This window comes from Microcoleus sp. N9_B4 (assembly GCF_036701635.1).
GTDB lineage: Bacteria > Cyanobacteriota > Cyanobacteriia > Cyanobacteriales > Microcoleaceae > Microcoleus.
In genome coordinates, this window is the sequence record NZ_JAUBRC010000046.1 from 1 (window position 1) to 49,727 (window position 49,727).

The window sequence follows — 49,727 nt, forward strand, 5'->3', positions numbered from 1 at the left end:
TTCTTCCTTCTTCCTTCTTCCTTCTTCCTTCTTCCTTCTTCCTTCTTCCTTCTTCCTTCTTCCTTCTTCCTTCTTCTATAAAAAGTCGATCGCCCGCAATTCAAACACCATGCAAAATCCCGGAGCTTTGGTGACTGTAAAAGCAGCCATCAAACCCCCAGGATTTAAGTTTGTCCTCTTAAACGAGGCTCAAATTATCCGCAGTGAGCTTTAACTCAATCAGCAGTAGCCAATTCGGTACTGGCACCACCGCGCTTCCGCGTCAGAGTATTGAAAAGCATCTGACCAACTGCTTTAATCAAATTGCCTTCTAACTCCATGAACATCTTCATGTTCATGCCAAAAGCTGCATTAGCTTCGTCAACAATTCGTTCTGCTGTTGCTTCGTCAATCGGCAGTTCATTCATTGCGTGACGGTAGTTAGCCTTGAATTCTTTTTCATCAGGAATATCCTGGAATTCATAGAAAGCAGTGCCTTCTCCGTCGGAAAGATTCATCCCGCGCTGGGCAATTCCCTTCAGGATTTGTCCGCCGGATAAATCGCCAAGGTAGCGAGTGTAAGAGTGAGCTACTAACAGTTCCGGTGCGGTCGCCGAAATCTCGTGAATGCGCTGCACATAAGCTTTGGCTGCGGCTGACGGAGCTACTTGTTCGCGCCAATTCGCACCGTAGTAGTAAAATAAATCTTGCTCTAAGCTTTGTTTGCGATTCAACTCAGAAAAGTAAATTTTTGAAACAACCGGGTGCTGCTTTTGGCGTTCCATTTCCTCTTCGATTGCCGAGTAGACAAAGTAGAGGTTTCCTACTAACTTCCGGTAAGAAGTTTTTTCTACAACGCCTTTTAAAAAACACTTGACAAAACCGACGTTTTCTGCCATTGTGTGGGACTTTTTGGTTCCCTCACGCAACTTGGTCGCTAAATTGATGCTCATGCTATATTTGTCCAACCTTCTATTTTTGTGGTAGCTGATGGATGCGCCAAAAATCTAAAATTTACCTAAGTTTTTACCTTAGATCGATTTGATGAGAGATTGTATTAATTTTTATAACAAAAGTTGGCAGTAGTCAGTCGTCAGTTGGCAGTTGGCAGTTGGCAGTTGGCAGTTGGCAGTAGTCATCAGTCATCAGCCACTAACTAATGACTAATGACTAATGACTCATCCTCGCCAGCAAACAACTGTCAACTGTCAACTGTCAACTAACTTAGATGTCCAAGTCGAGGAGGTTGAGTTTGGGGCCGTAGGTTTCAATGAATTCGCGGCGGGGGGCGACACGATCGCCCATTAAGATCGTAAAGATGCGATCGGCCTCAGCAGCGTCTTCAATCTCCACCCGTTTCAGCGTCCGAGTTTCTGGGTTCATCGTTGTATCCCACAACTGTGTCGGCATCATTTCACCCAAACCTTTGAACCGCTGAATGGTGTAGTTAGCATTCGCCGGAAATTCATTGCGGATGAGATTGTTCATTTCGCGATCGCTGTAACAGTAATAATGATTCCGTCCCCGTTCCACTTTATAGAGAGGAGGGCAAGCAATATAGATGTAACCTTGTTCTACAAGTGCCCGCTGATAGCGGTAGAAGAAAGTCAGCAACAGCGTGCGGATGTGAGCACCATCTACGTCAGCGTCAGTCATAATTACGATGTGGTGATACCGCAATTGACCCGGATCGAATTCTTCGCCTTTGATGCCCAAACCCAGGGCTGTAATTAACGATTGAATTTCGTTATTTTTGTAGATTTTGGCGTCGTCGGTTTTCTCAATGTTGAGAATTTTACCGCGCAAAGGCAGGATTGCTTGGAATTGGCGATCGCGCCCTTGTTTTGCCGATCCGCCTGCAGAATCCCCTTCCACCAGGTAGATCTCAGACAGGGCAGGGTCTCTGGAACTACAGTCCGCTAATTTTCCAGGCAAAGGAGACGATTCTAAGACGGATTTTCGGCGCACTAAATCGCGGGCGCGACGGGCGGCTTCAGCAGCCTTAAATGCCTGAATTGCTTTTTCCAAAATAGCGTCAGCTACCTGGGGGCGAAACTCCAAATATTCTGTTAATACTTCGCCTACCAAGGAATCGACAATTCCCCGAACTTCTGTATTTCCTAGCTTAGTTTTAGTTTGGCCTTCAAATTCCGGGTCTGGGACTTTCACAGAAATGACTGCTGTCAAACCTTCGCGAACGTTTTCGCCGGCGAGGTTGGGCTCGTTTTCTTTGATTTTGTTGCGCTTGCGGGCGATCGAATTCATCGTCCGCGTCAAAACAGCCTTCAAACCTTCTAAGTGCGTGCCACCGTCGATCGTCCGAATGTTGTTCGCAAAACCTAAAACGTTGTCGCTAAAAGCATCAACGCACCACTGCAAAGCCACTTCTATCTGCACGTTGTTGCGTTCTCCTTGCACGTAGATCACTTCTTCGTGCAGAGGCTGCTTCTCGCGGTTCATGTAGGCGATATATTCCTTGATTCCGCCCTCGTAACAGTATGTTTCGATGCGAGGTTCGCTACTTTTGAGCAGTTCCAAACGGTGGTCGCTAAACGTAATTCTCACGCCCGCATTCAAGTAACCCAATTCTCGCAAGCGCCCGGCGAGTGTAGTGTAATCAAATTCAATGCCCGTGCTAAATATTTGAGTATCTGGCAAGAAAGAAACTGAAGTGCCGGTGCGAGTGCCTTTGTTGGGCTTGGCAGTAAGTTCAGTAACTGGATTGCCTCTTTCGTAGCGCTGTAAATGTTCTTTTTGGTCGCGCCAAACTGTCACTTCTACCCACTCGGACAGCGCGTTAACAACAGAAATACCTACACCGTGCAATCCTCCAGAAACCTTGTAGCCACCACCGCCAAATTTACCGCCGGCGTGGAGTACAGTCATTACTGTTTCTATTCCCGATTTGCCAGTCTTAGCAACGATGCCGGTCGGGATACCCCGACCGTCGTCTGTCACGGTAACGGAACCGTCGGCGTTGATGTCAATCTCGATGTGAGTGCAGTGGCCAGCCAGCGCCTCATCTATGGAATTGTCCACAACCTCGTAAACTAGATGGTGGAGTCCTCGCGGGCCGGTGGTACCGATGTACATCCCCGGTCGTTTACGGACTGCTTCGAGACCTTCGAGAACTTGAATCTGGTCGGCGCTGTAGCTGCTGGTCATACAAAAATAGCTCCAATAATGAGGCCTAAAGCCCCAAAAGCTTCTAAAATGGGAAAACTCCTAAAATTATAGCACAAAACCGTTAAAGGCGATGCTAGGGCTTTCTGAAGGGAAATTTATCGGGGGGACGTACCCGGCATAGTAGTTTTACTTGGGGAGCTATTGACATTTGGTGGCGGGGCTGTTAGCCGGAAGGTTGAGAAGTGCGATCGCCCGCGGCAGTCTACTGCAAGTCATTAATATTTTTGTAATTCTTGCTTTCGGCGCAATGCCCGCGCTTTGCGTGCTTCTGCTTCTGCGTCGCGGGCCTCGATCGCCTGTTGGACGATCGCCCCTGCAACTTCCGGGTGGGCTGTCAAATATTCCATCAACTCTTTTTCTACCAAAGATTTAACGATTTCTTGTACTTCCGGGTTAACCAGCCGACTTTTCGTCGGGCCTTCAAACTCGGGATTCGGTAATTTAACGGCAATGACGGCGGTGAAGCCACACTCTAAAACTTCATTCCCCATTAAAACTGGGTCTGTATTTTTGAGTTTGCCCAGTTGGTGGCCGATCGCACTTACCACCGGCCTCACTGCCAATTGAAAGGTTTTAATGTAAGTGCCACCATCGATATTCCGAACGCAGTTAGTAAAACCAAACAGTCGGCTGTAGGAATTATCTTGATTCAGAAGGTGCCACTGACAGGCTATTTCTACTTGTACGTCGTCTCGATCGCCCTGAATGTAAATAATATCTTCGTGCAGCGGTTCGACATCAGAGTTCAGGTAGGCGACATATTCCCGGATGCCGCCGGGGAAGCAGTAAGTTTCGATGCAGGGAGAACTGCTGCCTAGCATTTCCAAGCGGTTGTCAGTCAAAATAATTTTCAAACCGGGATTGAGATAAGCAAGCTGCCGCAGATGAAGGGCAAGAGTGGCGCGATCGAACTCAATGCCATTCTTAAAAATCTCCACATCTGGTTTGAAACAAATCGACGTACCCATGCGGTTTTCGGAACTGGGTTTAACTGTCAGCGGCGTAACTGCCATGCCTTTCTCAAAACGCTGGTTGTAAATTTGCTCCTGGCGCCAAACAGTCACCTGCAACCATTGAGACAAAGCATTGACAATTGCTAGCCCAAGTCCGTGGATACCTCCAGAAACCTTGTAGCCGTCGCCACTCCTGCCAGCAAAGCAGAGAACCGTTAAAACTGCTTCCAAGAATGATTTGCCAGTTTTGGAATGAATCTCGGTGGGAATTCCCCGCCCGTTGTTTGTCACGGTAACGGAACCGTCGGCGTTGAGGTCAACCTCGATGTGAGTGCAGTAACCGGCCAGCGCTTCGTCGATGGAATTGTCAACAACCTCGTAAACTAAATGGTGGAGTCCTCGCGGGCCCGTGCTACCGATGTACATCCCCGGTCGTTTGCGAACTGCTTCCTGATCTTCGAGAACTTGAATCTGGTCGGCGCTGTAGCTGCTGGTCATACAACAATACCTCCAATAATGAGGCTTAAAGCCCCGAAAGCTTCTAAAATGGGAAAACTTTTAAAATTATAGCACAAAACCGTTAAAGGCGATGCTAGGGCTTTCTGAAGGGAAATTTATCGGGGGGACGGAGGGGAATAGTTTTGAGATTGCTTCGCGACTCCCCATGCGTAGCGCGGTGAATCAGTGTAGGAGAGACGGGAAAGCATTGAGAGGAGAGGATTTGAGAGTTTTTATAGGGAAACGTGCGACAGCTTATGCCTAGATTAATTACGATTTGTGGGGCGACGGCGACGGGGAAGTCGGGAGTGGCTTTGGCTTTGGCGGGGCGACTGCAATCCTCGATTCTGAGTGCGGACTCCCGTCAAGTGTACCGCGAATTTGACATCGGAACCGCAAAACCGACGGCGGTCGATCGCACTTGTGTACCGCATCACTTAATTGACATCTGCGATCCGACAGAAACTCTGACACTAGCAGATTACCAACAGCAAGCTCAAAATTTAATTGCTGCTGTCGATTTTCCTGTTTCTCCCCCCCTGTTGTTGGTGGGAGGGACGGGCTTATATATTAAATCGATCGTGCGCGGTTTGAAAATTCCGATGGTAGCGCCGATGCCCGAATTGCGATCGCAACTTGCAGAACTCGGACAATCTCAATGTTACGCGATGTTGCAGCAGGTCGATCGCTCTGCCGCTGAGAAAATTCACCTCAATGACCCAGTAAGAACTTTAAGAGCACTGGAAGTATTTTATGTCACGGGTCGCCCTATTTCCGAACAGCAGGGGGAAAATCCTCCCAATTATCCTATTTTACAAATTGGGTTGGATTGCGATATGGAGGTTTTGGTCGATCGTATCAAACAGCGCACCGAACAAATGCTAGAACGCGGTTGGATTGCTGAAGTAGAATATTTGTGTAAAAAATATGGCTGCGACTTGCCACTGTTGAACACGCTGGGCTATCAGGAAATGAAACAATATTTGGCTGGCGACATTAAGCTGGAAGAAGCCAAAGAATTAACAATTTTGCACACGCGGCAATTTGCGAAGAGACAGCGGACTTGGTTTCGAGCTTATCCTGAAATTGAATGGTTTGATGTTAGCGCACCAGATTTGCTAGAAAGAGTTTGGCAGAGAGTTGAAGAGTTTGAGGGACGCAGATCAAGACTGATGTAATTTCAATTTTTCGTTCCCCGGCAGAGCCTGGGAATGCCTGAATCCGAGGCTCTGCCTCGCGGGAATAGGGAGGCAGAGCCTCCGGATCTGCGTTCCTAGGCAGAGCCTAGAAACGAGGGGAAATGCGTCAATTAACTGTACAAACTCGCCACATATTCACCATAACCGTTATAGGGCAAAGTTGGGCGAGTTTCCCACGACCAACTGTTACCGGGGCCGACTATCCGTTCGCTGGCCTGCGACCATCTGGGGTGTGGCTTGTCGGGTTCGACATTTGCTTCAAAGGCATATTCGTTGGGGCCGATTGTATTCCAAAAAGTGGCGGGCTGTTGTTCGACAAATTCAATTTTTACGATCGACTTTGCGCCCTTAAAACCGTACTTCCAAGGAATCACTTGTCGCAGCGGCGCACCATTTTGTTTTGGTAGCTTTCGGCCATACAAGCCTGTGGCAAAAAATGCTAAATCGTTTGCCATTTCTTCAATTCGCAGACCTTCGGTATAAGGCCAAGGATAAAATTGCGACATCAAACCGGGGCCGGGAGTAATTTTGGGGTCGTAAAATGAGGTGAAGCGAACGAATTTAGCCTTCGATTGCGGTTCGACATCCGCCATCAGTAATTTCATGGGAAATCCGACCCAAGGAACTACCATCGCCCACGCTTCTACACAGCGAAATCGATAAACTCGTTCTTCGATAGGGAATTTCTTTTCGAGGTCGTTAATATCATAAGTTCGGGGATTTTTTACTAAACCGCCTACTTCTACTTTCCAGTTTTCTGTTGGCAAAGCTTGAGCTGCTTGCCAAATAGATTTTGTGCCGCCGTATTCGTAAAAATTGTTGTATTTTGTAGCTAAGGCTTCGTCGGTAATCGCTCGATCGACTTTCGCAAAGGCGGGATTCCGGCTCAATTCCGAATATGCTTGGGTTGAGCTTTGATCCAGAGCAGTTTTTGAGCTAGGATTGCTTTGGCAGCCCGTCAGCGGTAGCAGCGAAGCTGTCACGCCGGCGCCAATTAAGTTTGTCATGAAGCGGCGGCGGTTGAGAAATGCTGTTTCTGGGGTAATTTGTGGGTTGAGAATTTCCCAAGATTTGGGTACGCGAATTAAGGGCATAAGTAATAGTTAAAAGTTAGTAGTTCGTTTGGCGAAAGTTGCCAAAATTTTAATCGGTTACTCGATTGGATATTTGCAGTTTTAGATTGACTCCATAGAAAAAAGAATCGCGGATATTTGGCACTGTCTTGCGATTGCTTTGCTGCGATCGCAATGCAAGTATTCGCAATGACAGTATAGCTTAATTCGGTAACAACTGAGATATTGCACCATTCTCAATAACAGGCTTTCCGACCTGTTCCACAAAGAATGATTTTCTTGTGGGGTGGGCAGGAGAGCCCGCTTGTACGATCGACCTATTAAACCTTGCTCGCAGGAAACTCAGCAATAATTAACGTGCGATCGCCCGCGTGCAATGGTGGCGAAAATCTGGGAAACAATTATGATCAAGCAAAGATTCCAATTATTTAATTTGTCCACAGGAAGCGGCACGCACCGCCCCGCTTTCCTCCCCCACCAGCAATAATGTCGGACGGGGGTCTCCAGCGGAAAGACAAATGAGTTACTGCACCAATCCCAATTGCCAGAATCCCCAAAATCTCGATCGCGCGACAGTCTGCAAAAGCTGCGAGTCGAACCTGCTGCTAAAAGGGCGCTACCGAGTCTTTCACACCCTCGGTCAAAGTCTTACTTGCCGCACCTTCTTAGCAGTCGATGAAGACCAACCTTCGCAACCCCGTTGCGTCATTCAACAGTTCTGCACGCCCGCAGGCACAGCGGACGGTCAAAACCCCCTAAACCGGACTTTTCGCGGCTCAGCCTCAGTTCTCGACGAGTTGGGCAAACATCCCCAAATACCGAAACTGCTGGCATCTTTTGAAGTCGAAGGCTGCCAGTATTTAGTGCAAGAATACATCGAAGGCCGCAATTTAGCCGATCGGCTTTCAGAAAAAGGTGTTGTTAAAGAAATTCAAATTTGGTATCTGCTGAGCGAATTGTTGCCAGTCCTGCAATTTGTTCACGAACATCAACTGATTCACGGAGATATCAAACCGTCGAATATTATTCACCGCAAAACTCCCCAAGCATCGCCAGCTTTCGCAGGGAAAGAGGATCTACATCCCCTGTCCCAGGAAAGTGCCTCTGGGCTAGTTTTAGTCGATTTCGGCGCGGCAATTCCGGCTAATAGCGGGCCGCTGAAAACAAAAACGGTGACAGGTTCTGCAGAATACGCGGCCCCGGAACAAATTAAAGGCCAAGCGATTAAGAGCAGCGACATCTACAGTTTGGGCGTCACTTGCATTCACTTGTTAACGGGAATGTCGCCCTTTGATTTGTTTGACATCAAATCCGAAAGTTGGACTTGGAGACATTATTTAAAAGTACCAGTTTCGGCGCGACTCGGCCGCATTCTGGATAAAATGGTGCAGCGAGAACCATCAAAACGCTATCGATCTACCGAGGCAATTCTCACAGACATGAAATACGGCCCGGCACCGGTAGACGTGATTCTCAGCAAACCCAAGTGGACTTTGGCCATGTGGGGAGGAACTGCGGTTGCCCTGCTGTCCGTAGTGCTGGGTTCTCGCTTGCCATCGACCGTACCACAGGCTTTCACTTCTTCTGAGCCTGTTTCTAGCATTCCCGAAATTCGGTTCAATCCGCCCCCGATGCAGGATTTCAACGGTGAGGCATCGCAGTCCCGGCCCGCAGTGCGGACTCTGGCTGATCAAGACAAAAACCCGGTTTGGGCGGTAGCAGTTGCTCCCCAGGGCCGCGTGATAGTCAGCGGGAATAACGACGGCACAATTCACTTGCGGCACAAGCGTCACGGCAAGCTGCTCAAGGTTTTAGCAGGACATTTGGGGCCGGTGTGGTCGGTGGCAGTCAGTCCCGACGGCAGGACGATCGCCAGCGGTGGCGTTGACGGTACGATTAAATTGTGGAATTTCTATTCGGGCAAGTTAATTCGGACTTTGGACGGACACACAGACGGCGTGTTCTCGGTAGTTTTCAGTTCCGATAGCCATACCGTGGCCAGTGTCGGTAAGGACAAAACTTTGAAGTTGTGGCAAGTCGAAGGCGGGGCCGAGTTGGAAACTCTCAAGCAGGTTTTTGACGAGGTGCAGTCGGTGGCTTTCAGTCCCGATCGAGAAACTTTGGCGATCGGCAGCAGCGACGGTAAGATCAACCTGTGGAACTGGCAGACTGGGGAATTGAAACAAACTCTTTGGGGTCATTCCGAGGCGGTTTGGTCTCTGGCCATCAGCCCGGACGGTCAAACTCTCGCCAGCGGCAGTTGGGACAAGACGGTGAAGTTGTGGGATATCAGCGCAAATAATCAGTCCCAGCAACCCAACGGTTCTCTGCTGCGGACTTTGATCGGCCATTCCGACAAGGTTAAGTCCTTGGCTTTCAGTCCCGACGGAGACAAACTCGCCAGCGCCGATTTGAGCGGGACTATCAAGCTGTGGCGCATGAGTTCCGGCGATATCGCGGGTACGCTGAAGGGTCATTCTACCTGGGTGGATTTGGCTTTTAATCCTCAAGACAAAACTCTGATCAGTGGCAGTTTTGACGACACGATTAAAGTGTGGCGACTGTCTCCTTAATTTTTTCGATCGCCCGTTCAATCAATTTTTGAACAGCTAGGGCGATCGAACATTCAGTTAATTGATATATCAACACTTCGGATAGTTTCAATGCCCACGCATGGGATGTTACAAACCCGGTTTCTATGAGTTTTGCTAACAGGAACGAGAAATATAGTCAGCAACCGGGTTTCAGATTGTCAAGAGTGCGTCCAGGACTTTGCTGGCTTTTATCTTGCTTTAATCGGGGTTCCCTGAAACCTATATTCTACGGTTAGTAATCAAAAACAGTCCGAACTGGTGCAGGACTTACGCACAGCCTCAATATATAGTATTTTGTAGGGGCAAACCCCCCGTGGTTGCCCCCATACCTGGAATGATTGCGTAACTCCTATGTTGGTACAAAAACAAATTTAAAATATCAAATAGTCAGAATATGCCTAGAAATCTTGGTTGCTAACTAACACTTGTGGTAAAGTAGTTTAGGCTGTTAAACTAAAATATATGACCGCAAATTCCGAGTTAGCAGAGCAGTATTTGTCAGCGGGCGATAGCCTTCAGAAATCAGGAAAACTTGAGGAGGCGATCGCTCAATATCAAAAATTACTAGCCATTCAAGCCGATAGTCCGATCGCACTCAACAAGATAGCAGAAATTTATTATACGCAACAGAAATATGTAGAGGCGATCGCCTCCTGTTACCAAGCACTTCGCCAGCAGCCCAATTTCGCCCCCGCCTACAAAACTCTAGGCAATATCCTGCAAGCCCAAGGCAAAATAGACGCGGCAATTCGCGCCTACTCCAAGGCGATCGAATTTGATCCTAATTTTGTCGAAGCCTATGTTAACTTGGGCAGTATGTTTTACAAACAAGGCCAGCTCGATGACGCCATAACTTACTATCAAAAATCTATTTGTCTTCAACCAGATTTAGCCGTCGCTTATTGGAATTTAGGTAAAAGTTTGGAGGAGCAAGGTCGAATCAATGAAGGTTTATTTTATCAAAAAAAAGCTCTAAATTTACAGCCGGAGTTAGAAGCGAGAAGCAATTTAGTAAAAAATCACACTTACTGAAGAGGAATGTTATAGTCGGAATAATTCAATTATTAATGATGCAAGCTGGATCAACATGGAAATTAGCCAGAATCCGCTCGAATTCCTAACGGCTAAAGTACAAGAAACAGTTGCCGATACCCAAAACTTAGCCAACGAAATCGCTGCTAAAGTTGAGGAAAATGCAACTGTATTAACGGCGTGGGTACAATCAGCGCCAAGTTCAATGGTTACTGCTGGGGCGATCGCCACTCAAGAAGCTTTTAAAATAGCACATAACATCCGTTTTGAGAACCTGCCAACAAATCTGCAATTCAAATTTGCTAGGGCTGGGGTGCGTGACGGCATCCGAAATGTTCAAGAAGCAGCAAAAGTATTTGAATCCATACCCGCCCAAATTCGTGCCCAAGGGCCAGAAGCAATTCGCAACTTCTGTCAAGATAAAGATTGGAGTCACATCCAAGCGCACGTCAATGGAGGCGGAAGCGAAGCTGCTAACGGGATTTTTGAATATTTTTGGGTGAATCGTGCTCGCGGTGGTGTAGACATGACTGCCGCAGAATTAGCAGTCGCTAAGCAAGTTTTAGCGGATGCAGCGTTTAAAGCAGCAGTTGCGGAAATCGTTGGGGCTGCAATGAAAGGGGCGATCGCCGCAGCAGTAATTGAGTTAATATTTTCTATCTTAGAAAATTCGCTATTGTGCGTGGAAGGCAAAATTACCCAGTCAGAGTTAGTCGAACAAGTCGCCACTGCCACCGCCAAAGCTGGCATTGCTGGCGGTGTTATTACTGGCATTCTGTTAACACTGTGCATGATATTTCCTCCCATTGCCGCCCTTTTAGGTGCGGCAGCGATGCCCTTGGCGGTTGCAGGTATTGGCTTTATGGGAATCCGCGCCTGGGAAATCTTTTGTCAGGGCGATCGGCTATTTGGTATTACTGAACAAACACAAAAATTTCTGGGGATGACTGAAGGGACAACTTAAACCGTTGACAGTTGACAGTTGACAGTTGACAGTTATGATACCCGAATCAAACGGTTTATGAAGTGCGGATTTAAGACTCTATTCATGATAGTTATTTATCTCCGCGTTTTTGGGTGGCGGTTGCTTGTAGCAACATTTTCAGATGATTGGGAAACATAAAATAGTATGGATTCAGTAGAAAAAACTCAAGATCAGCAGCATCCGCAATACAAGCGCGATCGAGCCAGTGTCAATACTTTATTAGCAGGAGAAGCAACCGAATACAATTTATCGGAATTAGCAAGATTAATAATTCGCTACCGAGGATTTCCCGGCGCTAGAGATATCCAATCAGACTTAAAAAAAGTCCTGCAAAAATGGAATCATACCGAAGAAACTCTTTATGAACAAACCCGCAAAATTCACGCTACAGGTGAGGTTTACAGGCGACAAAAAAGCGATCAAGAAGATTGGCTTTAATCTCAAATCTGCAACTTCCAGGAAGAGCCTGGAAGTTGCAGTCAACTGTCAACTGTCAACTGTTAACTATTTTCAAACCATCTCTGGTGAAACTTGCATTGCCGGCTGCGGCTGGAACTGGAACAGCGAATAAACCACATTGCGGCGGATATCCGTCATCATGTCCAAAAACAGCTCGTAACCTTCAGTTTTGTATTCGATCAACGGGTCTTTCTGGCCGTAACCGCGCAGTCCTACAGACTCGCGCAAAGCATCCATTTGTTGCAAGTGTTCCCGCCACAAAGTATCAATTTGCTGCAAAATAAAGAACCGTTCCGCATCTCGCATCAATTCAGCTCGGATTGCATTAACTTCCGCTTCTTTAATGTCGTAAGCATTGCGGACTTGTTCGTGCAGGAAGGTTTTAATTTCCTCAACGGACAAATCTTCTAGCTGATCCGGTGTCATGTCAGCCAGCAGATAAACAAATTCCTTCACCTTGCTCACAAGTTTGTCGAGTTCCCATTCTTCCGAAGGTAAATCGGGATTGATGTATGCTCCCACGATGTCATCCATCGTCTGTTCGGCATACCTAATTACCTGTTCCTTGGAGTCCAAACCTTCCAATACTCGGCGACGTTCCGCATAGATTGCTCGACGCTGATTGTTCATCACTTCGTCGTATTCAAATACCTGCTTGCGGATATCGTAATAGTAGGTTTCGACTTTTTTCTGAGCGCCTTCGAGGGAACGAGTCAGCATTCCAGATTCGATCGGCATATCTTCCTCAACACCGAAAGCTTTCATCAAACCGGCAACCCGTTCACCGCCGAAAATCCTCAGCAAATTGTCTTCCAAACTCAAGAAAAACCGCGTAGAACCAGGGTCTCCTTGGCGTCCCGCCCGGCCGCGCAACTGATTGTCGATCCGGCGCGATTCGTGGCGTTCGGTACCGATGACGTGCAAGCCTCCCAACTGCACGACTTCATCGTGTTCGGTGCTGGTAAAAGCATCGTATTCCCTGCGAGTTAAATTGTAAGCTTCCCGCAACTTTTGAATTACCGGGTCTTTTGTCGGCGCTTTTTCCGAAGCTATAGCCACGATATCATCGGCTTGCAATTCCGTGAGCGATCGCTCGCCGTACTCTTTCACCGCCAATTCCACCGCCGCTTTGAGCATTTGCTCGGCATCTTTCGATAGCTGCGTCGGGAAAATCTGCGCCGAAGCTTTCCAAGACTTAACCTTTTTGGCAGTTTGACCAAAACCTTGAGGTGCGGGGCGGCCACTAATACCAGGCACTTGCACCACCGAAAACCCCTCGTCATCCTCTGGTTGCACGATCCGGGGCATAAAATACTCCCGCAACTTCAGGCGCGCCATATACTCAGAATTACCGCCCAAAATAATATCAGTACCGCGTCCCGCCATGTTTGTGGCGATCGTCACAGCGCCTTTGCGTCCGGCTTGAGCGATAATTTCTGATTCCCGCTCCACATTTTCCGGTTTAGCATTGAGCAAATTGTGAGGAATTTTCCGTTCCAGCAGCAGCCGCGACAGCAACTCCGACTTTTCAACGCTTGTCGTGCCCACCAGTACCGGCCGACCGATCTCGTGCATTTCTGCACAGTCTTGGGCGATCGCATTCCACTTCCCAGCCTCCGCCTTGTAAACCATATCCGAAAGGTCAGTACGGCTGGTAATCCGGTTAGTGGGAATCAGCGTTACTTCCAGATTGTAAATCTTCTCAAACTCTGTCTCCTCAGTCTTCGCCGTCCCTGTCATCCCCGACAGCTTCGGATAAAGCAAAAAGAAATTCTGATAAGTAATAGTCGCCAGCGTCTGAGTTTCCGGCTGAATTTCCGCCCGTTCTTTGGCTTCGATCGCCTGGTGCAAACCGTCGCTCCAGCGCCGTCCCGGCATCACCCGGCCCGTAAACTCATCCACAATCACGACTTCGCGATCGGGAGTGACGATGTAGTTAATATCCTTAATAAACAATTCCTTCGCCTTAATCGCATTAAAAATGTAATGCGCCCAAGGGTCAGCCGGGTCGTACAAATCCGTAACGCCCAACAAATTTTCAGCTTCACCAAACCCTTCATCGGTCAACAGCACATTCCGAGCCTTTTCGTCAACCTCGTAATGTTCTTCATTTTCCTTTCTCAGAGCAGCAGCTACCTCAGCCGCCCGCATATACTTCTCGCTGGGGCGTTCCACCTGGCCCGAAATAATTAGAGGCGTCCGTGCTTCATCGATCAGCACCGAGTCAACCTCGTCAATCACGCAGAAATTAAAAGGACGCTGCACTACATCTTCCATGACAGTAGCCATGTTGTCGCGCAAATAATCAAAGCCGACTTCGCTGTTAGTGGCGTAGGTAATATCGCAGCTATAATTTTTCTTTCGTTCCACCTGATCCATGCCCTGCTGAATCAGTCCCACAGTCAATCCCAGGAAGCGGTGCACCTGTCCCATCCATTCCGCGTCCCGTCTTGCGAGATAATCGTTGACGGTGATGATGTGTACGCCTTTACCGTTGAGGGCGTTGAGGTATGCCGGCAGCGTCGCCACCAGAGTTTTGCCCTCACCGGTTTTCATTTCCGCAATTTGGCCTTTGTGCAGAATGATGCCGCCGAGGAGTTGGACATCAAAGTGGCGCAGCCCCAAAACCCGCTGTCCCGCTTCCCGCACCACTGCAAAAGCTTCCGGCAAGATTTCGTCGAGGATCTCTTTCTCCTCGTTGAGAGATTTAGCTTTTGCCAGACGTTGTTGAAACTCCGCCGTTTTCCCTCTGAGGCCGTCGTCTGAGAGTGCGCGGAAGTCTTCTTCCAGGATATTGATATCAGCTACCCAAGGCTGAAATTTTCTCAGTTTGCGCGCGTTGGGATCGCCTAGCAGATTTTTAAACATGGCAGGAGAGGCAGATTTTTAATAATTTAGCTATTAGCTTTCAGGGTTACGGGCTGTAGTGTTAGCCACAACATATACCCTCCCCGATTGTAGCAACCATTGGCTGTCCTGGGCCGTCGCTGCGGTCGATCGACCGATTTGGGATTTTAGATTTTAGATTTTAGATTGAATAATCGATCGATTTTGGATTTTGGATTTTCGATTTTCGATTGAATAGTTGACCTCTGTTCCGGGTTATTAAGGGGATGGAGGGCCCTAATCGTCAAACATCAGACTGACCGCATTTTTGGTGAAAGTTCCGGAAGTGCGATCGGGTTTTACTCGCCCAAAAGCTACATACTTCTAAAAAGCCACTGGCGATCGATTTCCCTCACCCGCCACCAAATCCCACAACGCATCAATACCTGAGCCAAGATATTTTGCATCCTGATGGCGATCGATCCATTGCACGACAGCAGGCAAAAGGTCACTAGATTTCCGACCCAACTTACCCAACGCTTCTGCTGCCTCACGACGCACCAAGTCCTCCCCATCTTCCAGACCTAACAGCAGAGCATTGATGACAGTTTCTGAAGCATTTCCCAAGTTAGCCAAGGCTGATGCTGCCAGACCACCCACCGGGTCCTTCCCATCTTCCAGACGTAACAGCAGAGCATTGATGACAGCTTCTGAAGCATTTCCCAAGTAGCCCAAGGCTGATGCTGTAAAGGCACGCACCCAGTTATCCCCATCTTCGAGACGTAACACCAAGGCAGTGATCACGGCTTCTGAAGCATTTCCTAAGTTGGCAAAGGCTAATGCTGCCGAGGTACGCACTGAGTCATCCCCATCTTCCAGACGTAGCACCAGAGCATTGGTGACAGTTTCTGAAGCATTTCCCAACCTGCCCAAGGCTTCGGCTGCCTCACTACGCACCCAGTTATCCCCATCCTCCAGACGTAGCACCAGAGCATTGGTGACAGTTTTTGAAGCATTTCCCAAGTTGCCCAAGGCTTCGGCTGCCTCACGACGCACTGAGTTATCCCCATCTTCGAGACGTAACACCAAGGCACTGATCACGGCTTCTGAAGCATTTCCCAAGTCGCCCAAGGCTTGGGCTGCCGAGCTACGCACCGAGTTATTGCCATCTTCGAGACGTGGCAGCAGGTTACCGATAATGGCTTCTGAAGCATTTCCAAACCTGCCCAAGGCTCGTGCTGCCGACCTACGCACCCTGTTATCCCCATCTTCAAGACGTAACAACAGGGCACTAATGACGGTTTCAGAAGCATTTCTCAACCCGCCCAAGGCTTGTGCTGCCTCACGACGCACATCCTCATTCCCATCTTCGAGGCGTCGTAGCATGGCAGTGAGGACAGCTTCTTTTTCCCCTAATGCTGCTTGATATCTCCACAAGCGATTTGCATCAACGCCCCTTGCTTTCAAAAGTTGCAAAGTTTGCGCCTCAAACTCAGTCTCATTCATACTGCAAAGGATTTGAAAAACCTCAGAGCGAACCCTCTCACCAACCAGTGCCTCATCCCTTACTTCCAACTCAACCAACTTCTCCAAAATCTCCACAGTTAGACTGAAATCTGCCACCTTTAAATCTTTAATATTTTCAGCAAGGCAACTGCCAGCAAAAAATAAATCGCGGTGCAACCATTCCTCATGCTCGCTATTCGCTGCCAAAATTGCCCGCATCGCTTTCGCCGCTTTCTTCGGTTTTTGTTGAGCAATCAACAACAGTAACACTTCCCGCCAGTGGGGGTCATGCAAATGCTCTCGAATATGATTGAGGACAATCTGAAAATCATCGTCATCATCTGCCTGATAGCCGATTTCCTGAGCGCACAAATATTCTTGAAAAGTCTTGTGTACAAAAGCGTACAAATCTTGTCCTTGTTCGTTGAGCAATCCCGTCCGCTGTTGAATAAAATCAACAAATCGTTTAGCTTCCTCTTTTGCTTGGAACCGTTCAACCTGTTTTTTGGTTTTAATATTCAGAGTTAACTGATCTAACAATTCATCCTTAGCAATTAGCGTCCCGCCTTCACGCTTATCCGTACTACCCTGAGTGTGAATCCAATAGGCGAGAATTTCCATCTGCCGCCGTAAGTCGTCTGCATCTAAACATTTGAATCCCGACTGCTCAGTCAGGTTCTTGTTAGCATCCCAATTCTTTAACAGCGTCTCCACAGCTTTTTCATAAAGCTTGTGGCGTGACCTCGGCAGTACAGCTTGATAGCGGTGAATCAAAGCAATGATTGTCAGCAATAGCGGATTTCTCGCCAACAATTTAATTCGGTCATTTTCATCGAGAGCTTTTTTAATGCTATCTTTGCGGCGTTGAGCTTCCGCCGCATCTCGAACGCGGCTGTCGTACCAGTGATTAATAAACTCATCAACCTTAGCATCGTCAAACAGTTGTAACTGATAGTGTTCAAACTCCGAAGTATTAAAAAAATCGCTTTTGTAACCAGCAGGGCGAGAAGTAATAATTGCCAGATTTTGATGATACTGCCCCAAAAAACTATTAATTTGCTTCACCACCGCATAGCGCTTGGATTCTTCAACAACCTCATCCAATCCATCCAACAAAATCATCGCCCTACCCTCGGCCAGCCAATACTCAAAAAAGCCTTCTGGCAGCGGTTTCACGGACATAGTTTTCTCGGCAAACTGGCGGGCGTAGTCGAGGAAATTTATATCTGAAAGCATAGAAAAATCCCGGATATTAATCAAAATAGGCAAGCAATCTATCCCAGAATCCCAGCCGAGTTTTTCTGGATAATTCTGAGCCAACATCACCGCAAAAAAGCTCAGTAAAGTTGTTTTACCACAACCTGGAGCGCCCAGCAACACAAATTTATTTGATTGATTTTGATTCAATAATTGTGATGCTAAAAACTTTCTACCAGAGCGAGTTTCTCTCTGAATCTGTTGCAGGTTTTTGCGTTCTACCAATTCTTCTTGGATAAAGCGATAAATATCTACCTTTTCTTCTTCCAAAACATCGGGCATTACAAAAATGTGAGCCAATTTTTCAGATTTTTCGATTTCCTGACCTTCGACTGCAATGCCAGCAAACTTAACATCATCAAACCAGTTAGCCAGTTGCTTCAAATAGTCTTCTTTGGCAACTTTCAACCTTAAATAACCAGTTGTTTTATGGAAATAGGTTTCAGCAAAAACCTCCAACCAATCATGCAGTCTTTCGGGATCGAATCTGCCTTGAATTTTCTTATGTTCTGGGACTGTCGCATTAAAAGCTGCAACTAAAAACTCAACTTGAGGCTTTTCTTGGTCGTTGAAAGGTTTCAGGAGTTCTGGAAGTGCTGCACCCGTCAAGAAACTTTTAAGAAAATCTTCGACTACACCCTGTTCGCAAGGATAGAATAATTTATTTTTATCGGCCGCTTTTAGCGCACAAATACAAGCTTTTTCAAAATCGCTAGGATTCAATTTTTTCATAGCTTCTTTGAATCCTATTTCTGCCAGTTTAGCCATTGCTGGTGCTAGCTTTCCTAATAGTCCGATTTCAAATGTCATGGTAAATTTAATAAATATTTGTGTTTAATATAGTTTACACTGGTATTATTATCAATGTCAGTGATATTTAAAATTTTCTTGTGGGGTGGGCCCCAGAGCCCGCCCCGATCGCCTTTATTGAAAATCCTGTCACATCTCAGGCCAGATTAATCCTAGTTTGAAACAGGCCTGGGCACTTCGTAAGTCAAAAAGTCATAGGCCATTTTCGTATTCGGAAAAATTGCCTGCGCTTCCTTGAGCAAATCATCCAGGACGATCGCATTTCCGGGAGCATAACGCGGGCTAAAATGCGTCATAATTAGCTGTTTCGCCCCAGCAATCAAAGCAACTTGAGCCGCCATTGTCGAAGTTGAATGCAATCTATCAAAAGCCATTTGAGCATCTTGATGAGCAAAAGTAGCTTCATGCACCAACAAATCAGCGTCCTTCGCCAATTCCACGGCCCCGTCACAAAAAACCGTGTCAGTACAATAAACAAACTTGCGCCCAATTTGATCCGGGCCACAAAAATCAGTACCTTTAAACTGTCGCCCGTCCTCTAACTTTACGGTCTTTCCTTGTTTTAATTGACCGTAAACCGGTCCCGAAGGAATACCCACAGCCTTCGCTTTTTCTACATCAAAATGTCCCGGACGATCTTTCTCAGTTACGCGATAACCAAAAGCAGTAACTCGGTGCTTCAAAGGGCCGCAACTAACAATATATTCGTCATCTTCATAGATGACTCCCTCGTGAATTTTGTGTACCTTAACCGGGTAAGAAAAATGAGTTTGAGAATAGCGAACACCAGCTTGCAAATATTCTTCAAGTCCCGGAGGCCCGTAAAGATCGATGCGCTTGACATTCCCCGCCAAACCGCAGCTAGCCAGCAAACCCATTAAGCCGAAAATGTGGTCGCCGTGCAGGTGAGTGATGAAAATGCGGCTTAGTTGGCTGACTTTTAGGTCGCTGCGGAGAAACTGGTGCTGAGTTCCTTCGCCGCAGTCAAACAGCCAGAGTTCCGCTCGCTGGGGCAAGCGGAGGGCGATGCTGGAAACGTTGCGCGATCGCGTGGGTACGCCTGAGCTAGTTCCGAGAAATGTAATCTGCAAGAGTCAAATCACCTCAATTAAATCTTAAAAAATATGTTACATATATCCAGAGTGCGACAAATCCGACATATAGGAAATAGTCGCAGGCAGGAACCGGGATAAATCGCTGTTCCTGCGAACATCTCTTCGCTAAAATCATTTTTGACAAGCGTACAGAGCGATCCACCCAATTCTAACGTTTTGTTTCTTCCGTTCCCCTTCCTTTTTCCCTTGCCTTCCCTTGGCTTAAAAATTCTTAAACTCATACAGCACAGGAGGAAAATTTTCAAATGCAGTCAGGAGTATTTTTTGCTTCCGTTTTTTCGACATTAAAAAAACGCTACTTTTGGATTTCGCTGTTGTTTTGGCTGGCAATGGTAGCCCCAGCACAGGCCGCACTGATCTTGCGAGTTGCGGTACAAGACGGGGCAAGTCAGGTAAAAGTCGGCAGTTCTACTAAGGCTGCAATCCGCGACGGTAGCGGGCGCAATTTGGGCGAACTGTCGGCAAACAGTTCTCAGTCAGCTCAATTTCGATCGGGAACAGTGGCAATTGGTCGCTGGGCCGCCAACCAAGTTTGGATCGAGCCGACGGGGAACGGTTATGTCTGGATTGGCGATCGCTGGTATCGGGGACGCACGCTTCTAGTTCCCCAAAAAGGAGGCTTGACTGCCATCAACTACGTCAATATCGAACAATATCTCTACAGCGTTCTCGGCGCCGAGATGAGTGGCAATTGGCCTCAAGAGGCTTTGAAAGCCCAAGCAGTCGCCGCCCGTTCCTACGCTATCCACCAGCGCCTGAAAAGCGAAACCGACCTTTACGACGTGGACAGCACTCAGTATTCGCAGGTTTACAAAGGATTGCAAACAGAATCTTCTGGCACTTATTCCGCAGTCGATGCAACCGCCGGTCAAGTTCTGGCCTACAACGGTCAAATTATTTTAGCCGCTTTCCACTCTGCGTCTGGGGGACATACTGAAAATGTCGAAGATGTTTGGACGGAACCCCTGCCTTACCTGCGTGCTGTTCCTGACTTCGACCAAGGAGCACCGGTTTATCAATGGAAAGAAAATTTTTCTCGCGCTCAAATCAGCAGTAAGATTTCTGGCGTGGGCAATGTGATCTCGATGAAGCCAGAACGCACTACCGCTCACGGCAGCGTTTTGAGGATGAAAGTAGTTGGAGATGGCGGTTCTAGGGTCATGACTGGCGCAGATTTACGCCGGGTTTTAAATTTGAGGAGTACCCGCTTTACCGTGATTCCTCAGTACGGTGGCGGCCGGAACCCAAGGAACAGCGGCCAAGCTCCTACCGGTTTTCAAGTTGCTGGCAAAGGTTTCGGCCATGCTGTAGGAATGAGTCAGTGGGGGGCATACAATTTGGCCAGACAAGGATACGGCTACCAGCAGATTTTGTTGCACTATTACCGAGGTGCTACTTTGGCTAGAATTGCAGTCCAGTAACTGCTGGGAATTGGGAATTAGGAATTGGGAATTGGGAATTGGGCCGGAAAGCATTGGGAATTGGGAATTGGGAATTGGGAATTGGGCCGAAAAGCATCATCGCCGAAAAGCATTGGTTATTAGAGCCAACAACAAATAACCAATAACTGCCAACTGCCAACTGCCAACTGCCAACTGCCAACTGCCAACTAACTACATTAAGGATTACTATGCAAAAGTGGGAGTATTTATTTGTGGATGCGAATATGTATCCTTTTGGAAACAAGCTGATTAGTTTATATGTAAACGGTGAAGAACAGCGAGATTGGAAACAAGGCTCGCTGCATCTATTTGTCAATCATTTGGGGGAGGAAGGATGGGAACTTGTGGCTCTGGATCACGACTCAAAGTATGACCAAAATTGTTTGATTTTTAAACGCCCTAAGCTTATTTAATAAAACTGGGAGTATAAAAATTATGACCTCAATAAAAATTGATATTTTCCACAATTATTAACAACGAGCTAAAAGCCCGTTCCCCAACAAAGATATTTTATTGTGGAACAGGCATCCTGCCTATTCTTGAAAACGGTGCAAGATTTTAGTGCAACCTAACTTAACAACAAACAACTGTTTTTTTTCATTAGTATTACAAGTTGTCAGAGCGATCGATCCGGCGCTGCCATTCGGCATCTATTTTAGCTGACTGTTCTAGTTCTTGTTGGGTTAATTCTGTTTCTGTGGTATAAGCTAAGTCTTCTCCAGTCAGAACGTTTTCTGCTGCAAATTCCCGGGCGTAAGCCAGTTTTTTGAGCAAGTTGGCATCGGGTTCGTTTAATAACATTGCTCGCTGCTGACGCTCTTGATTGCGGGCTTCTATCCGGCTATTTTTCCACTGAATCCAGAAGTAGCGAATTAAAGGAAGTGCGAGAAATCCGACGCCGTAAATCAGGATCATGGGATAAACAGCGCTGACGAAACCGATAAATCCACCGACGATTAAATTATTAGTTAATAGATTCCCCAAAACTAACGCACCGACAAGATTGACGGCTCCTAACCCTGCTGCGAGCATGATTTGTCCTGAACTGGCGTTGCTGAAACGCCACAGCATTTCTCGCAAATAAGCGGCTACTGGTTCAGAATTTCTCTCGGTGGCTGTGGTTTGTAATTGCGGGAAGTGGTAGACTATTTGCCCTTCGGGACTGACTTCAGGGCGGCCGTCAAAACGGGCGAGAGCCGGTAACATATATTCTTCGTATTCTTGGGCGTATCCTTGTCCGAGATTGTCTAGATATGGAGCAATTTGTTCGGCGGCGACGGCGCCTCGGTTGTTGCGAATTGCGGCGGCAATATCGCTCCATTTGCGCTCTTCTAGATTGTTATTGGGGTTGCCGTCTCCAAATAGAAAGGAGAAAACTGCTTCTAGAAAACTCATCTCGGGTTTTTGGCCAGTTAAGCGCGATCGCTGCTGGTAGTATGGTTGGTCATGGTTCCAGTAAAATATCCAGATTAAGTCGTTCCAGAAGTAGGGAAAAAAGGAAAAGCCGCCGCCTCTGCTGCCCCCGCTACCACCGTCTCCTCCTCCGCCGCTGCTGTTATTGCTATCGCCGCTGGAGAGTAAAATCGTGATAGCAACAAAAATTAAGAGGATAGAAGCTACCAGCACTATGCCGAAAGATATCCGAATCAGATAAAATAAAATGCGCCAGATTTTTTGCCACCATTCCTGCAACTGCAATCGCAAGAATTTGTTTCGCAAAATATCTCGAAAGTTCTTGGGAAATAGGTAGGCAATGTCGCCGGATTCTGCTACTTGCAGGTTGCCACCTGCTTCGGAGGCTAGGGTTAACAGTTCTCGCTGGGCAAAATTGACATCTAATCCAGCTTTTGCCGCCACGTCTCCAACCGTAACGCGGTAGCCAAGTTGTTCGACGGCTTGCATAATGGTGGGATTCGGAGCCATAGGTTTCTCTCTGTGAAAATTACCCGGTTATTTTTATTATATATTGCGGGAATTCGAGCTGGTTTTGGCGATCGGCTTTCTGATTTTTTTTGAGGCTGCCCTTGACAATCAAGCATCCAGGATACAAGCCCCCGGATTCATCCGTCCAGAAATAAAAAACCTGTATCCGAGAAACTTGCCCCCCGAATTGATCCGTGGGGTCAATGCTAAAATCTAAAATCTAAAATCTAAAATCGATTGACTTTGGGGCAAAATATTGCTAGTGTTTTGCCGAATAACTTTTAAGTATGGGCTGAACTCGGATAGCTTAATAAAACTTTGTGATTGAATTTCTGCTCTTCAGGCTATTTGCTTGTTTGCTCTGAGAGTCAACGAGGGGGGATTATGGCTACATTTAGTAGGGTACGGTGCGCGATCGCCCGTTGGCGGAGCCCTCGAACCGGATCGCCTCTGCACCCTCCTGCAGAAGTTTTCCCTTCGGCGCGGGTTTTTGTAAGTTTTGTGTAGAGTGCCAGAGATATGTTAAAGAAATCTAGTTTTTTTGCCAGTCTTGCAAGACTTATATAAAATAGATAGAGCTTGCGCGGGTGTTAAACCCAAGGGCGTGTTTTAAGGTTCGCAGGTGCGATCGACTAAAATTTTTAGCGCCCTCAACACAACGGCCCACTACAACAGTGGCGCAATTATTAATAGGAAAACTTTACAGGCTAAATTTTCTGATTAGCCACTAACCAAAGAATCGCATATGCCAAGAACTCAACGCAACGATAACTTTATTGACAAAAGTTTCACAGTAATGGCTGATATCATCCTAAAGATTATGCCAGCCAAAAAGCAGGCGAAGGAAGCTTTTGCTTATTACCGGGATGGTATGTCAGCTCAAGCAGATGGCGAATACGCTGAAGCGCTGGACAATTATCATGAAGCGCTGAAGCTGGAGGAAGATCCTTACGATCGCAGTTATGTCTTGTACAATATGGGGCTGATCCATACTAGCAACGGCGAACACGATAAAGCTTTGGAATATTACAGCGAGGCTTTGGATCTCAATCCGAGAATGCCACAAGCACTGAATAATATTGCTGTAATTTACCACTATCAAGGGGAAAAGGAAAAGGAAGCTGGCAATATTGAAGCTGCGGAAGGGCTGTTTGATAAAGCTGCGGATTATTGGAAGGAGGCTATTCGCTTGGCCCCAAACAATTACATTGAAGTACAAAATTGGCTGAAGACGACAGGCCGATCGCAAATTGATGTGTATTTTTAACTAGGATGGGCATGGGGCATAGTTAGTAGTTAATAGTTGGTAGTTAGTCGTTTCTCTAATAACAAATAACCAATAACAAATAACAAATAACCAATTCCCCATTCCCCATTCCCTATTCCCATTCCCAATTACAGATTTTTATGATTGACAGAGAAGAAGTTCGGAAAGTAGCGAATTTAGCGAGATTGGAATTAACGCCGGAAGAAGAAGAGCAGTTTACTGGTCAACTTAACGGTATTTTGGATTATTTCGAGCAGTTGAGTGAACTAGATACGAGTAAGGTGCAGCCGACAACGCGGGCGATCGATGTTAGTAATGTAATGCGATCGGACGATTTGAAACCTTTTGCTAAGGGAGAAAGTATTTTGGAGGGAGCTCCCGATCGCGATGGGGAGTTTTTTAAAGTGCCTAAGATTATGTAGGGTTCCCGCTACGCACCTAACTGAAGAAAATCACTTGTGGGGTTGGCATGGGAGCCAGCCCCACCAGCAGATTAAACTAAGTGTGGAACAAGTAATAAGTAAGCCTGGTAAAAGCCACCCCACAAACCGATTCAACTGATAGAAACCAAAAACAATCTCACTCATAGGGATAAATCTGTAAAGTTCATTCTTGGGGTGACAAATAGTCATGTACGTATTAATTGGTGGAGCAGGAATGATGGGACTGGGTTTAGCCCAGCAGCTATTAAAAGTCGGTCATACGGTTGCCATCATCGATGCCGACCCGCTGGCCTGTCGCTTTGCTCGTGAAAAAATCGGAGTAATGGCATTTGAAGGCAGTGCGGTGAGCACAACGGTTCTTCTGGAAGCGGGAATTAAACAAGCAAACGCAGTCGTTGCAGCACTCAGGGATGATGCACTCAATTTAGCGCTGATCACCCTATCCAGAAGCTATGGCATTTCCCATATTGTGGTGCGAATGCGCGATCGCGAATTCATGGAAGCCTATCGACTTGCCGGAGCAAGTCACATCATCAGCACTATTGATTTGGCAGTTGCATCAATGGCGAATGCGATTGAATATCCCCAAATCGAGTCGATGATGCACTTTGAACACGGGCAAGTCGAGGTACTAAAGCTGCCAGTTCCAGGCGATTGCAAGGTGGCAGGTAGCACCGTTGCTCAAATTGCTCAAGACCCTCGTTTTCCAACAGGTTCGCTGATTATTGGTTATCAATGCCATGCCTGCGCCAATCTGGAGATTCCGAACGGCAATACAGTTCTTGAAGCAGGCTCTACCATCTTGGTCGTCACCCGTCCAGAGCTAGTTCACCAGATGATTGATTACCTCGGCATTCGCGCTAGTCATCTGCCAACTTTAGAAGTTTCTCATCCAAATCTTTGATGTAAGGATGAACCAGATCCTCTGGGACAATTCGCTTGCGGAGGGCATCGCTAACTGCTCCTTTTTCTGCTAGCAGCAATCGCCGTCGAATCGTATCTAGCCCGCTGCGATCGCCCTGTACTTGCCCGGCCCGATGTTTATTGTAGAGATCGCGCAGCACTCGCTCAGAGTGTGCTACTCGTGCTTGATACGATGCCCATAACTCCTCGTAAACTGCCTTCGGCAACACGCCAGATTTCAGCAAACTATCTAGCTCATCTTGAGCCGCTTTGGAAGCAATCAACTGAATCTGTAACTGCCCAGCTTCCTGCATTACATCAGAAACACGGCTGATTTGTAACCGTTTTACCAGCCAGGGTAAACTTAATCCTTGTCCGACCAAGGAGAATAAAACTGCACCGAACACCAGGGCAATGATGTTATCTCGTCCTGTCAATCCCAGAGGAATACTAAGCGCCAGTGCCATCGAGAGTGAGCCTTTGATGTTTCCCAGAAACAGAACGTGCTGCCAGCGCAGGGGAATCGGACGATCGAACCACCGCAGCCCTGCTAACAACAGATAAACCGAGAGAATCCGTCCCAGTTGATACGCCACAATAACGAACAGGATAGATGGCAAAATTCTCCACAGCGTCAGAGGGTTAATCTCAATGCCGATCAGCAGAAAAATAAATGTATTGACCCCAAAACCAGCGTACTCCCAGAAGCTGAGTAGCGTAATTCGATCGGAGGCTGACGTACTGCGAGAAAGCCCCAGATTGCCAAAAATGAGTCCGGCGATCACCACAGCCACCGCACCGGATACCCCCAAAAATTGCCCGATTTGGAATGTTCCTAACGCCAGCGCCACGGTCAGCAAGAGACTACTCAACGGGTCATTTAATCGAACAAATATCGGCAGACTCAAGTAACCTAAGATGACACCCACGAGTCCCCCACCCAAGGCAACCACGAGCAGTTCCTTGAGTCCTCCCACGACGGTAAGAGAACCTGTAGCATAAACGACTAGAATCAAATTGAATGAAACCAGGGCAGCCGCATCATTGAACAGAGTTTCTCCCTCAACAATGGTGGACAATCGAGAAGGCACACGGATCTCTTTAAAAACCGCGATCATCGAGACTGTATCAGTGTTTGCCAAAATGACTCCGATCAGTAACGCCGGAATCCAGTCTAGCCCTAGCCCAAATTTAACCAGAACAGCGATAATTGCTGAGGAAAATATCGAGCCTGGACCCGCCAGCAGGGCGATCGGCTTAAAGGTGCTGCGGAGACGGCTGATATCAGTATTGATAGCTGCTTCAAAAATCAGAATTGGTAGAAAAAGATTTAATACTAAAGAGGGGTCTAAACCAATTCGACGCGACAATACCTCCGTAATGGGCAAGCCTGCTAACACTAAGCCCGTCACATAGGGAATTCGCAACCGTTGGGTTACGAGTGCCACAACAGTTGCTATCAGCAGCAGAATGATCAAGATGATGACTAATTCAGAAATAACTCCTGCAGTTTGGCTATTTGTAGCAGGATCGCTGCCCAACAGAGGTGCTTGCGCTACAATCGACTCGATCACCGATATTCCTGTCATAAATTCGTTTTCCTCACAGAAATTGACAGATTAACTACGGTTTTAGCTGGCAGGAGACGGTTCACTTTGCAGCAGGCGGAACCGCAAGGTAATTGTCTTTCTTATATTACCTTGAATTTATGTAGCATCATAGACACGCCACGTCAGAATCTCCCAACGTTTAAGGACAGGTTCAGCAATCAAAACCTCATTTTCTCTTGCCTCTATGACGATCAAATAATCTCCCTGGTTAAATCTGTCGTTGTAAATTCTTGCTTGTTCTTCGGGCATCAACCATCCTTGAAGTGCGCCATATAGCCCACCAGCAGTTGCAGCAATCCCACTTCCAACGAAAGTGGCGAAAAGGCTTTCCACCGCTAATACCTGACCAATACCGGGAATTAGCAGGCTGCTGAGTCCAACAATTAAGGCTAGTGAACCTAGTCCTATGCTGCCGTATATCGCGCCTACTTGTGCGCCTGCTGCTCTTGTGATTAAAATTTTCTGCACACCCAGAGAGTCCAAATCATTATTGTCAGAAGGTTGAGCAATCACTGAAATTTTGTGCATGGGGAAGCCCCTGCTTTTTAGCTCAACTAGCGCCTGCTTTGCGTTTCGATGATTAGTAAATAGACCGCTAGCACGTTTGAGATTTTGGGAATTCATGATAAATATTCAATATTCAACGCTACAAAATTGGTAAATATAGCCTTTCTCAGTAACATGAGGTGTACGCTTGATAAGCGGGCATAGGGCATAGGGCATAGGGCATAGGGCATACCTCACCAAGATTGAGAACTGCTGTAGTGTGTAAAGCCGCTTTGAATGACCTCATCACAAAAACTACTTAGTTTAGAGGTGCAAAACGCTTTAGCAAAGCTGACAAAGCAATCATTGGCAGTCCGAATCCGATACAAATTAAGCCTTGGATTGGGTTCAAAGCTTCAGTGTTGAATAACTGATTCATAATGCCCCATTGGCTAAACAGGAATTGGAGAATGAAAATAGCCCCAATGCCGATCGCTACCGCATAGCCAACTGATTCATCTTTACCGCGCAGTTTGGCTACGATCGCCGGAACGAAGCGACTGATGCTTAATAGGTAAAAAGCTTCGGCCGCCACCAATGCTTGAATTGCCATCGTCCGGGCTAGAGCTTCATTACCTGTGGTTTGGACGATCCATTCAAACATCCCAAAGATCACAATCCAGTTAAATACCGAAACTGTCAGAATCCGAGCAGTCAGCCTGCGAGACAGAAGCGGTTCATTGGCAGGTCGAGGCGGCTGTTGCATGACATCGGGAGAGGGCGGCTCAAATGCTAACGGTAAGCTCAACGCAACTGAACTGACCATATTCAGCCAGAGAATTTGTACTGGCAAAATGGGTAGTGGGGTGGCCAGAAGTACGGCAATCAAGATGGTCATGGACTCTCCACCATTCACGGGTAGGATGAAGGCGATCGCCCGCAGCAGATTCTTATAAACCGTGCGCCCTTCCTCAACTGCTTTCTCGATCGAAGCAAAGTTGTCGTTTGTCAACAGCATATCCGCTGCTTCTTTTGTAACTTCGGTGCCTGTAATACCCATCGCTATCCCAATGTCAGCTTGCTTCAGGGCGGGAGCATCGTTAACTCCATCTCCAGTCATCGCCACAATCTCACCCTTAGATTGAAGTGCTTCGACAATGCGGAGCTTTTGCTCTGGTGCGACACGAGCAAACACGCAGCTTTGTTCAACAGCATTGGCGAATTGCTGCTGATTCATTTGAGCGAGTTCTTGACCGGTAAAAACGGGAGCATCTTGGGTTTGATTTAGTCCCATTTGGTGAGCGATCGCTGCTGCTGTTTTGGCATGATCGCCCGTAATCATCTTGACCTGAATTCCCGCAGATCGACAGGCTTGAATCGCTTGAATGGCTTCGGGGCGAGGCGGGTCGATCATGCCTTGCAACCCCAGAAAAGTTAACCCTTGCTCAATATCAGAATGGTCAATTGAAGATTGAGAAGCGGGTACAACTTTCTTGGCAAGTGCCAGAACTCGTAACCCTTTTTTCGCCATTCTGTCCACAGTTTCCTCGATCGGCGCGGCGTTGAGGGATCTCGCCTCTCCCTCTTCATCGAGCATCTGGCGACACCGCTTGAGAATTGCCTCAATTGAACCCTTGACATAAATCAATCGTTCTGGACGATCGTCATGTAAGGTTGCCATGTATTGAAACTGAGATTCAAACGGCAGTGTATCGAGCCGGGATAGCGATTCCTCCAGTTTCTCAGTAATTAACCCCGCTTTTTGGGCTACCGCAACCAGCGCCCCTTCCGTTGGACTACCGACTACAGTCCAGTTTCCATCTTGCACTTCTAGATGCGAATCGTTGCACAAAAGTCCTGCTTGCAGGCATTCATATAAGGCAGGTGCGTTAGTTAAATCAACGGAATTTCCATTTACAGAAATTTCCCCGTCTGGTGCATATCCTCCACCGCTAACCCGATATCGCTTTCCACCGGCATCAATCTCCTGAACAGTCATTTGATTCTCCGTCAAGGTTCCGGTTTTGTCGGAACAAATCACGGTGGTGCTGCCGAGTGTCTCAATTGCCGGAAGTTTGCGAATAATGGCGTGCTGCTTTGCCATCCGGGAAACCCCGATCGCCAGTGTCACCGTTAAAATCGCGGGTAAGCCTTCAGGAATTGCGCTGACGGCAAGCGCCACAGATGCCTTGAACACCTCAACCCAAGAAAATCTCTGAGCAATGCCTGCAGCAAAGGTGAAGGCAGCCAAACCTAAAATGACATAGAGCAAGGTTTTGCTAAATTTGTCAATTTTGCGACTCAGTGGGGTTTCCAGTGTGGTACTTTGCTGCATGAGTTGGGAGATGTGTCCGGTCTCGGTCATGTCACCAGTGCTGACGACGAGTCCGCGTCCCTGTCCAAACGTTACCAGGCTTCCGGTATACGCCATGTTCGTGCGATCGGCCAGTGCAGCGTCTGCCTCTAGCGCCTGGGATTGCTTCTGAACCGGGACAGATTCTCCCGTTAAGGCTGACTCATCCACCTGTAAGTCACGGACTTCGATCAGTCGCAGATCCGCAGACACTTTATCCCCAGAAGACAGCAAGACGAGATCGCCAGGAACCAGTTCACTGGATGAAACCACTTGCTTTTGACCGTGGCGGAGAATGGTTGCCTCAGTTGCAACAGATTTTGCTAAAGCGGCGATCGCATTCTCTGCCTTTGACTCTTGAACGAAACCAATGGTGGCATTCGTCAGAGCGACCCCAAAAATTACCCCTGAATCAATCCACTCTTTCAGAAATGCTGTTACTATCCCAGCGGCTAACAAAATGTAGATTAGCGGCTGATTCAGTTGCTGAAAAAATCGAAACCAGGCATTTTTTTGCTTCTGAGCCGTTAGTTGATTGGGGCCGAGGATCTCGCGCCGCTCCGCTGACACCTGGGAAGATAGACCTATTTCCAGGTCTGTCTCTAAAATCTGAGCTACTTTCTCGACAGAGATGTGATGCCAAGAGTGTTCTACTAATTTTTCTACATTGGTTGCAGTCATAACGTTTCTTGTCAAGCCAAGTGCTTCTCTATTGTTTCGTCTTGTTTCTAGCGTCATTGATGAATGTGAGGGAAAAGTGATAGACTGATTTCTGTTACTCACATTTGGATCACATTTGCTCCATATACTTAGGCAGAGAACCGATTGAGATAACTTATAGATTTGCAAACCTTAGTTGACTGTTGACTGTTGACTGTAGAAGGAGGGGTCAAAAAAATGAAAATTGCGCGAATTATTTGTTGGCAGCTTGATTCGACTTTCCGCCCGACTTGCGAAGCGCGGATTTTATATCATTCCGGCGCAGCCCGAATTGATATAAAAAGCATTTATTTTGATGGATGAACTATGGTACATTTACTTGTTGAGTTCAAATGCTCAAAGACTTCATGCTGAGTTTTATCGGCAAAATTGCGTTTCACAACAAACAAAACAAACAAAAAATATGCAATTATTAAAGCTATTTGTGCAAGGAATCTGCGTCAGCACTGTTGCAATTTTAGGTTTAGGTGCTTGCACCTCCCCCAATACTTCGCAGACAACTGTTCCATCTACTTCTGCTCCCACAACTGCCACTGGAAATACGACTGTTCCAACCACTCCAGCGCCTGCAACCACGACCGCACAGACGCCTCAGAATCAAGACATTGACGATATTGCCGATCGCGTAGAAGAGGCTTTAGACTCCGATAGTAGCCTCAAGCAATTCGATTTGGACGCAGACGATCGGGATAATTCGATTGTGTTAACAGGGCGCGTTCAAACGGCCGAACAAAAATCATTGGCAGAACAAATTGCTCGGCAAACTGCAGCGAATGTTTCCATAAATAACGAAATCGTTACTCAGTAGTTCTTAATCCTCAAGCGGCAAGAGTATTGGACGCTTCTTGCCGCTTGAGGAATTGCTCGATCCCAGCCAGGAAACCTATGGATTTGGCAACCTTATTTGACTGGATGCGATCGCAAAAATAAATAGGACGGGCAAGATGCCCATCCCACAAAAAATATAACTCTTGTGGGATGGGCATCTTGCCCGTCCCATCATCAATTGATGAAAAGGATTTTTGCAAGAGGTCTACTGGATGCGATCGCAATATTGAAACAATAAACTTATTCAACGATTTCGTAACGGACTAACTGGCGAACATTTTGACGTGATAACTGGAGTTCTTGCGCGATCGCTGCCTCTATCTGGGTTGCGTCAGTCATTGGCAATTCTAATTCCAATCGCTTCAAAATGGGTTCTGCTGTTTCTACCGCAACCTGGGTTGTTCCTTGTTTTCGGTTAATCACCGCGTTGATCAGCAATATATTGACAGACACCGTTGCTTTAAGCTGGGTATCTGCCTGAAGTTTATTCTTTACTATCTGGGGTTGTTGTAATTCTTGAGCCATTAGGAAACTGGAACCAACCCAAAACGCGATCGCCACAAACGGCAATGGCAACCAAAACTCTGCGCCTGATGCTTTTAGCCAACGTCTAATCATCAGCTATTCTTTCCCATCCGTTTTGAGGCTCATACTATCTTTTTGCACTTTAATACAACTTGCTCTATCCTAAAATCTAGCTTAAAGAAGATGCGCGAATCGCCTCAAACTCTAATGCTGAAAACTGCAAGCTGCGAAGGAAGCGAGCCGAGATATGAGAGTTTTGCTGGTGGAAGATGACCCAAAGCAACTGATGCCACTTCAAACAGTTCTGTCTCAAGCAGGACATAGCGTGGATGGGGTAAAAGATGGAGAGACGGCACAGTGGCTGTTATCAGAAAAAGAATATGATTTGTTGATTTTGGACTGGATGTTGCCACATATCAGTGGGGTAAATCTCTGTCGTCAATATCGATCGGCAGGGAAAACAGCGCCGATTTTGATGATCACGGCAAGAGATACCACGCCTGAAAAAGTGACCGGGTTAGACGCAGGTGCAGATGATTACCTGGTGAAACCGATCGATTTGGTTGAATTCATGGCACGAGTCCGGGCATTAAGACGGCGATCGCCCCTTTGGCAAGGAGATACGCTCAGCCTTGAGGATCTACACCTCCACCTCGATACTCTGACTGTTGAGCGACAAGGTGCAACCGTTTCCCTCTCCAGTCGGGAGTTTCAGTTGTTGGAGTATTTTATGCGCCATCCCCGACAGGTTTTGACTCGCAGTCAAATTGAACAAGGTGTGTGGGAATGGGGGACTGAACCAGAGAGCAATGCAATTACGGTTCTAGTTCGCAAACTCCGCCAACGCTTGCAGGCTGTAGGATCGGCAGACTGGATTGAGAGCATTTACGGTATGGGTTATCGCCTCACTTCCCCTGAAAAGTCACGATCGTAAAGGCAAGCTGTGTTTAATCAAAGTCGTCGCAATCTGGCTCGTTGGTTCACCCTCTCAATGGGAAGCATTCTTGTGCTGTTTGCAGGGGTGATCTATCAGATTGAGGTGAAAGATAAACTAGAGGCGCTCGATCGACTGCTATATGACAAAACTAGAGTCATGGCTGCCAGCGTGCATTATGAAGTTCGCCAAAACCAGAACCAGGTCGATCTGAGTCATGTTTCCTTGTTAGGCAGTGGTTCGCATCCCCTTGCTGAAGATCTGATTTACGTGCGCTGGTATAACGCACAAGGGCGGTTAGTTCGTTTTTTTGGGAATTCTCCTCCCCAGCAGTTAAATACGCCTTTTGGTTATCTCACAGTTCGATCAACCGATCCACTTTTGGGAAAAGGAATCTGGCTGCGTCAGGTGACATTACCCGTTGAAGGTAGAACTGGGGTACTCGGTTATCTTCAGGTGGCAACTCCCCTGACAGAAACTCAAAACAGGCTCACTGAGCTTCAGATTGTGCTAACTCTCGCTGTGCCGCTGACACTGGGCTTAATTGCCCTCACAGGTTGGTTTCTCAGCGGGCTGGCCATGCAACCGATTCGGCAAGCCTATCAGCAGCTTCAGCGCTTTACAGCCGATGCCTCTCACGAGTTGCGATCGCCCCTGTCTGCCATTCTCACTAATGCCCAGCTTGGGTTGCTGATCGCGGGTGATGATTCGCGTTACCATCCTCCCTTAGAAAACATTGTAGATAGCGCAAAATCAATGGGAGCGCTGGTGAATAATTTACTACTGTTGGCTCGTCATCAAGGGCGACTTGCGCCGGAATCGCTCAGGTTAATCAATCTAAACGAGCTGCTGAGCAATTTAGCAACCCAGTTTCTCGCACTTGCAGAAGCCCAAAATATCAAACTCACCTGCGAATTCCCGGAACAACGGATTGAATTATTGGCTGACCCTGATTTGCTACGGCAAGTGGTCGAAAACTTGCTTTACAACGCCTGTAAATATACTCCCGTTGGCGGAACTGTAAAGATACGCCTAGTTCTTCATTCCAATTTGGCGGTCATTCAGATCATCGATACGGGAATCGGTATTCCAGAAGCGGACTTACCCTATATTTTTGATCGCTTCTATCGAGTAGACACCGATCGCTCGCAGGAGAGTGGAGGCTTTGGGCTGGGGTTAGCGATCGTCCAACAAATTGTCAAGGCACACAGCGGACAAATACAGGTGACGAGTGCAGTGGGCAAAGGCTCAACGTTCCAGGTTGAACTGCCCCTCAAACCTTATCACTAAGCCGCCTCAAACGAGAGAGAAGGTGTACTCTGCTTTAGACGTAACTGCAATGTATGTGGTGTATTTGGATGAATGCCGATGAAGCTGAAACATGATTTTTGGGTTGGTTGGGCGCTAGGGGCGATCGTCCTAAGTTCTTGTTCAGACCAAACTACCTCACCAAGACAACAACCTGATATAAAACGTGAAACCTCACTGAGAGCAGTCTCGTTAGATCAAACAAAAGTTGTGATGGGACAAACCGTATATGTCCCTATTTACTCACATATTTATCACTACAATAGCCAGGATCAGGTCATGAATTTGTCAGCAACCCTCAGTATCCGCAATACGGATCTGACAAATTCGATTATTATTACTTCGGTGCGTTACTACGATAGCGATGGGAAATTGATTAGGCAGGACATTAAGAGTCCAGTAGAACTCAAGCCGCTTGCTTCCACAGACTTTTTCATTGCAGCAGATGATACAAGTGGAGGCTCAGGTGCAAACTTTATTGTGGAGTGGGTTGCAGAAAAAACGGTTTATGATCCTGTCATTGAAGCCGTCATGATTAGTACCTCTTCTTCTCAGGGTATTTCATTTATCAGTCCCGCTAAAGTTCTCAAGCAACACAAGATGCAGAAGTGATTTTAGAGGATTAAATTATTGCTTTACAAGGTAGTTTTAGACTACCATAAGGGGAGCATCTCATATTTGTAAAACACTTCTTCTGGCTTCTTCCTTCTTGCTTCTGACTTTTTTCCTACTCGCTCCTGATTCCTAACTCCAATTTCTAGCTTAGCTGCAAAAGTGAGATGCTCCCATTTTTTATTTTTAACTTTGTACATCACTATAATTATTGCGGAATAAAACGATATTACTGTGCATGACTACACAACTTTTTTCTGTTAAGATTAGAGAGTTTGAAGGTGAATACTAAAAATATAAATGAGGACTTAGGGGATGCAAAAGCGACTATTAGGGACATCACAAATTCAGATTACCCCGATAATTATGGGGACTTGGCAAGCTGGGAAGCGGATGTGGGTGGGAATTGAGGATGCTGAAACTGTCAAAGCAATGCGCGCGGCTTTTGAGGCAGGTATTACCACCTTTGATACGGCTGAGGTTTATGGAGAAGGGCATTCGGAACAAATTATCGGTCAAGCACTTTCAGATGTGCGATCGCAAGTAGTTTATGCTAGCAAAGTTTTCGCCAACCACCTGAAACCCGAGTTGGTAATCGAAGCCTGCGATCGATCGCTAAAAAACCTCAACACCGATTATATCGACCTTGGCGTTGCTGATTCACGGTATGAATCAACTTTTCGCTTGATGTTACAAAACTCACCATACTTGGCTTATAGCAATTAGGAAATCTTCCATTCATACCTGTATTCAGCAACGCCTCGACCTTTACCAAATCCACTGGCCCGCCGGCAGTTGGGATTCCGAGTTAGTGCCAATTGCAGAAACAATGGACGCCCTGAACAAGTTAAAAGAACAGGGAAAAATTCGGGCGATCGGCGTTTCCAACTTCTCCCGCGCCCAAATAGAAGAAGCCGCCCAATACGGACGCATCGACAGCCTGCAACCGCCTTATTCTCTGTTTTGGCGCTGGGTAGAAAAAGATGCGATGTCCTATTGTGTGGACAATCATATCTCCATCATTGCCTATTCATCTCTAGCTCAAGGAATATTGACAGGTAAATTCGGGCCAGAACACAAGTTTGAAGAAGGCGACCACCGCGCCAAAAATAAGCTGTTCATCAAAGAAAATTACAACCGAGTGCAAACAGCATTAAATCAACTCAGGCCAATTGCTGATCGACATCAAACAAGCTTGGGCAACTTAGCTTTAGCCTGGTTGATTTCCCAGCCACAAACAAATGCAATTGTCGGCGCGCGCGACGGGGAACAAGCAGCCGAAAATGCTAAAGCTGCTGAGGTAAAACTGAGTGAAGAGGAATTAAAAGAAATTGACGCGATCGGGCGCACCGTCACCGATAATTTAGACGATAACCCCGTTATGTGGAACTTTTAAAACAGAACTGACGCAACTGGCATATATAGTAAGGTATCCCGGAACTCACGCCCAGATCACCATTCTCGCTTAACGGGCTAGAAGCCCGTTCCACAAAGAGTGAATTTCTTGTGGAATGGGCTTCTAGCCCGTTCTTAAAAAGCTAATGAGGTATAATATCTACTGCGCTGTGGAAATATTCAAAAAGTTAAAATCAAAAATCAAAAATCCGCAATCTAAAATCGAATGAGTTATTGCCTAAATCCCAACTGTTCCCAGCCACAAAACCCACCCGCCGCCAAAATTTGCAGGAATTGCCGTTCAAAACTGCTGCTGCGCGATCGCTACCGGGCTATAAAGGCGATCGGACAAGGTGGTTTTGGCAGAACCTTTCTCGCCGTTGACGAAGACAAACCCTCAAAACCCCGCTGCGTCATCAAGCAATTTTTACCCACAGACAGCCAACTCATCCCCTCAGCAAGCAATCGCAACAGCAAAAAAGCAGCCGAACTTTTTGAACAAGAAGCAATGCGATTAGACGAATTGGGCAAACACCCTCAAATTCCCGAACTGTTAGCCTATTCCATCCAAGACAGCCGACAATATGTAGTCCAAGAATTTATCGACGGGCAAAATTTAGCACAAATTGTAGAAACAGAAGGCACATTTACAGAAAATCAAATTCAAGACTTACTCAATAGCTTATTACCCGTCCTTCACTTCATCCATTCCCACAACGTTATTCACCGAGACATCAAACCCGGAAACATCATCCGCCGCGCCGACAAACAATTAGTTTTAGTGGACTTTGGCGCCGCAAAAATTGCTACAGGTACAGCATTACTCAAAACAGGAACCAGCATCGGCAGCCCGGAATACATCGCCCCCGAACAAGCTAGAGGCAAAGCATTTTTTACCAGCGATTTGTACAGTTTAGGCGTAACTTGTTTGTATTTGCTAACTCAAGTTTCCCCTTTTGACCTTTTCGATCCTGGTGAAGATGCCTGGATATGGCGGCAGTATTTGGCCCACAACGCGGTGAGCGAACAACTAGGGAAAATTTTAGACAAAATGATTGCAAATGCTACTAACCGCCGCTATCAAACGGCTGTTGAAGTATTAAAAGAAATTAATCCCCAAGTTGCGATCGACCTAGCAATTCCCCAAACAATTTCCAAGTTAGTTAAACCAGAAAAAACTCCCAGTCAGCCCCAGCAGCAAACTTATAACTGGCAATGTATTCACACCCTCACAGGTCACAAAAACTTAATTTACTCTGTCGCTTTCAGCCCCAACGGAGAAGTTGTAGCCAGTGGCAGCGATGACAAAACAATCAAACTGTGGCGAGTTGAAGATGGGCAAGAAATAGTGACTCTTACAGGTCATACTAACTCTGTTTATACAGTAGCTTTCAGCCCCGACGGACTGATGCTAGCCAGCAGCAGCCACGACAAAACTGTAAAACTTTGGCGGATGAAAGATGGGCAAGAAATCCGCACTATGACCGGCCACAGCAACTCAGTTTACGGTGCAGCATTCAGTCCCGATGGAACTCTGATTGCTAGTAGCAGTTGGGACAAAACAATCAAGATTTGGCGAGTCAAAGACGGGCAGGAAGTTCGCACGCTTGCGGGTCACACCAATTTAGTTTATTTTGTTGCTTTTAGCCCTGATGGAGAAACTCTTGCTAGCTGCAGTTGGGACAGAACCGTCAAAATTTGGCGAGTCAAAGATGGGAAGCTAATTCGCACACTTACAGGTCATACAGACTCCGTTCGCTGCATAGCTTTCAGTCCAAATGGAGAGTTTTTGGCTAGCGGCAGCCACGACAATACTATTAAGATTTGGTGGGTCAAAGATTGGCAAGAAGTTTTAACTATCACAGGACATTCTTGGTATGTTGATTCTATTGCTTTTAGTCCCGATGGCGAGATTCTGGCTAGCAGCAGCAATCAAACTATTAAGATTTGGCGAGTGAAAGACGGTCAAGAAATTTGTAATATTGCGGGTCATAGTAACTCTGTTTATTCGGTTAGTTTTTGCCCGGAAGGAGAGTTTTTAGCTAGCGGCAGCAGTGATAAAAGTATTAAGATTTGGCAGAATATGATGTTTGTTTAATTGGCTATAATTAAAGTTGTAAATCATGATAAAGATTGTAACCAAAAGATTTCTGCTGCGTGACTTTGTAGATGCCGATCGATCGCCATTCTTGGACTATCAAGCCGATCCGCGCAACCAGACATTTTACGAACCCGATCGGTCTAGTCCCGACCATGCCACACGTCTATTCGAGATGTTTCAAGCATGGGCTGGCGATCGCCCTCGACTCAATTACCAACTGGCGATCGTACAACGACAGGAACCTTACGCGCTTGTCGGTTGCTGTGGACTGCGGGGAAGATTGTCTGAAAGTGGCGAGATGGAATTTGGTCTTGAACTAGCACCAGCCTATTGGGGGCGATATGCCTACGCGATCGAGGTGGGGCGTGCGCTGCTCGACTTTGGGTTCACGGAACTCGATCTGAAGGCGATCTCCGGGTCTACCGTGAGTGCAAATACCCGGATCGCTCGGTTGGCCCAGTGGATAGGAGCAGAGGTGGTTGCTACCCGCCCAGGGTCATCCTGGATGTCCGATCGCGGTTGGAGCGAGGTCGATTGGCGGATTGCACGGGCGCAATGGGAGCATCGTACTCTGCGGCACGGCCGATAATATATTTTTGTTTTGTGAACGGTTTATGAATGAGACAGCAGCCAATCAAATCCGTCAGCAGGTGGAAGCTGTGTACCGATCCGAGTCGCGTCGCGTTTTAGCCACCCTGATCCGCTTGCTCGGTGACTTCGATCGCGCCCAAGAGGCGATGCACGAAGCCTTCGCTGCGGCTGTAGCGCAATGGCCCCGCGACGGCATTCCCGCTAACCCGCGATCGTGGCTTGTATCTACGGGTCGCTTTAAAGCGATCGACACCATCCGCCGTCGCGCCCGCTTTGATACGCACTTGGCAGAACTCGCTCAACAACTCGAGCCGAGTGACACCACAATCAAGGATGACGAGGACGTTGAGGACGATCACCTGCGCTTGATTTTCACTTGCTGTCATCCGGCCCTGTCGCCAGAAGCTCAGGTGGCGTTGACGCTGCGGGAAGTCTGCGGACTCAGTACCGAGGAAATTGCCAGCGCCTTCCTGATTGCTCCCCCTACCTTGGCGCAGCGGATCGTGCGGGCCAAGGCGAAGATCCGCGACGCACGAATTCCTTATCAAGTGCCGTCGAAAACCGATTTGCCCGATCGATTGGACACCGTGCTTCAAACGATCTACCTGGTGTTTAACGAAGGGTACGCGGCCTCATCTGGCAGAGCGCTGACGCGGGCAGATCTCGCTGACGAAGCGATCCGTTTGGGACGGCTGGTAATGGAATTATTGCCCGACTCCGAGGTGATTGGACTCCTGGCGCTGATGCTGCTGCAAGAATCGCGGCGCACCGCACGCACTTCCTCCACAGGCGACCTCATCCTTCTAGAAGACCAAGATCGATCGCTCTGGAATCAGGCACAAATTTCTGAAGGCAGGTTACTGATCCAGCAATCGCTATCATCAGGACGGTTTGGTTCGTACACGCTTCAGGCTGCGATCTCAGCGGTGCATTCAGAGGCCCAGAGTGCTGCTGCAACGGACTGGGCGCAGATTGTGGGCTTATACGACCTGCTTGTGCAATTAGAGCCGTCGCCCGTTGTTGCCTTAAATCGGGCGGTGGCAGTGGCAATGCGTGATGGCCCCTTAGCGGGACTGCAATCGATCGACCAAATATTAGCGCGTGGCGATTTGGCAGACTACCATCTGGCACACTCCGCGCGAGCCGATTTGTGTCGGCGGCTGGGCAGAACGGCTGATGCCAGAGAATCCTACCAAAAGGCGCTGGCGATCGTGAAACAGGAACCAGAGCGTCGTTTTCTCGAAAAACGCCTTCGCGAGTTAGGCTGAAAAAATTTTTTGCTTTGCTGTCGATTTGCAGCCTCGCCGAACGACTACTAAATGAAGGCGACTATCTCAGATCGAATTTTGGAGTAACGATGAAATACATATTGCTGATTTACAGCGACGAAAATGCCTGGACTGAAAGCGAGCTGCAGCAATGCTACGCAAAGTCTTTGCAGCTAACCCAAGAACTGCAAGCGAACAATCAATATTTGGGTGCTTCGCCGCTACACTCGATCGCCACAGCAACCAGTATTCGAGTACGTGACGGCAAAAAACTTGTTACCGATGGGCCGTTTGCGGAGACGCGCGAACAACTCGGTGGCTACTTTCTGATCGATGCCAAGGATCTTGACGAAGCGATCGCGATCGCAGCACGCCTACCAAGCGCCAGTAAGGGTACGGTTGAAATTCGCCCGATCGTGGAACTGTCGGGCTTGCCATCAGACCAGTAGTTGCCGTCAATACCGCTCAACGCAGGCTTCCACATCCGCACTGACAAACTTTTCCAGAAAAAATGTTCAACTTGTCGATCGCACGCACCTCTATTCGACTAGATGGTAGAGCAAGGGTTAGCAGTTTTCAATCTGCGCCCGGAAAACCAATCGACATCAATTAAGGAGATACCACTATGACAATGACAACAGAAACCACCAAAACACAAGACGAAGCCCAGATTCGACAAATCATCGCAGATACGGCCAGTGCCATCTGCGCCAAAGACCTCGATCGCATCATGGCGCACTACGCCCAAGATGTGATTATTTTCGATGCAATACCGCCGTTCCAAACCAAAGGTGCAGATGAATTTCGACGGACGTGGGAGGCCTGCCTGCCTTGTTTCCCGGACTCCTTCGGGATTGAGATGCTAGACCTCAGCCTCACCGTGAGCGGTGATTTGGCGATCGCGCACTGGCTTTTTCACTTCACAGGGATGCCAAAAGATCACCCAGGGGGGCAGATGTGGATGCGGATCACCTCTGCGTGCCAGCGGAAACAGGGCAGATGGCAGATTGTGCACGAGCATTGCTCTGTCCCCTTCGATCCAGAAACGTCTAAAGCCGTTTTCTCGATCGCACCTTAGCCCAGCTCAACAACCATAAACAAAAGGAGATTTCACGATGAAAGTCATGATTCTAATCAAAGCTACCCAAGACTCAGAGGCAGGCGTCATGCCCAGCGAACAGCTTCTGACGGAAATGGGGCAATACAACGAAGCATTGGTCAAGGCGGGAATTATGCTCGCTGGCGAAGGGCTACATCCCAGCTCAAAAGGAGCGCGGGTGACGTTTTCAGGTACAAATCGCAGCGTGATTGACGGGCCGTTCACAGAGACAAAAGAGCTGATTGCCGGATTCTGGATCTGGCAAGTGCAGTCGATGGAGGAAGCCATCGCCTGGGTCAAACGCTGCCCGAACCCGATGCCAGGAGAATCCGCGATCGAAATTCGCCAGATATTTACAGCAGAGGACTTCGGCGAATCCTTCACGCCCGAACTCAGGGAACAGGAAGAACGCATTCGGGCGGAGGCAGAACAACTCCAGCGTTCTTGAGGGCATAAATGCTGCCTAACTTTTCGTCCGGCAGCCACATCATTTCCCATGAATGGATTGCTCGATCGACTATTACCCAAAGGAGTACATGATGCAATCGAATACTTATCTCTTTTTTGACGGTGAATGCGAAGCTGCATTTAAATTCTACGAACAATGTTTAGGTGGCAAAATCGACGGGATGATGACTTATGGGGATGCGCCCATGTCTGAGGAAATTCCCTCCGAACAGCGCGATCGAATCATGCACGCCAACTTAACTGTTGGTGGAATGGTATTGATGGGTTCTGACACTCCACCTGATGGCTTTAAAAAACCACAGGGATTCTCTGTGAATCTTCAATTTGACGATCTGGTCGAAGCGGAGCGGATCTTTCAAAAATTGGCAGAAAACGGAACGGTGAAGATGCCATTCCAAGAGACCTTCTGGTCTACCCGTTTTGGAATGCTTGTCGATCGATTTGGCACACCGTGGATGATTAATGTCCAGCCAGCTACCTAACTTTTTCAAGTTTGCTCACAGGCGTTACCCTTCAATTCAAACATTAGCGAAAAATCGTTAATGTTTCACCTTGCGATCGAAGTTAAAAAGGAGAAAACATGGCTACTAAAATTTTCGTGAATTTACCCGTCAAAAATCTCGATCGGTCTGTCGAATTTTTTACTAAACTTGGATTCAGTTTTAACGCCCAGTTTACTGACGAAACTGCTACTTGTATGGTTGTAAGCGAAGACATCTTCGTCATGCTCTTGACAGAAGCCAAGTTCAAGGAATTTACACCCAACGCAATTTGCGATGCCACCAAGAGTACAGAAGTGCTGATCTGCTTGTCTTCCGAGAGCCGAGAAGAAGTGGATAAAATGATTAGCAAGGCAGTTGCTGCTGGCGGAACGACCTACAATGAACCCAAAGACTACGGATTTATGTATGGTCATGGCTTTCAGGATTTAGATGGCCACATTTGGGAAACTATGTTCATGGAACCCAGCGCAGTAAATCAAGGTTAGGCATTTTCTATCTGCTTCCTGAAAACAATACAAAGCTCTTCTCAATGGGTCCAAGTTAGCGATTCCATTGAGAAGAGCGATCGAATATCCAAAAATCCAAAAAGGGTGCATCTCAGTTTGGCAAATCCCTGAAAAAATGGCTAAAATGAAAAATCTAGTAAAACTGTAAAAAAAGGATGATATCAAGAAAATGACACCCGAAGATAAACAGCAGCTAAAAGCATACTTAAAAGGGGTAGCAGACAACAATTGAGCTGATGAACCCTTACTAAACTTTTAATAAACTCATTATTTTCAATCCATCTGCTTCACGACCTCCAAGGCTAACCCTAACACATCTGCAATTTGCTCATCCCTCAATCCCAACTGTCGTAATTTACCAACCATTTCAATTTTCACTTGATTCGTGCTGTCCTAGTAGTCGGGAGTTGCCGGCTGACTTTTATCTGGGGTAGGAGTGGGTAGTTCTGAGCAACCATTGATATAGTTAATAGTGTTGCTATTACCCTCAATATTATTACTATTATTTAAAGCAATCTTTATAGTTGATTGCCGTTTTAGGACAGATTTAAGATTACGTTTATCCACTGGTTCGCCGAAAATATCAGATAACATATGCAAAAGCTCGTAACCTACATCCTTAGCATGACCCGCCGTACAACCATAAGTATTTGCAATATCAGAATACTTTTGTCGCTTCAGTATTCCCTCGATAATTCCGCGCTGCAAGTCATTTAGATGTTTGCCTGTATTAGCGCTGAGCACTTCATCTACAAATTGCAAGATATGGGCAGTGTCCATCAGTAGGGGTGTCAGAGAACTATAGTTAGTATAGCCGTCTTTATCCGTCTTTATCCGTCTTTATCCGCCTTGCATCCGCCTTGCATCCGAATTTTAGAAATACCCGTCTTTTTCCGTCTTTTTTCGCTTTTCAGTTTTGAGCGATCGGTTTATGATAAGGAAGAGAATATTATAAAAATTAACTCCATTAAAGGCAAGAGCTGTGAATGGAGGATTATGCGATGGGATAAGGCAGGGAGTAAACCTGATTGTCGGGTGTCCAAGCTGGGCGGTGTTTAGCTACTTCAGTTTTTTGTACGCTCGGGGTGCAGCCTTTGGAAAAGCGTAGGTTTGGCACAAAAAGATCACAAAAGCTAACTTATCCCAAGCTATATGCTCATAGTGTTAATTAACTTTAGTTCGCGACCGGGAGAAAAATTATGTCATTGTTCGATCAGCGCGGTCAGAAAGTAAACTACCAATACAATGCTGCTAGAGATATCAACTTTGCAACAGTTCAAAATCAAGCCGACCTTGTTAACGAGCTAGAGAAGCTAAATTCTGAGATAACAAAAGCTGGAGACGCTCAAGTTATTGATGCGGAGATTGTTACAGATGCTCAATATCAAATTCAGAAAGCTGTTGACCAATCTAAAAAACCTGCTCCCAACAAAAATGCAATTGTAGAACACCTCATTAAGGCTAAAGATTTTCTCAAAGATATAGTCGAAGCAGGTGGAATTGTTACTGCTATTGTGAAAGCAATTGAATTAGTTCAGCAATTGTTTTAGAAACTGAAAGCTGGCAGGGTGTATTAATACGTAGCAACTAGGACTAACTCTGTAACAGCTAGTTATTGTAACGTCATGACAGATTTTAATCAGCAAGGTCAAAATGTTATCAATCAAGTCAACCAAGTAATTAATCAACAACTCATCGTTAACAACTGTATTGTTAACGATGAGTTGGTCGAAAAATTTGTAGAGAATATTGCTTGTTTGCTTCCTTTTAACGCAGACCTACAAGTTAAGAAATCTCTTATACTTCAAGTAGTTATTGAATGTGCAAATAGCAGACGTTTGCCACTTTCATCAGAAGACACATTGTTAATACTGAGTAAACTAAGTGAACTGAGTTTAGAGGAATTCAATAGGCTGCTATCTTCTGACAACAAGTACAAGAAGCTGAAAAATCGTCTCGGCTGGTTTATCCTTGGGGGAACTGCTGTTGGTGGTGCTACTGGAGTTGCGATCGCAGCAGCGCATTATGAGAAAGTCATTGAGGATCTGAAATCCAATGACGAGTTATATAAACCTGTAGGTCGAGAACCTTATCCACCTACTTACCCAACCGAGCCAGATGACCCAAAACGATTGCCCAAAAATCGAGAACCCTATCCACCTAGTTCTGACCCAACTAAATCAAATAGCTTAGGACAATCTCTCAGAAAAAGTTCTAGACTTGGAGATGATTTCCTTAAAAGTTCTAGACTTGGAGATGATTTCCTTTCTAAACCATCTGCTCCTCCTAGAGGTGGAGGTGGAAGTGGAGGTGGCGGTGGTAGCCTCCCAAATCAGCCTCACGACCAAGTAATTGACAATATAATTGAACAAAATCTTGAGGCAAGAGTTAGTAATCCTGTGGACTTGGGTAGCTCTTTTGGCGGAGGGATACCAGAACCTCAAACAGGTGGTTCTGGTGGAGTTGCTGATTGTGGTGACACTCCTGACTGCGGCGATTGTGGTGACACTCCTGACTGCGGCGATTGTGGGGAATGTGAACCTAGTTGCGATTGCTTCATTGCTACTGCTGTGTATGGCAGCTATGATGCACCACAAGTAGTTAGTTTAAGGCGTTTTAGAGACGAAAAATTGATGTCTTACTCTATAGGGCGATTGTTTATTGCAGCATATTATCAAATATCCCCGCCTTTAGCTCAATGGCTTAAAACTTCTCCACATTTTGCGAAACCTGTACGTCAAATCCTGGATAAATTAGTATTTAGTTTACAGAATAAATGATTATTTTTATATGTCTATAAAGTTCCTCTACCGAAAGTTTTTATCAGCGAAACTATATTATCTATCTCAAAAGCAGAGTTCTGCTAACACAAAGGCAAAGCGTAAAGGTATCCTCACAAGATTTCTGTGGTTAGTTGCACCACTCGTAAGCTTAATAGACAAATTAGGCTTGCGATTCTTACTTGATTACATTGCTATTCAAGGCATTCAGAGGTATCAAAAACATCTATCGCCTCACAAAGGCTTTTCCTGTGCCTACAGCAGATTTTATGGTGCTGAATCTTGCTCAGAATACTTCCGGAGAACAGTCAGAACTTACGGCTTATCAAAAGCAATTCCTCTTTTTGAGCAACGACTGAGAGATTGTAAACTTGCTAACGCAACCTTAAAGGCACAACGTATAAGTAAAACTACACAAAGAAAACTAGAGCGTTAAGATTGGCCATAGTATAAGCATTAATAGCCCTGGCGCTACATTTGCCAGCACTTCAGGAAATTTTAGACTTTTAAACAGAAGTACGATCGCCCTTTTTAAACCTCTTCAACAACTCCGGCGTCATCAAACCTTGCGGAAAAAATATCGTCCCCAAAACAATCAGCAACCCAAAAATAATTAAACGTCCATCCCGCAGAAATTGCGCCAACCAAATTGGCAATCCCTGAATAGTTGCGAGCCCCCTCAAAACCTCCGGCAAAGCAGTAAACACCATCCCCCCCAAAACTGCTCCCATAAAAGTTCTGTTACCACCAATCAACACAGAAGTCAAGTAAATAATACTAGCATCAAAAGTACCTTGACGCGCGTTCCAAGTATTCAGGAAATGAGCGCTAACTGCACCCACAACCCCAGCTAAAACAGCACCTAACGTGAAAGCCAAAACCTTATAAAAAGTTGGGTTAATACCGATCGCATCAGCCGCCAACTCATCAGCGCGGATCGCAGCAAAAGCGCGCCCCACCCGAATCCGTTCCAGCCGATACACAATCGCCATACTTACCAATAGTAAAGGTACTACAATCCACAAATACTCGATCGGCGTTCCAAACGGTTGCGGAATCCCAAAAATGCCCACAGCCCCGCCAGTGATATCTAAATTCAGGGATAAAACCCGCAAAATTTCCACAAAAGCAATAGTTGCGATCGCCAAATAAATCCCGCTTAACCGCAGCGCCGGAATTCCCACCAAAATCCCCAGCAACCCCGAAACAACCCCTGCAATTATCATCTCTAATAACAACAACGGTAGTGGAAATAAACCCCCTGTCTGTTGAAAAACCGTCGTAGATAAAATCGCCGCAATATACCCACCCAAAGCATAAAAACCCGGGCTAGCCAGAGATAATTGTCCAGTCATTAGAGGCAAATAAAGCGACATTCCCAACATTGCACCCAGCAACATCGAGACAATCAGAAACCCGTAAGTAGTAAAAAATTCATTCATAACTTTTTTTATTTCTTAGTCTGTTAGAAAGGGACTTAGTTTGACTCTTAAGCGATTTCAATCGCCGAATTTTCTGACACCTTTTAAATCAAACACCTCTATTTCTTAGTCTCTTGGAGAGAAACTTAGTTTGAGTCTTAAGCTATTTCAATCGCCGAATTTTCTTACACCTTTTGAATCAAACGCCGTCCAAACAAACCCTGCGGTCTAACCAATAGCATAATAAACAATATAGCAAAAGCAACAGCATCCTTATAAGCCGAAAAATCACCAGGCACAAAAGCCTCCACCAAACCAATGATAAACCCACCCAAAACCGCCCCAGGAATACTCCCCAACCCACCCAGCACAATCACCGCCAAACCCTTCAAACCAAAAGCAATCCCAAAATACGGCCCAGCAATACTCACACTAGAACCCACCAAACTCCCCGCCAAACCCGCCAGAAAACTGCTCACAAAAAACGTCAACACAATGTACCTATCAGTATCAATCCCCAATAAACTAGAAGTTGTCGCATCTTCAGCCACAGCCTGCATTGCTTTGCCAAATTTAGTAAAATTTATTAAATAAGTTAAGACAGCCACAATCGCAACTGATACCACAAAAATTACTATTTGAACAGTCCGAATCGGAATAGGTTTATCCGCCGTTCCGAAGTTAATTGCAGCCGGTAAATAGCCGTAAGTGTTAGCAGGAAAAGTGTAAATTTCCGCACCTACAAGATATTGGATAATATTGGCGATCGCAACTGCTACACCCAAACTAGAAACCACAGTCAGCAGAGGATCAGAGTGTCGGCGGCGCAAAGGCCAAAAAGCCACTCTTTCAACAATTACTCCCACCAAACCAGCCATGACACTTCCCAAAATTAACGCCACAGCAAAAGGCAACTGCACGGGAATTCGAGCATTAGCCCACAACCCATTAAAACCGAAACCACCTCCCATCAGCCCATAAGTGAAATAAGCACCCAACGTAAATACTGCACCGTGAGCAAAATTAATAATTCCGAGAATAGAAAAGACCAGCGTATATCCCAGGGCAAAAATAGCATACACGCTGCCGATCGACAAACCATTCAAAAATTGTTGCAAAAACAGAGTTAAGTCCATCACCAGTTAGAGATTCGGCATCAATATTAAATTATTCAAAAACAAACAGCATACAATTTTTACTCTGACTTCTGAATTCCCCCTTGGGGGCAGCGGGTTTAACCTCAGACTCACACTCAATAACTCATCCGTGTATCCGTGTCAGAATCCGTGTCGTGCCTGACTTCATTTCAAAAACTCAAACTTACCATTATTACCATCCGCCTCCATCTTAATGCGTGCCACATAAAACTCTTTCTGATTAATTTCCCCTTCAGGCGTAAAAGAAATTTCCCCCAAAGGCGTATCGTAGTTACCACCCAACAACTGCTGATTCAAATTTGTACGCAATTCTGCCAAAGGCTTTTCGCTAAGCTTAGACTTAGCATTAAGTGCCTTTAATGACTCAACAAAAACTTGTACGCCCGTAAAAGCTTGTGCGCTAAATTGAGGCGGTTCTTTCTTGAATTGAGCGCGATAAGCATCCCGAAAAGCCTTATTAACTTCATTTTCATATTCCGGGCTGTAGGCTTGGGCAATCAAAACCCCATCGCAAAGAGCCTTGCAAACAGGAAATACATTAGAAGTATTCAGACCGTTGCCCCCAATGATAACGCCTTTGTAACCCAACTCCCGCAATTGCTTAATTAAATTGCCTCCATCGGCTGCCAACCCAGAAATAATGATTAAATCCGGCTTGACATTTATCCCATTAGTGGCTTGAGATTGGAAATCTGTATCAGTAGTCAAGAATTTTTGGACTGTTGCCAATTCCAGCCCCATATCTTTAACCGTTGTCTGGAAAGTTTCAGTCTCAGATTTGCTAAAAGCATCATTCTGAGCAAAAAACACAGCTACTTTTTTAATATTGGGATTTTGCTTCAGTGCAGCTTTAACTGCATTAGGTGCTACCACTGCCACAGGCGCGGAGACTCTGGCCACATAATCGCCAATCTGGGGAATGCCTTTAGCGGTGTTGGAGGGTCCGAGTACGGGAACTTTTGCTCGATCGGCGATCGGATCGGCACTAAAAGCTTGTTGCGAGAGGGTCGGCCCCACAATACCTACCACCTGATCCTGATTGATCAGAGTATTGAAGGCATTGATCGTCCCTTGTTCATCTCCACCTGTATCTTGGAACACCAGTCTAATCGGCGTCCCATCCACACCGCCCTTATCGTTGAAATACTTCTCAGCAATTTTCGCGCCAGCCACTTGCTCTTGGCCGAGTAAAGCCACATTGCTAGTTTGGGCTACCCCAATCCCTATATATATAGTGTTGGAACTTCCCCCAGCCGAACCCCCTGGTGAAGTACCGGGAGATGGGGAAGTCGCCGGAGATACTGTAGTAGAGGTTTGGGGAGTGTTCGTCTGACTGCAAGCCAGCAGCAGTGAAGCGCAGGTAATGAATAAGCCACTAGGGCGGGCTGTAGGTTTTTTCATGAGCGGGCGATCGAACATCTATATATAGAACATCTACACGTAGAGATATTCTACCCATACGCGGTAGATACTCCCCTCAAAAGTCCAATCTTGCCCAAAAAAAGACCCCATAGTTAAAAGAGGAGTCAGCCAGAGGAGGTCGGAGAGCGACTTAATAGCCGAAACCCTTGGTGTGTATAGGTTCAAAAATAACTCAAAAATATTTTCACAA

The 49,727-nt window shown here is 46.6% G+C and carries 45 protein-coding genes; 27 read left to right on the forward strand and 18 right to left on the reverse strand.

What is annotated here, in order from left to right; genetic code table 11:
• Positions 1–215: 215 nt before the first annotated feature.
• The 3 genes from QUA43_RS24585 to QUA43_RS24595 form a co-directional block, all read right to left on the reverse strand.
• Positions 216–932 (reverse strand): heme oxygenase (biliverdin-producing), encoded by a 717-nt coding sequence (locus QUA43_RS24585; protein WP_333377206.1) that lies wholly within the window; start codon positions 930–932, stop codon positions 216–218.
• A 271-nt stretch (positions 933–1,203) separates the two neighbouring features.
• Positions 1,204–3,144 carry a DNA topoisomerase (ATP-hydrolyzing) subunit B gene (gene gyrB, locus QUA43_RS24590; protein ID WP_333377208.1) on the reverse strand — a complete coding sequence of 647 codons (1,941 nt, stop codon included), beginning with the start codon at positions 3,142–3,144 and terminating at the stop codon, positions 1,204–1,206.
• Positions 3,145–3,380: 236 nt separating this feature from the next.
• On the reverse strand, positions 3,381–4,616 hold the full coding sequence (locus tag QUA43_RS24595; protein ID WP_333377210.1) for an ATP-binding protein: 1,236 nt from the start codon (positions 4,614–4,616) through the stop codon (positions 3,381–3,383).
• A 257-nt stretch (positions 4,617–4,873) separates the two neighbouring features.
• Between QUA43_RS24595 and miaA the strand changes: the two genes are divergently transcribed.
• A complete protein-coding gene (gene miaA, locus QUA43_RS24600; RefSeq protein ID WP_333377213.1) occupies positions 4,874–5,794 on the forward strand; it encodes a tRNA (adenosine(37)-N6)-dimethylallyltransferase MiaA in 921 nt (306 codons plus the stop codon).
• 131 nt (positions 5,795–5,925) lie between these two features.
• On the opposite strand, the gene msrP is transcribed toward miaA, so the two are convergent.
• Positions 5,926–6,909, reverse strand: coding sequence for a protein-methionine-sulfoxide reductase catalytic subunit MsrP (msrP, locus tag QUA43_RS24605; RefSeq protein ID WP_333377215.1), 984 nt, complete (start codon positions 6,907–6,909; stop codon positions 5,926–5,928).
• A 497-nt stretch (positions 6,910–7,406) separates the two neighbouring features.
• On the opposite strand from msrP, the gene QUA43_RS24610 reads away from it, so the two are divergent.
• From QUA43_RS24610 to QUA43_RS24625, 4 genes are all read left to right on the forward strand, one after another.
• Complete coding sequence (locus QUA43_RS24610) at positions 7,407–9,461, forward strand: serine/threonine-protein kinase (RefSeq protein WP_333377217.1); 2,055 nt, start codon at positions 7,407–7,409, stop codon at positions 9,459–9,461.
• Positions 9,462–9,944: 483 nt separating this feature from the next.
• Entirely contained in the window at positions 9,945–10,514 is a 570-nt protein-coding gene (locus tag QUA43_RS24615; protein WP_333377219.1) for a tetratricopeptide repeat protein, read from the forward strand.
• A 55-nt stretch (positions 10,515–10,569) separates the two neighbouring features.
• Positions 10,570–11,478 carry a hypothetical protein gene (locus QUA43_RS24620; protein WP_333377221.1) on the forward strand — a complete coding sequence of 303 codons (909 nt, stop codon included), beginning with the start codon at positions 10,570–10,572 and terminating at the stop codon, positions 11,476–11,478.
• A gap of 165 nt (positions 11,479–11,643) precedes the next feature.
• Complete coding sequence (locus QUA43_RS24625) at positions 11,644–11,937, forward strand: DUF3288 family protein (protein ID WP_333288198.1); 294 nt, start codon at positions 11,644–11,646, stop codon at positions 11,935–11,937.
• A gap of 72 nt (positions 11,938–12,009) precedes the next feature.
• On the opposite strand, the gene secA is transcribed toward QUA43_RS24625, so the two are convergent.
• From secA to QUA43_RS24640, 3 genes are all read right to left on the reverse strand, one after another.
• On the reverse strand, positions 12,010–14,826 hold the full coding sequence (gene secA, locus QUA43_RS24630; protein ID WP_333377223.1) for a preprotein translocase subunit SecA: 2,817 nt from the start codon (positions 14,824–14,826) through the stop codon (positions 12,010–12,012).
• A 342-nt stretch (positions 14,827–15,168) separates the two neighbouring features.
• Positions 15,169–18,357 carry a HEAT repeat domain-containing protein gene (locus QUA43_RS24635; RefSeq protein ID WP_333377225.1) on the reverse strand — a complete coding sequence of 1,063 codons (3,189 nt, stop codon included), beginning with the start codon at positions 18,355–18,357 and terminating at the stop codon, positions 15,169–15,171.
• A 152-nt stretch (positions 18,358–18,509) separates the two neighbouring features.
• Entirely contained in the window at positions 18,510–19,448 is a 939-nt protein-coding gene (locus QUA43_RS24640) for a ribonuclease Z (RefSeq protein ID WP_333377227.1), read from the reverse strand.
• A 269-nt stretch (positions 19,449–19,717) separates the two neighbouring features.
• Here QUA43_RS24640 and QUA43_RS24645 point away from each other — a divergent pair, with 269 nt between their 5' ends.
• A complete protein-coding gene (locus QUA43_RS24645) occupies positions 19,718–20,893 on the forward strand; it encodes a SpoIID/LytB domain-containing protein (RefSeq protein WP_333377229.1) in 1,176 nt (391 codons plus the stop codon).
• A 209-nt stretch (positions 20,894–21,102) separates the two neighbouring features.
• Positions 21,103–21,327: a hypothetical protein gene (locus tag QUA43_RS24650; RefSeq protein WP_015174403.1), complete on the forward strand. Its 225-nt coding sequence runs from the start codon at positions 21,103–21,105 to the stop codon at positions 21,325–21,327.
• Positions 21,328–21,520: 193 nt separating this feature from the next.
• On the opposite strand, the gene QUA43_RS24655 is transcribed toward QUA43_RS24650, so the two are convergent.
• Positions 21,521–22,837 (reverse strand): hypothetical protein, encoded by a 1,317-nt coding sequence (locus tag QUA43_RS24655; protein WP_333377231.1) that lies wholly within the window; start codon positions 22,835–22,837, stop codon positions 21,521–21,523.
• Positions 22,838–23,582: 745 nt separating this feature from the next.
• Between QUA43_RS24655 and QUA43_RS24660 the strand changes: the two genes are divergently transcribed.
• The 3 genes from QUA43_RS24660 to QUA43_RS24670 all read left to right on the forward strand — a co-directional run bounded on the left by QUA43_RS24660 (position 23,583) and on the right by QUA43_RS24670 (position 25,451).
• Complete coding sequence (locus QUA43_RS24660) at positions 23,583–24,104, forward strand: photosystem I assembly protein Ycf3 (protein ID WP_333293606.1); 522 nt, start codon at positions 23,583–23,585, stop codon at positions 24,102–24,104.
• A gap of 140 nt (positions 24,105–24,244) precedes the next feature.
• Positions 24,245–24,526 (forward strand): Asp-tRNA(Asn)/Glu-tRNA(Gln) amidotransferase subunit GatC, encoded by a 282-nt coding sequence (gatC, locus tag QUA43_RS24665; protein ID WP_333293607.1) that lies wholly within the window; start codon positions 24,245–24,247, stop codon positions 24,524–24,526.
• Positions 24,527–24,734: 208 nt separating this feature from the next.
• Positions 24,735–25,451, forward strand: a complete 717-nt coding sequence (locus tag QUA43_RS24670) for a TrkA family potassium uptake protein (RefSeq protein WP_333273152.1) — start codon at positions 24,735–24,737, stop codon at positions 25,449–25,451.
• Here the strand turns inward: QUA43_RS24670 and QUA43_RS24675 are convergent.
• The 3 genes from QUA43_RS24675 to QUA43_RS24685 all read right to left on the reverse strand — a co-directional run bounded on the left by QUA43_RS24675 (position 25,408) and on the right by QUA43_RS24685 (position 30,580).
• Positions 25,408–27,039 (reverse strand): sodium:proton antiporter, encoded by a 1,632-nt coding sequence (locus tag QUA43_RS24675; RefSeq protein ID WP_333377233.1) that lies wholly within the window; start codon positions 27,037–27,039, stop codon positions 25,408–25,410. The two genes, QUA43_RS24670 and QUA43_RS24675, sit on opposite strands and share 44 nt — an antisense overlap.
• A gap of 117 nt (positions 27,040–27,156) precedes the next feature.
• Positions 27,157–27,684, reverse strand: coding sequence for a hypothetical protein (locus QUA43_RS24680; RefSeq protein WP_333377235.1), 528 nt, complete (start codon positions 27,682–27,684; stop codon positions 27,157–27,159).
• 181 nt (positions 27,685–27,865) lie between these two features.
• Complete coding sequence (locus QUA43_RS24685; protein ID WP_333377237.1) at positions 27,866–30,580, reverse strand: cation-transporting P-type ATPase; 2,715 nt, start codon at positions 30,578–30,580, stop codon at positions 27,866–27,868.
• Positions 30,581–31,022: 442 nt separating this feature from the next.
• Between QUA43_RS24685 and QUA43_RS24690 the strand changes: the two genes are divergently transcribed.
• A complete protein-coding gene (locus tag QUA43_RS24690) occupies positions 31,023–31,427 on the forward strand; it encodes a BON domain-containing protein (protein WP_333377239.1) in 405 nt (134 codons plus the stop codon).
• A 10-nt stretch (positions 31,428–31,437) separates the two neighbouring features.
• Here QUA43_RS24690 and QUA43_RS24695 read toward each other — a convergent pair whose 3' ends face one another.
• Positions 31,438–31,695 (reverse strand): hypothetical protein, encoded by a 258-nt coding sequence (locus tag QUA43_RS24695; protein ID WP_333377241.1) that lies wholly within the window; start codon positions 31,693–31,695, stop codon positions 31,438–31,440.
• Positions 31,688–32,065, reverse strand: coding sequence for a hypothetical protein (locus tag QUA43_RS24700; RefSeq protein WP_333293612.1), 378 nt, complete (start codon positions 32,063–32,065; stop codon positions 31,688–31,690). The genes QUA43_RS24695 and QUA43_RS24700 overlap by 8 nt, the downstream gene beginning before the upstream one ends.
• A 154-nt stretch (positions 32,066–32,219) precedes the next feature.
• Between QUA43_RS24700 and rppA the strand changes: the two genes are divergently transcribed.
• From rppA to QUA43_RS24715, 3 genes are all read left to right on the forward strand, one after another.
• Entirely contained in the window at positions 32,220–32,906 is a 687-nt protein-coding gene (gene rppA / locus QUA43_RS24705) for a two-component system response regulator RppA (protein WP_333293613.1), read from the forward strand.
• 9 nt (positions 32,907–32,915) lie between these two features.
• Positions 32,916–34,196 (forward strand): HAMP domain-containing sensor histidine kinase, encoded by a 1,281-nt coding sequence (locus QUA43_RS24710; RefSeq protein ID WP_333377242.1) that lies wholly within the window; start codon positions 32,916–32,918, stop codon positions 34,194–34,196.
• Between the two features lie 78 nt (positions 34,197–34,274).
• Complete coding sequence (locus QUA43_RS24715; RefSeq protein WP_333377244.1) at positions 34,275–34,826, forward strand: DUF3124 domain-containing protein; 552 nt, start codon at positions 34,275–34,277, stop codon at positions 34,824–34,826.
• A 41-nt stretch (positions 34,827–34,867) separates the two neighbouring features.
• Here QUA43_RS24715 and QUA43_RS24720 read toward each other — a convergent pair whose 3' ends face one another.
• Positions 34,868–35,026 carry a hypothetical protein gene (locus QUA43_RS24720; RefSeq protein WP_333377246.1) on the reverse strand — a complete coding sequence of 53 codons (159 nt, stop codon included), beginning with the start codon at positions 35,024–35,026 and terminating at the stop codon, positions 34,868–34,870.
• A 115-nt stretch (positions 35,027–35,141) separates the two neighbouring features.
• Here QUA43_RS24720 and QUA43_RS24725 point away from each other — a divergent pair, with 115 nt between their 5' ends.
• The 10 genes from QUA43_RS24725 to QUA43_RS24770 all read left to right on the forward strand — a co-directional run bounded on the left by QUA43_RS24725 (position 35,142) and on the right by QUA43_RS24770 (position 42,736).
• Positions 35,142–35,552 (forward strand): aldo/keto reductase, encoded by a 411-nt coding sequence (locus QUA43_RS24725; RefSeq protein WP_333377248.1) that lies wholly within the window; start codon positions 35,142–35,144, stop codon positions 35,550–35,552.
• A gap of 49 nt (positions 35,553–35,601) precedes the next feature.
• Entirely contained in the window at positions 35,602–36,222 is a 621-nt protein-coding gene (locus tag QUA43_RS24730; RefSeq protein ID WP_445302001.1) for an aldo/keto reductase, read from the forward strand.
• 225 nt (positions 36,223–36,447) lie between these two features.
• Positions 36,448–38,319, forward strand: coding sequence for a serine/threonine-protein kinase (locus QUA43_RS24735; RefSeq protein WP_333377250.1), 1,872 nt, complete (start codon positions 36,448–36,450; stop codon positions 38,317–38,319).
• Between the two features lie 25 nt (positions 38,320–38,344).
• Positions 38,345–38,911: a GNAT family N-acetyltransferase gene (locus tag QUA43_RS24740; RefSeq protein ID WP_333377251.1), complete on the forward strand. Its 567-nt coding sequence runs from the start codon at positions 38,345–38,347 to the stop codon at positions 38,909–38,911.
• A gap of 25 nt (positions 38,912–38,936) precedes the next feature.
• A complete protein-coding gene (locus QUA43_RS24745; RefSeq protein ID WP_333377253.1) occupies positions 38,937–40,181 on the forward strand; it encodes an RNA polymerase sigma factor in 1,245 nt (414 codons plus the stop codon).
• Between the two features lie 89 nt (positions 40,182–40,270).
• Complete coding sequence (locus tag QUA43_RS24750; RefSeq protein WP_333377255.1) at positions 40,271–40,630, forward strand: YciI family protein; 360 nt, start codon at positions 40,271–40,273, stop codon at positions 40,628–40,630.
• Between the two features lie 176 nt (positions 40,631–40,806).
• Positions 40,807–41,259 (forward strand): nuclear transport factor 2 family protein, encoded by a 453-nt coding sequence (locus QUA43_RS24755; RefSeq protein ID WP_333377257.1) that lies wholly within the window; start codon positions 40,807–40,809, stop codon positions 41,257–41,259.
• 37 nt (positions 41,260–41,296) lie between these two features.
• The gene (locus tag QUA43_RS24760; protein WP_333377258.1) at positions 41,297–41,728 is read left to right on the forward strand and encodes a YciI family protein; all 432 of its coding nucleotides are present in this window, start codon (positions 41,297–41,299) and stop codon (positions 41,726–41,728) included.
• A gap of 88 nt (positions 41,729–41,816) precedes the next feature.
• On the forward strand, positions 41,817–42,230 hold the full coding sequence (locus QUA43_RS24765) for a VOC family protein (RefSeq protein WP_333377260.1): 414 nt from the start codon (positions 41,817–41,819) through the stop codon (positions 42,228–42,230).
• 98 nt (positions 42,231–42,328) lie between these two features.
• Positions 42,329–42,736 (forward strand): VOC family protein, encoded by a 408-nt coding sequence (locus tag QUA43_RS24770; RefSeq protein ID WP_333377262.1) that lies wholly within the window; start codon positions 42,329–42,331, stop codon positions 42,734–42,736.
• Between the two features lie 414 nt (positions 42,737–43,150).
• Here QUA43_RS24770 and QUA43_RS24775 read toward each other — a convergent pair whose 3' ends face one another.
• Positions 43,151–43,537, reverse strand: coding sequence for a hypothetical protein (locus tag QUA43_RS24775; RefSeq protein ID WP_333377263.1), 387 nt, complete (start codon positions 43,535–43,537; stop codon positions 43,151–43,153).
• 419 nt (positions 43,538–43,956) lie between these two features.
• On the opposite strand from QUA43_RS24775, the gene QUA43_RS24780 reads away from it, so the two are divergent.
• From QUA43_RS24780 to yidD, 3 genes are all read left to right on the forward strand, one after another.
• Complete coding sequence (locus QUA43_RS24780) at positions 43,957–44,307, forward strand: hypothetical protein (RefSeq protein ID WP_333377265.1); 351 nt, start codon at positions 43,957–43,959, stop codon at positions 44,305–44,307.
• Between the two features lie 75 nt (positions 44,308–44,382).
• Complete coding sequence (locus tag QUA43_RS24785) at positions 44,383–45,537, forward strand: CFI-box-CTERM domain-containing protein (protein WP_333377267.1); 1,155 nt, start codon at positions 44,383–44,385, stop codon at positions 45,535–45,537.
• Positions 45,538–45,547: 10 nt separating this feature from the next.
• The gene (yidD, locus tag QUA43_RS30960; protein WP_445302000.1) at positions 45,548–45,973 is read left to right on the forward strand and encodes a membrane protein insertion efficiency factor YidD; all 426 of its coding nucleotides are present in this window, start codon (positions 45,548–45,550) and stop codon (positions 45,971–45,973) included.
• 70 nt (positions 45,974–46,043) lie between these two features.
• Here yidD and QUA43_RS24790 read toward each other — a convergent pair whose 3' ends face one another.
• The 3 genes from QUA43_RS24790 to QUA43_RS24800 form a co-directional block, all read right to left on the reverse strand.
• A complete protein-coding gene (locus QUA43_RS24790) occupies positions 46,044–46,979 on the reverse strand; it encodes a branched-chain amino acid ABC transporter permease (protein ID WP_333377269.1) in 936 nt (311 codons plus the stop codon).
• Positions 46,980–47,143: 164 nt separating this feature from the next.
• Positions 47,144–48,094, reverse strand: a complete 951-nt coding sequence (locus QUA43_RS24795; protein ID WP_333377273.1) for a branched-chain amino acid ABC transporter permease — start codon at positions 48,092–48,094, stop codon at positions 47,144–47,146.
• 165 nt (positions 48,095–48,259) lie between these two features.
• On the reverse strand, positions 48,260–49,516 hold the full coding sequence (locus QUA43_RS24800) for an ABC transporter substrate-binding protein (protein WP_333377271.1): 1,257 nt from the start codon (positions 49,514–49,516) through the stop codon (positions 48,260–48,262).
• Positions 49,517–49,727: the final 211 nt, after the last annotated feature.

Excerpts from the sequence above, each read along its gene's own strand:
- QUA43_RS24660 (WP_333293606.1), top strand. The coding sequence starts at position 23,583 with ATGCCAAGAACTCAACGCAACGATAACTTTATTGACAAAAGTTTCACA.
- QUA43_RS24785 (WP_333377267.1), top strand. The coding sequence starts at position 44,383 with ATGACAGATTTTAATCAGCAAGGTCAAAATGTTATCAATCAAGTCAAC.
- QUA43_RS24760 (WP_333377258.1), top strand. The coding sequence starts at position 41,297 with ATGAAAGTCATGATTCTAATCAAAGCTACCCAAGACTCAGAGGCAGGC.
- QUA43_RS24620 (WP_333377221.1), top strand. The coding sequence starts at position 10,570 with ATGGAAATTAGCCAGAATCCGCTCGAATTCCTAACGGCTAAAGTACAA.
- QUA43_RS24645 (WP_333377229.1), top strand. The coding sequence starts at position 19,718 with ATGCAGTCAGGAGTATTTTTTGCTTCCGTTTTTTCGACATTAAAAAAA.
- gatC (WP_333293607.1), top strand. The coding sequence starts at position 24,245 with ATGATTGACAGAGAAGAAGTTCGGAAAGTAGCGAATTTAGCGAGATTG.
- secA (WP_333377223.1), bottom strand. The coding sequence starts at position 14,826 with ATGTTTAAAAATCTGCTAGGCGATCCCAACGCGCGCAAACTGAGAAAA.
- QUA43_RS24755 (WP_333377257.1), top strand. The coding sequence starts at position 40,807 with ATGACAATGACAACAGAAACCACCAAAACACAAGACGAAGCCCAGATT.
- gyrB (WP_333377208.1), bottom strand. The coding sequence starts at position 3,144 with ATGACCAGCAGCTACAGCGCCGACCAGATTCAAGTTCTCGAAGGTCTC.
- yidD (WP_445302000.1), top strand. The coding sequence starts at position 45,548 with ATGTCTATAAAGTTCCTCTACCGAAAGTTTTTATCAGCGAAACTATAT.
- QUA43_RS24585 (WP_333377206.1), bottom strand. The coding sequence starts at position 932 with ATGAGCATCAATTTAGCGACCAAGTTGCGTGAGGGAACCAAAAAGTCC.
- QUA43_RS24610 (WP_333377217.1), top strand. The coding sequence starts at position 7,407 with ATGAGTTACTGCACCAATCCCAATTGCCAGAATCCCCAAAATCTCGAT.
- QUA43_RS24650 (WP_015174403.1), top strand. The coding sequence starts at position 21,103 with ATGCAAAAGTGGGAGTATTTATTTGTGGATGCGAATATGTATCCTTTT.
- QUA43_RS24655 (WP_333377231.1), bottom strand. The coding sequence starts at position 22,837 with ATGGCTCCGAATCCCACCATTATGCAAGCCGTCGAACAACTTGGCTAC.
- QUA43_RS24670 (WP_333273152.1), top strand. The coding sequence starts at position 24,735 with ATGTACGTATTAATTGGTGGAGCAGGAATGATGGGACTGGGTTTAGCC.
- QUA43_RS24625 (WP_333288198.1), top strand. The coding sequence starts at position 11,644 with ATGGATTCAGTAGAAAAAACTCAAGATCAGCAGCATCCGCAATACAAG.
- QUA43_RS24740 (WP_333377251.1), top strand. The coding sequence starts at position 38,345 with ATGATAAAGATTGTAACCAAAAGATTTCTGCTGCGTGACTTTGTAGAT.
- QUA43_RS24680 (WP_333377235.1), bottom strand. The coding sequence starts at position 27,684 with ATGAATTCCCAAAATCTCAAACGTGCTAGCGGTCTATTTACTAATCAT.
- QUA43_RS24700 (WP_333293612.1), bottom strand. The coding sequence starts at position 32,065 with ATGATTAGACGTTGGCTAAAAGCATCAGGCGCAGAGTTTTGGTTGCCA.
- QUA43_RS24770 (WP_333377262.1), top strand. The coding sequence starts at position 42,329 with ATGGCTACTAAAATTTTCGTGAATTTACCCGTCAAAAATCTCGATCGG.
- QUA43_RS24735 (WP_333377250.1), top strand. The coding sequence starts at position 36,448 with ATGAGTTATTGCCTAAATCCCAACTGTTCCCAGCCACAAAACCCACCC.
- QUA43_RS24795 (WP_333377273.1), bottom strand. The coding sequence starts at position 48,094 with ATGGACTTAACTCTGTTTTTGCAACAATTTTTGAATGGTTTGTCGATC.
- QUA43_RS24690 (WP_333377239.1), top strand. The coding sequence starts at position 31,023 with ATGCAATTATTAAAGCTATTTGTGCAAGGAATCTGCGTCAGCACTGTT.
- QUA43_RS24800 (WP_333377271.1), bottom strand. The coding sequence starts at position 49,516 with ATGAAAAAACCTACAGCCCGCCCTAGTGGCTTATTCATTACCTGCGCT.
- QUA43_RS24745 (WP_333377253.1), top strand. The coding sequence starts at position 38,937 with ATGAATGAGACAGCAGCCAATCAAATCCGTCAGCAGGTGGAAGCTGTG.
- QUA43_RS24675 (WP_333377233.1), bottom strand. The coding sequence starts at position 27,039 with ATGACAGGAATATCGGTGATCGAGTCGATTGTAGCGCAAGCACCTCTG.
- msrP (WP_333377215.1), bottom strand. The coding sequence starts at position 6,909 with ATGCCCTTAATTCGCGTACCCAAATCTTGGGAAATTCTCAACCCACAA.
- QUA43_RS24790 (WP_333377269.1), bottom strand. The coding sequence starts at position 46,979 with ATGAATGAATTTTTTACTACTTACGGGTTTCTGATTGTCTCGATGTTG.
- QUA43_RS24720 (WP_333377246.1), bottom strand. The coding sequence starts at position 35,026 with ATGTACAAAGTTAAAAATAAAAAATGGGAGCATCTCACTTTTGCAGCT.
- QUA43_RS24725 (WP_333377248.1), top strand. The coding sequence starts at position 35,142 with ATGCAAAAGCGACTATTAGGGACATCACAAATTCAGATTACCCCGATA.
- QUA43_RS24635 (WP_333377225.1), bottom strand. The coding sequence starts at position 18,357 with ATGACATTTGAAATCGGACTATTAGGAAAGCTAGCACCAGCAATGGCT.
- QUA43_RS24780 (WP_333377265.1), top strand. The coding sequence starts at position 43,957 with ATGTCATTGTTCGATCAGCGCGGTCAGAAAGTAAACTACCAATACAAT.
- rppA (WP_333293613.1), top strand. The coding sequence starts at position 32,220 with ATGAGAGTTTTGCTGGTGGAAGATGACCCAAAGCAACTGATGCCACTT.
- QUA43_RS24765 (WP_333377260.1), top strand. The coding sequence starts at position 41,817 with ATGATGCAATCGAATACTTATCTCTTTTTTGACGGTGAATGCGAAGCT.
- QUA43_RS24715 (WP_333377244.1), top strand. The coding sequence starts at position 34,275 with ATGAAGCTGAAACATGATTTTTGGGTTGGTTGGGCGCTAGGGGCGATC.
- QUA43_RS24595 (WP_333377210.1), bottom strand. The coding sequence starts at position 4,616 with ATGACCAGCAGCTACAGCGCCGACCAGATTCAAGTTCTCGAAGATCAG.
- QUA43_RS24750 (WP_333377255.1), top strand. The coding sequence starts at position 40,271 with ATGAAATACATATTGCTGATTTACAGCGACGAAAATGCCTGGACTGAA.
- QUA43_RS24775 (WP_333377263.1), bottom strand. The coding sequence starts at position 43,537 with ATGGACACTGCCCATATCTTGCAATTTGTAGATGAAGTGCTCAGCGCT.
- QUA43_RS24615 (WP_333377219.1), top strand. The coding sequence starts at position 9,945 with ATGACCGCAAATTCCGAGTTAGCAGAGCAGTATTTGTCAGCGGGCGAT.
- QUA43_RS24685 (WP_333377237.1), bottom strand. The coding sequence starts at position 30,580 with ATGACTGCAACCAATGTAGAAAAATTAGTAGAACACTCTTGGCATCAC.
- miaA (WP_333377213.1), top strand. The coding sequence starts at position 4,874 with ATGCCTAGATTAATTACGATTTGTGGGGCGACGGCGACGGGGAAGTCG.